The 57,671-nt window shown below is 49.6% G+C and carries 57 protein-coding genes (1 of these 57 running past the window's edge); 55 read left to right on the top strand and 2 right to left on the bottom strand.

Annotation, left to right across the window (positions count from 1 at the left end; translation table 11 throughout):
- The 8 genes from flgC to flgJ form a co-directional block, all read left to right on the top strand.
- Nucleotides 1-96, top strand: partial view of a flagellar basal body rod protein FlgC gene (gene flgC / locus ACVA58_RS25440; RefSeq protein ID WP_255042137.1) — the final stretch only. Its footprint begins 321 nt before the window's first position; only the last 96 of its 417 coding nucleotides appear in the window; its start codon lies beyond the left edge, outside the window; its stop codon occupies nt 94-96.
- 17 nt (nt 97-113) lie between these two features.
- A complete protein-coding gene (locus ACVA58_RS25435; RefSeq protein WP_446513057.1) occupies nt 114-839 on the top strand; it encodes a flagellar hook assembly protein FlgD in 726 nt (241 codons plus the stop codon).
- Between the two features lie 6 nt (nt 840-845).
- Entirely contained in the window at nt 846-2,156 is a 1,311-nt protein-coding gene (gene flgE, locus ACVA58_RS25430; RefSeq protein WP_446513056.1) for a flagellar hook protein FlgE, read from the top strand.
- Between the two features lie 276 nt (nt 2,157-2,432).
- Nucleotides 2,433-3,185 carry a flagellar basal-body rod protein FlgF gene (flgF, locus tag ACVA58_RS25425; protein WP_446513055.1) on the top strand — a complete coding sequence of 251 codons (753 nt, stop codon included), beginning with the start codon at nt 2,433-2,435 and terminating at the stop codon, nt 3,183-3,185.
- Nucleotides 3,186-3,202: 17 nt separating this feature from the next.
- Nucleotides 3,203-3,991, top strand: coding sequence for a flagellar basal-body rod protein FlgG (gene flgG, locus ACVA58_RS25420; protein ID WP_107351471.1), 789 nt, complete (start codon nt 3,203-3,205; stop codon nt 3,989-3,991).
- Nucleotides 3,992-4,004: 13 nt separating this feature from the next.
- Nucleotides 4,005-4,784, top strand: coding sequence for a flagellar basal body L-ring protein FlgH (locus tag ACVA58_RS25415; protein ID WP_446513054.1), 780 nt, complete (start codon nt 4,005-4,007; stop codon nt 4,782-4,784).
- A gap of 42 nt (nt 4,785-4,826) precedes the next feature.
- Nucleotides 4,827-5,906: a flagellar basal body P-ring protein FlgI gene (locus ACVA58_RS25410; RefSeq protein ID WP_446513062.1), complete on the top strand. Its 1,080-nt coding sequence runs from the start codon at nt 4,827-4,829 to the stop codon at nt 5,904-5,906.
- Between the two features lie 12 nt (nt 5,907-5,918).
- The gene (gene flgJ, locus ACVA58_RS25405; RefSeq protein ID WP_446513053.1) at nt 5,919-6,998 is read left to right on the top strand and encodes a flagellar assembly peptidoglycan hydrolase FlgJ; all 1,080 of its coding nucleotides are present in this window, start codon (nt 5,919-5,921) and stop codon (nt 6,996-6,998) included.
- An 18-nt stretch (nt 6,999-7,016) separates the two neighbouring features.
- Here the strand turns inward: flgJ and ACVA58_RS25400 are convergent, their stop codons facing one another.
- Together ACVA58_RS25400 and ACVA58_RS25395 are read right to left on the bottom strand one after the other, a co-directional pair.
- On the bottom strand, nt 7,017-7,199 hold the full coding sequence (locus ACVA58_RS25400) for a hypothetical protein (RefSeq protein WP_446513052.1): 183 nt from the start codon (nt 7,197-7,199) through the stop codon (nt 7,017-7,019).
- Nucleotides 7,200-7,735: 536 nt separating this feature from the next.
- Nucleotides 7,736-9,859 (bottom strand): tetratricopeptide repeat protein, encoded by a 2,124-nt coding sequence (locus ACVA58_RS25395; RefSeq protein ID WP_446513051.1) that lies wholly within the window; start codon nt 9,857-9,859, stop codon nt 7,736-7,738.
- Nucleotides 9,860-10,020: 161 nt separating this feature from the next.
- On the opposite strand from ACVA58_RS25395, the gene flgK reads away from it, so the two are divergent.
- The 47 genes from flgK to ACVA58_RS25160 all read left to right on the top strand — a co-directional run bounded on the left by flgK (nt 10,021) and on the right by ACVA58_RS25160 (nt 57,472).
- Complete coding sequence (gene flgK, locus ACVA58_RS25390) at nt 10,021-11,982, top strand: flagellar hook-associated protein FlgK (RefSeq protein ID WP_446513050.1); 1,962 nt, start codon at nt 10,021-10,023, stop codon at nt 11,980-11,982.
- 14 nt (nt 11,983-11,996) lie between these two features.
- Nucleotides 11,997-13,217, top strand: coding sequence for a flagellar hook-associated protein FlgL (gene flgL, locus ACVA58_RS25385; protein ID WP_446513049.1), 1,221 nt, complete (start codon nt 11,997-11,999; stop codon nt 13,215-13,217).
- 284 nt (nt 13,218-13,501) lie between these two features.
- Nucleotides 13,502-14,683, top strand: coding sequence for a flagellin (locus ACVA58_RS25380; protein WP_446513048.1), 1,182 nt, complete (start codon nt 13,502-13,504; stop codon nt 14,681-14,683).
- Between the two features lie 68 nt (nt 14,684-14,751).
- On the top strand, nt 14,752-15,156 hold the full coding sequence (locus ACVA58_RS25375; protein ID WP_446513047.1) for a flagellar protein FlaG: 405 nt from the start codon (nt 14,752-14,754) through the stop codon (nt 15,154-15,156).
- A gap of 9 nt (nt 15,157-15,165) precedes the next feature.
- Nucleotides 15,166-16,563 (top strand): flagellar filament capping protein FliD, encoded by a 1,398-nt coding sequence (gene fliD / locus ACVA58_RS25370; protein WP_446513046.1) that lies wholly within the window; start codon nt 15,166-15,168, stop codon nt 16,561-16,563.
- Between the two features lie 9 nt (nt 16,564-16,572).
- Nucleotides 16,573-16,866 (top strand): flagellar biosynthesis protein FliS, encoded by a 294-nt coding sequence (locus tag ACVA58_RS25365; RefSeq protein WP_446513045.1) that lies wholly within the window; start codon nt 16,573-16,575, stop codon nt 16,864-16,866.
- 13 nt (nt 16,867-16,879) lie between these two features.
- Nucleotides 16,880-17,281: a flagellar export chaperone FliS gene (gene fliS / locus ACVA58_RS25360; protein ID WP_446513044.1), complete on the top strand. Its 402-nt coding sequence runs from the start codon at nt 16,880-16,882 to the stop codon at nt 17,279-17,281.
- A 268-nt stretch (nt 17,282-17,549) separates the two neighbouring features.
- Nucleotides 17,550-18,989, top strand: coding sequence for a sigma-54 dependent transcriptional regulator (locus tag ACVA58_RS25355; RefSeq protein WP_446513043.1), 1,440 nt, complete (start codon nt 17,550-17,552; stop codon nt 18,987-18,989).
- 235 nt (nt 18,990-19,224) lie between these two features.
- Complete coding sequence (locus ACVA58_RS25350) at nt 19,225-20,331, top strand: sensor histidine kinase (protein WP_446513042.1); 1,107 nt, start codon at nt 19,225-19,227, stop codon at nt 20,329-20,331.
- Complete coding sequence (locus tag ACVA58_RS25345) at nt 20,328-21,770, top strand: sigma-54-dependent transcriptional regulator (protein WP_446513041.1); 1,443 nt, start codon at nt 20,328-20,330, stop codon at nt 21,768-21,770. Before ACVA58_RS25350 ends, ACVA58_RS25345 begins: the two co-directional genes overlap by 4 nt.
- A gap of 92 nt (nt 21,771-21,862) precedes the next feature.
- Nucleotides 21,863-22,174 carry a flagellar hook-basal body complex protein FliE gene (gene fliE / locus ACVA58_RS25340; RefSeq protein ID WP_446513040.1) on the top strand — a complete coding sequence of 104 codons (312 nt, stop codon included), beginning with the start codon at nt 21,863-21,865 and terminating at the stop codon, nt 22,172-22,174.
- A 16-nt stretch (nt 22,175-22,190) separates the two neighbouring features.
- Nucleotides 22,191-23,942, top strand: a complete 1,752-nt coding sequence (gene fliF / locus ACVA58_RS25335) for a flagellar basal-body MS-ring/collar protein FliF (protein WP_446513039.1) — start codon at nt 22,191-22,193, stop codon at nt 23,940-23,942.
- Nucleotides 23,935-24,975 (top strand): flagellar motor switch protein FliG, encoded by a 1,041-nt coding sequence (gene fliG / locus ACVA58_RS25330; protein ID WP_107351450.1) that lies wholly within the window; start codon nt 23,935-23,937, stop codon nt 24,973-24,975. The genes fliF and fliG overlap by 8 nt, the downstream gene beginning before the upstream one ends.
- Nucleotides 24,976-25,013: 38 nt before the next feature.
- Complete coding sequence (fliH, locus tag ACVA58_RS25325) at nt 25,014-25,865, top strand: flagellar assembly protein FliH (RefSeq protein ID WP_446513038.1); 852 nt, start codon at nt 25,014-25,016, stop codon at nt 25,863-25,865.
- Complete coding sequence (gene fliI / locus ACVA58_RS25320) at nt 25,865-27,187, top strand: flagellar protein export ATPase FliI (RefSeq protein WP_446513037.1); 1,323 nt, start codon at nt 25,865-25,867, stop codon at nt 27,185-27,187. Before fliH ends, fliI begins: the two co-directional genes overlap by 1 nt.
- 51 nt (nt 27,188-27,238) lie before the next feature.
- Entirely contained in the window at nt 27,239-27,688 is a 450-nt protein-coding gene (fliJ, locus tag ACVA58_RS25315; RefSeq protein ID WP_446513036.1) for a flagellar export protein FliJ, read from the top strand.
- 111 nt (nt 27,689-27,799) lie between these two features.
- Nucleotides 27,800-29,407 carry a flagellar hook-length control protein FliK gene (locus ACVA58_RS25310; protein WP_446513035.1) on the top strand — a complete coding sequence of 536 codons (1,608 nt, stop codon included), beginning with the start codon at nt 27,800-27,802 and terminating at the stop codon, nt 29,405-29,407.
- Nucleotides 29,408-29,444: 37 nt separating this feature from the next.
- On the top strand, nt 29,445-29,963 hold the full coding sequence (fliL, locus tag ACVA58_RS25305) for a flagellar basal body-associated protein FliL (RefSeq protein ID WP_446513061.1): 519 nt from the start codon (nt 29,445-29,447) through the stop codon (nt 29,961-29,963).
- A gap of 7 nt (nt 29,964-29,970) precedes the next feature.
- Complete coding sequence (gene fliM / locus ACVA58_RS25300; protein ID WP_428653041.1) at nt 29,971-31,023, top strand: flagellar motor switch protein FliM; 1,053 nt, start codon at nt 29,971-29,973, stop codon at nt 31,021-31,023.
- A 25-nt stretch (nt 31,024-31,048) separates the two neighbouring features.
- Entirely contained in the window at nt 31,049-31,441 is a 393-nt protein-coding gene (gene fliN, locus ACVA58_RS25295; protein WP_446513034.1) for a flagellar motor switch protein FliN, read from the top strand.
- A complete protein-coding gene (fliO, locus tag ACVA58_RS25290) occupies nt 31,441-31,779 on the top strand; it encodes a flagellar biosynthetic protein FliO (protein WP_446513033.1) in 339 nt (112 codons plus the stop codon). The genes fliN and fliO overlap by 1 nt, the downstream gene beginning before the upstream one ends.
- Complete coding sequence (gene fliP / locus ACVA58_RS25285) at nt 31,766-32,623, top strand: flagellar type III secretion system pore protein FliP (protein ID WP_446513032.1); 858 nt, start codon at nt 31,766-31,768, stop codon at nt 32,621-32,623. The genes fliO and fliP overlap by 14 nt, the downstream gene beginning before the upstream one ends.
- On the top strand, nt 32,620-32,889 hold the full coding sequence (gene fliQ, locus ACVA58_RS25280) for a flagellar biosynthesis protein FliQ (RefSeq protein ID WP_446513031.1): 270 nt from the start codon (nt 32,620-32,622) through the stop codon (nt 32,887-32,889). Before fliP ends, fliQ begins: the two co-directional genes overlap by 4 nt.
- 2 nt (nt 32,890-32,891) lie before the next feature.
- Entirely contained in the window at nt 32,892-33,674 is a 783-nt protein-coding gene (fliR, locus tag ACVA58_RS25275; protein WP_446513060.1) for a flagellar biosynthetic protein FliR, read from the top strand.
- Nucleotides 33,674-34,804, top strand: a complete 1,131-nt coding sequence (gene flhB, locus ACVA58_RS25270; protein ID WP_446513030.1) for a flagellar biosynthesis protein FlhB — start codon at nt 33,674-33,676, stop codon at nt 34,802-34,804. Before fliR ends, flhB begins: the two co-directional genes overlap by 1 nt.
- A 274-nt stretch (nt 34,805-35,078) precedes the next feature.
- Entirely contained in the window at nt 35,079-37,178 is a 2,100-nt protein-coding gene (gene flhA / locus ACVA58_RS25265; protein ID WP_446513029.1) for a flagellar biosynthesis protein FlhA, read from the top strand.
- Between the two features lie 81 nt (nt 37,179-37,259).
- Nucleotides 37,260-39,026, top strand: a complete 1,767-nt coding sequence (flhF, locus tag ACVA58_RS25260) for a flagellar biosynthesis protein FlhF (protein ID WP_446513028.1) — start codon at nt 37,260-37,262, stop codon at nt 39,024-39,026.
- Entirely contained in the window at nt 39,019-39,909 is an 891-nt protein-coding gene (locus ACVA58_RS25255; RefSeq protein WP_446513027.1) for a MinD/ParA family protein, read from the top strand. Before flhF ends, ACVA58_RS25255 begins: the two co-directional genes overlap by 8 nt.
- Nucleotides 39,902-40,624, top strand: a complete 723-nt coding sequence (locus ACVA58_RS25250) for an RNA polymerase sigma factor FliA (protein ID WP_446513026.1) — start codon at nt 39,902-39,904, stop codon at nt 40,622-40,624. Before ACVA58_RS25255 ends, ACVA58_RS25250 begins: the two co-directional genes overlap by 8 nt.
- Before the next feature lie 53 nt (nt 40,625-40,677).
- Entirely contained in the window at nt 40,678-41,049 is a 372-nt protein-coding gene (gene cheY / locus ACVA58_RS25245) for a chemotaxis response regulator CheY (RefSeq protein ID WP_039467413.1), read from the top strand.
- A gap of 34 nt (nt 41,050-41,083) precedes the next feature.
- Nucleotides 41,084-41,803 carry a protein phosphatase CheZ gene (locus ACVA58_RS25240; protein ID WP_446513025.1) on the top strand — a complete coding sequence of 240 codons (720 nt, stop codon included), beginning with the start codon at nt 41,084-41,086 and terminating at the stop codon, nt 41,801-41,803.
- A gap of 9 nt (nt 41,804-41,812) precedes the next feature.
- Nucleotides 41,813-44,170, top strand: a complete 2,358-nt coding sequence (locus ACVA58_RS25235) for a chemotaxis protein CheA (RefSeq protein ID WP_446513024.1) — start codon at nt 41,813-41,815, stop codon at nt 44,168-44,170.
- Between the two features lie 116 nt (nt 44,171-44,286).
- Nucleotides 44,287-45,501 (top strand): protein-glutamate methylesterase/protein-glutamine glutaminase, encoded by a 1,215-nt coding sequence (locus ACVA58_RS25230; protein ID WP_446513023.1) that lies wholly within the window; start codon nt 44,287-44,289, stop codon nt 45,499-45,501.
- 10 nt (nt 45,502-45,511) lie between these two features.
- Nucleotides 45,512-46,291, top strand: a complete 780-nt coding sequence (locus ACVA58_RS25225; RefSeq protein ID WP_255042188.1) for a ParA family protein — start codon at nt 45,512-45,514, stop codon at nt 46,289-46,291.
- On the top strand, nt 46,281-47,471 hold the full coding sequence (locus tag ACVA58_RS25220) for a chemotaxis protein CheW (protein ID WP_446513022.1): 1,191 nt from the start codon (nt 46,281-46,283) through the stop codon (nt 47,469-47,471). The genes ACVA58_RS25225 and ACVA58_RS25220 overlap by 11 nt, the downstream gene beginning before the upstream one ends.
- Before the next feature lie 64 nt (nt 47,472-47,535).
- Nucleotides 47,536-48,030: a chemotaxis protein CheW gene (locus ACVA58_RS25215; protein WP_446513021.1), complete on the top strand. Its 495-nt coding sequence runs from the start codon at nt 47,536-47,538 to the stop codon at nt 48,028-48,030.
- Nucleotides 48,030-48,458: a DUF2802 domain-containing protein gene (locus ACVA58_RS25210; protein ID WP_446513020.1), complete on the top strand. Its 429-nt coding sequence runs from the start codon at nt 48,030-48,032 to the stop codon at nt 48,456-48,458. The genes ACVA58_RS25215 and ACVA58_RS25210 overlap by 1 nt, the downstream gene beginning before the upstream one ends.
- Nucleotides 48,459-48,898: 440 nt before the next feature.
- A complete protein-coding gene (ccmA, locus tag ACVA58_RS25205) occupies nt 48,899-49,549 on the top strand; it encodes a cytochrome c biogenesis heme-transporting ATPase CcmA (protein ID WP_446513019.1) in 651 nt (216 codons plus the stop codon).
- Nucleotides 49,550-49,555: 6 nt separating this feature from the next.
- Complete coding sequence (gene ccmB / locus ACVA58_RS25200) at nt 49,556-50,221, top strand: heme exporter protein CcmB (protein WP_446513018.1); 666 nt, start codon at nt 49,556-49,558, stop codon at nt 50,219-50,221.
- Nucleotides 50,222-50,520: 299 nt separating this feature from the next.
- Nucleotides 50,521-51,252, top strand: a complete 732-nt coding sequence (locus ACVA58_RS25195; protein WP_446513017.1) for a heme ABC transporter permease — start codon at nt 50,521-50,523, stop codon at nt 51,250-51,252.
- 7 nt (nt 51,253-51,259) lie between these two features.
- On the top strand, nt 51,260-51,466 hold the full coding sequence (gene ccmD / locus ACVA58_RS25190; protein WP_446513016.1) for a heme exporter protein CcmD: 207 nt from the start codon (nt 51,260-51,262) through the stop codon (nt 51,464-51,466).
- Entirely contained in the window at nt 51,463-51,948 is a 486-nt protein-coding gene (gene ccmE / locus ACVA58_RS25185; protein ID WP_446513015.1) for a cytochrome c maturation protein CcmE, read from the top strand. The genes ccmD and ccmE overlap by 4 nt, the downstream gene beginning before the upstream one ends.
- Nucleotides 51,948-53,942 (top strand): heme lyase CcmF/NrfE family subunit, encoded by a 1,995-nt coding sequence (locus ACVA58_RS25180; protein WP_446513014.1) that lies wholly within the window; start codon nt 51,948-51,950, stop codon nt 53,940-53,942. Before ccmE ends, ACVA58_RS25180 begins: the two co-directional genes overlap by 1 nt.
- Nucleotides 53,942-54,496 (top strand): DsbE family thiol:disulfide interchange protein, encoded by a 555-nt coding sequence (locus ACVA58_RS25175; protein WP_446513013.1) that lies wholly within the window; start codon nt 53,942-53,944, stop codon nt 54,494-54,496. Before ACVA58_RS25180 ends, ACVA58_RS25175 begins: the two co-directional genes overlap by 1 nt.
- A gap of 56 nt (nt 54,497-54,552) precedes the next feature.
- A complete protein-coding gene (locus tag ACVA58_RS25170) occupies nt 54,553-55,056 on the top strand; it encodes a cytochrome c-type biogenesis protein (protein WP_446513059.1) in 504 nt (167 codons plus the stop codon).
- Entirely contained in the window at nt 55,056-56,264 is a 1,209-nt protein-coding gene (gene ccmI, locus ACVA58_RS25165; protein WP_446513012.1) for a c-type cytochrome biogenesis protein CcmI, read from the top strand. Before ACVA58_RS25170 ends, ccmI begins: the two co-directional genes overlap by 1 nt.
- A gap of 275 nt (nt 56,265-56,539) precedes the next feature.
- Nucleotides 56,540-57,472, top strand: a complete 933-nt coding sequence (locus ACVA58_RS25160; protein ID WP_446513011.1) for an MlaA family lipoprotein — start codon at nt 56,540-56,542, stop codon at nt 57,470-57,472.
- Nucleotides 57,473-57,671 lie beyond the last annotated feature (199 nt).

The following is a 57,671-nucleotide window of genomic DNA, read 5'->3' as shown; positions in this document are numbered from 1 at the left end:
AACATGATCTCGGCATCGCGTTCATACCAGAACAATGTGCAAGTCGCTGATGCCAGCAAGCAGATGCTGATGAAAACACTGCAGATGGGTAAGTAGGTTAGGGAGTAATGACAATGAGCAGTATTAATGGTGCGGGTTCCAATAACCTCTCTTACCTTGACCAGTTAAAGTCGATGCAGGAAAAGAAGGTTCAGGAAGACCAGAAAGTCACTGGACAGAACCAGCTGAAACAAGAAGATTTCCTGTCTTTGCTTACCAAGCAGCTATCGCAGCAGGATCCGTTTGAGCCTGTCGGCAACGATAAGATGATTGCCCAGATGGCATCGTTTGCCACAGTGGATGGCATCGGCCAGATGAATGAACAGTTTGGGTTGTTGAATACTGCCATGACGTCTAATCAAGCGTTGCAGGCTTCAACCTTGGTTGGCCAGGATGTACTGGTACCGAGTGCGACCGGAATGAAAGCAGAAGAAGGTGGTTTAAGCGGTCGTGTACGCCTGACCAACTCGCTTGACCAAGCCATGATGCGTGTCGAAACCCCTGAAGGTGAGTTGGTTAAAACCATTAACCTTGGCGCAAAAGCGGCCGGTGACCACGATATCGAGTGGGATGGTAAGAACGAACAAGGCAAGTTGATGCCAGAAGGGCAATACAACATCCGAGTATCGGGCCTGGTCGGTGGCGAAACTCAGAATTATGACGTATTCACCCATGCCAACGTTAATAGCGTAGTGATGGGGCAGGGAGATGGTCAGGTATTACTGAACCTAGCCGGTCTCGACAAACAATTTAATTTGGCTGATGTACTTCAGGTCGGAAAAGCACAAGCGAAAGGATAATCAATTATGAGCATGAATATTGCCTTGAGTGGCCTGGGTGCGGCTCAAAAAGATTTAAACACTACCAGTAACAACATCGCCAACTCCAATACCTACGGCTTCAAGGAGTCCCGTGCCGAGTTTTCCGATGTGTATTCGAACTCGATTTTCTCGAATTCGAAAACCACTACCGGTGGTGGTGTACAAACGGCAACGGTTGCCCAGCAGTTCCATGAAGGTTCTAGTATTTACACCAACAATCCATTGGATTTACGGGTATCAGGCACTGGCTTTTTCGCTGTTGCGCCGAACAAAACGGAGCCCGCGAACAATAACCTGACGCGTAATGGTGCTTTCCACCTCAATAACAATAACGAGATTGTTAACTCAGACAATAATTACTTGCTGGGCTACGAAGTAAACCAAGAGACTAATACGGTTGCTTCCTACGAGCCAAAGCCAATGGCTATTGATGATACCTTCGGCCAGCCGAATATGTCGAAGAACATCAATGTTTCGATGAACTTGCCAAGTGGTGAAACTACGCCGAAAGAAGCGCCGTTTGATTTTAATAATCCTGAGAGTTACAACAAATCAACCTCTTCGACTATCTATGATTCATTGGGTAATCCGTTGAAAATGTCGGCTTACTATGTGAAACAGGATGATACTCAGCCTGGAGCTCCGGAGAATACTTGGAATGTCTACTACACAGTCAGCGATAGCGGTGGTGAAAAAGCCCTTGATGTTGCTCAAGGTGTTGGAAGCGGTAATGGCCATTTAGGTCATAGCCTGCAGTTTGATGCTGGAGGTCAGTTGATAACAACTCCGCCAAATTTCCAAACCGTTGATTTCCAAACTGCGGGAATTCAGCTTGGTGGTGCAGATGGTTCCCAGAACTTGATCTTCAATTACGACGAACCAACCCAGTACGCCTCTCCATTTGAGATCCGTAAACTGGAAGATGAAGATGGGGCAACGACCGGTTACCTGTCTAATGTTGATATCGACTCAGACGGCAACATCTTAGCCTCTTACTCAAATGGTAAAGATAAAGTGATTGGCCGAGTGGCAATGGCCCGTGTTGCTAATGAGCAAGGGCTCGCTCAGCTAGGCGGTACATTGTGGAACGTTACCCAAGATTCGGGATCAGCCGTTTGGGGGGATGCGTCTCAAGGCTCATTCGGTGCGATCAAGAACGGTACCTTGGAGCAATCGAACATCGATATGACCCAAGAGTTGGTGGATTTGATCACTGCCCAGCGTAATTTCCAGGCCAGCTCACGTGCCTTGGATGTGAACAACCAGCTACAGCAGAACATCTTGCAGATCCGTTAATCTGTTTCTTTGTTAATCGAATGCTGTAATAGATCCAAGCCCATAATACCAAGTGTTATGGGCTTTCGTCGGTTTATTGACGCTATCACTCCCATATTAAAAGCGATTGATTGTTTACTGAGCATGACCGTCAGTTAAGCGGCAACGTTTTTCCCCTTTATTTCTATTACTTTCCCTTTTGTGCATCACTTCTTTTAAAATCAATGGTCTACCTGTTATTTCACTAATGGTATACTTTTTGCATTGATAATGGCTGTCGATAGAGGGGACTGACAGATGGATCGCGCATTATTTCTAGCCATGAGTGGCGCCAAGCAAGACATGTACGGCATGCAGGTTGCAGCCAACAATTTGGCGAACGTGAATACCACCGGTTTTCGTGCTGATTTGCAGCAGGCGAGAAGTATGCAAGCGTATGGCGAAGGGTTGCCAAGCCGAGTATTTGCCATGACGGAACGTCCGGGCAACAATTTTGAGCAGGGTTCGGTAAAAATGACCGGTCGTGCAATGGATGTGGCTGTCGAAGGCAATGGTTGGCTGGCAGTACAAGATGTGTCGGGCCAAGAAGCTTATACCCGTGCCGGTCATTTGAAAATTGATGAAATGGGTATGCTGCAAAACAGCAACGGCCAGCTTATTTTAGGCGATGCCGACGCCCCGATCTTTGTCCCACTCCCTATCAACAAAATTGAAATCCAAAAAGACGGTACGGTCAGTATTTTACCGCAGGGGGCGCCACCGGAAGCTATGGTGGCAATCAACCGTATCAAGTTGGTCAACCCCAACAACAGTGACTTGTACAAGGATGTCGACGGTTTATTCAAGCCAACGACCCCTAATCCCCAAGGCTTGGAAGCTGATGCCGGAGTCACCTTGCTCAGCGGCGCGTTGGAAGGCAGCAATGTGAATGCGGTGGGCGAGATGGTGAGTATGATTGATCTTCAACGCCACTTTGAAATGCAAGTCAAATTGATGAAAACCGCAGAAGACATGGATAAATCGTCTTCATCTTTAATGCGAATCGGATAATAGCGAGGAGTTAACGAATGCATCCAGCTCTATGGGTTAGTAAGACTGGTCTTGATGCCCAGCAAACCAATATTTCAACGGTTTCAAATAACCTAGCTAACGCCTCGACAATAGGTTTTAAGAAAAGCCGCCCGGTTTTTGAAGATCTTTTTTACCAGAATATTAACCAGCCTGGTGGTCAGGCAACGCAAGATACCACTTTGCCATCAGGTTTGATGCTGGGTGCTGGTTCAAAAGTGGTTGCCACTCAGAAGGTATTTACCCAGGGTAATACCCAGACGACGGATAATGCACTCGACATGATGGTCGAGGGCGATGGTTTCTTCCAGGTCATGCTGCCAGATGGCAACATCGGTTATACCCGAAACGGCCAGTTTACGGTTAGTAATGAAGGCCAGATTGTGACGTCTGGCGCGGGTTATGTGCTGGAGCCTGAGATTGTGGTGCCGGACAACGCGGTCGCCATTACGGTTGGTACCGATGGTGAAGTTTCTGCCCGCATTCGAGATCAACAGGAAAATCAGGTATTGGGTCAAATCAACCTGACCAATTTCATTAATCCAGGCGGTATGGAGCCGATTGGTCAGAACCTTTATCTACCGACAGGTGCAAGTGGCGACCCGCAAGAAGGGATCCCCGGCCTTGATGGTTTCGGTAGTGTTCGCCAGTCAATGCTGGAAACCTCAAATGTGAATGTTACCGAAGAGCTGGTCAACATGATCGAAGCACAACGAGTTTATGAGATGAACTCCAAGGTGATTTCGACCGTGGACCAGATGCTGAGCTACGTCAATCAGCAGCTATAACAGGGAGTAAGGTATGGGTAAGTATTGGCCAGTATTTTGGGTGGCAGTGCTGGTGGCGACATTATCGGGCTGTGCGCAGAACTTTGATACAGGCTCTGATCTTGACAGTGCCGTTAGTGAGGTTGATGCGGTTGAAGGCACGACTGAGCAAAGCGATGGCATCATCGGGATGGTCAGAACGCGGGAAGATGCCGTTCAGGGTGATCCGAACTGGTCTTCGGTACGTCCACAGGAAAAGCCAGAACATTATGCGACCTCTACCGGTTCACTCTTTAGCAACACCAATTCTATGGGATTGTATAATGACTCCCGCCCTACAGGGCTGGGTGACATCGTTACCGTCATGCTGGAAGAGAATACCCAAGCCAGAAAAAGTGCCAGCTCTGATTTGGGCAAATCGACCGATATGAACATGCAGCCAATCATGCTTGGTGGCCGTCCCGTCAATATTGGTAATTATGACTTGTCGTATGCACTTACCAACGATAACTCATTTTCCGGTAGCCTATCTTCTGATCAAAGCAACAGCTTCTCTGGCTCTATCTCGGTCGAGGTGATTGAAGTATTGCCTAATGGTAACTTGCTGGTAAGAGGGGAGAAGTGGCTGACGTTAAACAGTGGTGACGAATATATCCGGGTGAGCGGCACGATCCGCCCAGATGATATTGATTCGGACAATGCGATTCCCTCGACGCGTATCTCCAATGCTCGAATTCAATATTCGGCGACCGGTGATCGTCAAGATACCCAAACCCCAAGCTGGTTTGCCCGATTCTTCAACGCAGCGATGTAATGCATGAAAACGTTAATCCAATCAGTGCTATTTAGTTTTTTGATGGTATCGCTGCTGCCGGTGGTATCAGCATCGGCCCATGCTGCTCGTATCAAAGACGTTGCCGGTGTTGCCGGTGTCAGGGATAACCAATTGGTCGGTTACGGTTTGGTGGTTGGTTTGCCGGGAACCGGTGAGTCATCATCGGCGTATTATACCGAACAAAGCTTCCGCGCCATGCTAAATAGCTTCGGCATTAATATTCCGGAAGGTGAGCGATTCCGTACCCGAAATGTTGCGGCGGTGGCTGTCCATGCCACGTTGCCACCTTTTTCCAAGCAGGGACAGCAAATTGATATCACCGTCTCGTCGGTCGGCTCGGCCAAGAGCCTGCGCGGCGGCACGCTACTTCAAACTTTCTTGAAAGGCTTGGACGGCAATATTTATGCGGTCGCGCAAGGTAGCCTTGTGGTCGGCGGTTTTACTGCTGACGGTGCTGACGGCTCGCGGATTGTCAGTAACACCCCAACCGTGGGAACTATCCCTTCTGGCGCTATCGTCGAGCAAGAGGTACCAAACCCGTTTGGCCGTGGCGACTTCTTAACGTTTAACCTATTCGAACCTGACTTCTCCACTGCGCAGAACATGGTTGATGCCATTAATAATTTCCTTGGTCCTGATGTGGCTTCGGCAATGGATGCGGCATCGGTGCGTGTTCGTGCCCCGCGTGATGTCAGTCAGCGCGTAGCCTTCCTTTCAACTATTGAAAATGTGGAATTTGAAACCGCTGATTCAGGCGCGCAAATTATTGTTAACTCACGTACCGGAACCATTGTTATTGGCCAGCATGTTCGGTTGAAACCTGCCGCTATTACCCATGGTGGTATGACCGTTTCCATTAAAGAAAACCTGTCGGCAAGCCAACCGAATGCATTTGCTGGTGGCCAAACCGTGGTGGTACCCGATAGCGAAATCACCGTTACCGAAGAAGACTCGCGGATGTTCTTATTTGAGCCGGGTGTGTCACTGGATGATTTAGTCCGTGCAGTGAATCAGGTAGGGGCTGCGCCGTCAGATCTGATGGCTATTTTACAAGCATTGAAACAAGCTGGTGCCATTGAAGGCCAGCTGATCATTATCTAACGGGAGAGCAAGGTGAAAAGTCCGACCGACACCAGTTTTGTTCTTGATATATCAAGCCTTGATCGCTTGAGAGCTGGGGTGAAAACCGGTAAAGAAGGTGAGAAGGCGAGCCTGCAGGCCGCTGCCGAGCAGTTTGAAGCTATCTTTACTCAGATGATGTTCAAATCAATGCGCGAGGCAAACTCAGTGTTTGAGTCGGACTTGATGAGTAGCCGCAACGCAAAATTCTTTGAGCAGATGCATGATGAGCAGATGGCCAGTGAGCTAAGCCGCAGCAATTCACTGGGTCTGGCCGATATGATTGTACAGCAACTTGGTGCCCACCAAGATGAGAGTGCAACGAAACAAAGTGATGGTACGCTAGCCAAAGAGCAGCAGTTTGTTGAGCTAGATAAAGGTGGCAGGTATCTGCCCTTTGAGCGGCAAGAATTTAGTGTGGATAATAACACTCAGATTAACACGCATAGCCTTTCACCTGTTGCTCAACAAAATAAACACCCCGTTATGAGTGAAGAGCAAATTTCTCAGATTGCCAACAAAGCGATTGCCCAGCGTAATGTGGCGAATCGTGCTCCTGTCTCTGCCATGGAAGCAGCGGGAGCTCCTATGCCAGAAAGCTTTGATTCTCCGCAAGCCTTTGTTTCACATATGGCACCCTATGCACGCCGGACTGCCAATGTGTTGGGGGTCGATCCTGCGGTATTGATAGCCCAAGCCGCCTTGGAAACCGGGTGGGGTAAAAAAGTGATCAACAATGCGGCCGGTAACAGTAATAACCTTTTTAATATCAAAGCTGATCCGAGTTGGAAAGGGGATAAAATGGCGACGCAAACCTTGGAATATCATCAAGGTATTGCCGTGCAAGAACGTGCATCATTTCGTTCTTATGATTCTTTCGATGAAAGCTTTAATGATTATGCGCAGTTTTTAAAGCAGAACCCAAGGTATTCGGTTGCGCTAGAAAATACGCAAGATCCGAAAGCGTTTATTAACGAAATCCACAAAGCAGGGTATGCGACCGATCCAAGTTACAGCGAGAAAGTGATGCGGGTATTTGACCAGGTGAGTGATTTAATGAGTGAAGAGCCGTAATAAAAAACAGACAATAAGTTATACAAACACATCCACAATTGATGAAATGATATTCAATGTATCTTTACTTTCAGACAATGCAGACTGAATTTCATTAGTCTGTACTTTTTCTTGGTTACCTTCCCTAACATTATCCAGAATGACAGGTGCAATAATTTCTTTAATGGCATAGCCCAGTAATGTTGCAAGACCAATATTCATAAACACCACCAATAGCTCTAGTCAATTAGATATATCAATTATATATGCAAGTTATACTGTTTATCTAGTGTAAATTAGTGTAAATCTAAATTAATTGTAAATGTTAGATCTGGTTATCAGTAAATGACTTTTGTGTTATGGGTTTGGGTCGTATCGAGCATTATCTTATATGTTTTAATTTTATGCGATGAGATATTATACTAATTTATTTATCTCATTTTGTGTTGACGGTTTTTTGACGGTTATTTTGACGCTTGTTGGTGTGCGTAGTAGTTTGGGTGGGTAAAGTGTTTTTATAGGGATAATGATGGTTATTTAATATGTTGTTCTTTCTCTTTAGATTCACGCTGAACTCTTATGTTGACTTGACACCTTTTTCTTTTGTTTAAATAAATTGTGCTTTGTGAGGTGTTTATAATATTGAATATTATCAGAATCATGATTTTAGATGGTGACGGTGAATGTTTTAACGGTAGAAAAAATACGTTAATGTAAGAAAATTTGGCTTACTCCCTAGTTGAAGTAAGCCATTTTGTTTATATAGACAAATCTTTTCTTATTTGGTTAGCGATTGACTCTACAAGCGGATATTTATTTTTGAGCAATGGAGGGTAAGCGAATAGGTGCTCATGATGCTTACTGTTTCCCTTTCCATGTAGTGCTACTTGTTGAGTAAAGTCATCGTTTTGCTCTCTGGCATAGTAGACGTAACAAGGGATGCCAGAAGCAACGGCTAAGCGAAATACCGAGTTACCACAACTAAAGACAGCGTCAAGATTGTGCATTAAGGCCGCCGTGGATAAGAAGTCATCTTTAAGATCGAGTTCTTCAAAATCGATAATATCCATCCCCGTTAATTGCTTGAGCTTTTTAAGTTCCTTCTTGCACTCACCGTATTGCAGATTATAGAAAGTTGCATTTGGAAATTGCTTCATAAAGTGAGCAAGTTCACTCAGGGATAAGTAGTGAGCATTTCGTGAACTTGAGCGAAGCCCGCTTCGCCAACTTATGCCGATCTTCAGTGGGCAACCATTCGACTCTTGATGGACCTTGTGTTCCCACTCTCTCTGTACTGCGGCTGGTAGCTTGATATAACTTTCGTCAAACCAATGCTGTTGGCTTTCCTTATAGATATGCTGCTTAATACTACCTATTGGTAGCCAGCTATCCACTTTTTCAAGTAGCTTAAGTGGAATCTGATTACGAATGACAGATGAGTTTGGTTTTATTGCTATAGTCTCTACCGTAGGGAATGCTTCTTTAATTAAAGAAATAAGGCGTTCATCACATGCGAGATAGACTTTTTCTACCCGTTGAATTAAATAGTTTAGATTGTGGCAGAAATACAATTCGTCACCCACCCCCTGCTCTCGCACGGCAAGTACGCAGTCCGTCGAAGGTCTTTCTGGCGACCAGAATGGTTTGTTGGGGCGGTATGACATGCGATCCCCACTATCGATCCCTTTTTCAAATGAATGATAATAGTTCTCCCAATCATGATAGTAGTTATACAAAAAGTGCTTGTTCCATAGCACTTTACTATCATCCGGGTAATCTTTTTCAATACGGGTAAGGTGCGTGTTTGCTATTTCGAAATCCCCGATATAATAATTGATATCAAACAATGCTTTTGAAATTTGAATCGCCCGTCCGTGATTATTGAGGTTAGCTTTCAGTGCTAACTCTAGGTTATGTTCGGCTTTTCTCATCAAAGTTAGGTCGAAATGTTGCTTAATATGAAGTTTTTTGTATGAAGCCAGCGCATAGATCCAAAGTAGATCGCCATCTGCTGGCGCTTGACGCAGCAATTGCTTACTTTCTGTGTAAGCGGTATGGAATTCATCTGTTAATAAATTCAGCTCAGCAAATAGCTTTCTCAACTCTAGAGGTGGGTTTTTCTTGTTGGAAAGAAAATCCTTATATGCTTTTATTCCATCAACATATTGTTTAGTTTCACGATACAGCTTTACCCTCATCAAGGCGATATTTTCACTGTCAGGGCTGAGTTCTAGAGCTAATTTAAGTTGGTGAGTCGCGTTAGTGTACTTTTCTTGCAGGGTATACACCGTTGCCAATTTGAGCTGTAAATCCAAATGGTTAGGACACAGTAACAACATCGATTGCAGTAATTGCTCGGCTGGGAGGTAATTCTGACCGGCCAGTAGCAGAGCAACGGTTTCTAGTGTTTTCTCAATTTCTTGATCAAGTTTTTGTTTTTGTTTTTGAGTGACCTGTTCAAGAGCTTTGTTTGATTGCTGGCTTTGTCCCCGGTTGCCTGTTGTTCGGTGTATTTCACTCTGTAATTGGAGCGCCCCTTGATGTTGCGGGGATACGTTTAGAATCTCATTCAATTTGGAAAGTGCATCAATATTGCGTCCCTGCAGTTTCTGCGTATGGGCAAGGTCCAGTTTCAAGGCAATATCATCAGGGCATAAGGAGAGGGCGGTATTAAGCTTTTGCTCTGCCTTCACGTAATGCCCCTCTTCCGCATCAAGTACGGCTAGAACTTGCAATACATCGACAGCTTCGGGGGCTTTTTCAAGAATAGATTCGAAAATCTCACGCGCTTTTGCTTTTTTACCTTCTTGGTAGGTATTCACGCCCAACTGGAAGGCTTGTTGGAGTGTGAGCGTCGCGGTTTGGGTTAAGTCTATCTTCATTGCAAACTCTTTTATCGCTGGATTTCCGCATTAAGGATGCTGGATGTAATGCAATATTTATGCCCACCGCTTGATTGGTATGGATATTGCATTCGTGCATTGGATAAGTTTTGTTACGGACAGTGTAATTGCTGTTTATTTTGTTTGGCTGGAGATAAACAATGGCGTTGGATTTGCTCAATATCGGTATGAGTGGACTGAGGACATCTCAGAAACAGCTCAATGTGACCAGTCACAATATCAGTAATGTGAATACGCCTGGCTATAGTCGCCAGAGTGCTGAGCAGAAAGCCGACGACGCCCATTGGATTGGCGGAAGCCAATATGGCACTGGCGCTTATATCGATAACGTCCGCCGCGCCTATGATCAGTTTGCCGCAAGGGAGCTTACCCAGTCGACCACCCAGTTGAATCACGCCAATGAAAGTCATGCCCAACTGGCGGTGATGGATGAGTTCATTTCCAACAATGCCAGCAAAACCATTTCCAGCATGAATGATTATTATGATTCGGTAAAAAGCTTGGCGGATCAACCTAATGATTTGGGATCCAGAAAGGCGGTATTAGAAAACGCCTCGCTCGTCAGCCAAACCGTGAACAGCACCTACGATACGCTCTCTGGTATGCAGCGTGATGTGAATGACCAGTTGGTGGCAACGGTTGACCGGGTTAATACCCTAGGGCAAGAAATTGCCACACTGAACAAGCGCATTCAAGAAAATCCCGCCGGCGAAAAAAATGATCTATTCGACCAACAGCAAACTTTAATCAATGAACTGGCCCAGTACACCAAGGTGACGGCCCTTAAGGGCAAGGATAACCTTGCCAATACAGTGATTATCGGCGATGGCCAAACCCTAGTCTCGGGGACCGAATCATCTCGTCTAACCGTGATCCCCGGAGAACCAGATCCACTGCAGACCCAGGTTGCGGTTGATGATGGGCACAACACCACCCCTATCAGTACCGATAGTCTGGGGGGGAAGTTGGGCGCTATGGTTACCTTTCGCCGTGATGTGATTGAGCGTAGCCTTGATGAGGTCGGACGGATGGCTATCGGCTTTGCCGGTCAGGTTAATACTATTCAGCGGCAAGGCCTGGATCTGAACGGTGAGCAGGGTAAAAACTTGTTTGCAGATATTAATGATCCGGTCGCAATGGGTCAGCGGGTACTGAAACCTGTCGGCAGTACGGCAGATATGACCGTAGCCATTGATGATGTTTCCAAGCTACAAGTTGGTGATTACCAATTAAAGGCGAGCACGGATGGTGTCAACAATACCTATCAAATGTTTAATGCAAAAGGTGAGGAGGTTTTGAATCAAAACATTCAAGCCACTGATCCGCAAGTTATTCAAGTTGATGGGATGACTATCGATGTCAACAGTTTGTCTGCCGCGCCCTCTTCCGAAATCTTTACCATCCGTCCCGTCCGTCTAGGAGGGGCACAAATGGCGATGAATGCGACCGAGGCGTCTGATATTGCAGCTCAGCGAGTGGTAGGTACTGCAGAGGGAAACCAAGGTTCGGCACAGTTAGAGCCGCTATCGTCAGCGCAAGTGACGGGGAACTATCAGGTTATTATTAGTAATACGGGTGATACGTTGTCAGTGTTTGACGATCAAGGCATTAAACAGACTTTGATCGATGAAAAAGGCGTGCCAACGACCGATTTGAATTACCCAGTTCAGGGCAATGCCATTAACTTTGCTGACGCGATGAATAATGGGGTGCCGACGCTGGCTCTCTCTAGTGGAGCCTTGGCAGGCGATACGTTTTCCGTTCAACTGGGTGCGGCAAAGGCTGAAGGTGATAACAGCAACCTGATGGAAATGCAGCACTTACAAACGAATAAAAGCATGAATAATGGCCGCTCCAGTGTTATTGACTTGTTTCAGAATCTCACTACTGACGTGGGTATTCAAAAAATGAATGCCGAGAAGTTCGGTCAAATCAGTCAGCTTGATTTTGATGCGGCAACAGAGCGAGTCGCTAGTGTGTCTGGGGTCAATTTGGACGAGGAAGCCGCTAACCTGATGAAGTTCCAGCAAGCCTATATGGCATCATCACGTATTATGAGCGTGGCCCGTGAAACCTTTGATACGCTGCTACGTGCGGTATAAATCTTGGAGGCGTTATGATTAATCGAGTGTCGACCTTTTCCCAATACCAGAATCTGACCTCCAATCTGATGCGTAAGCAGGGGGCGGTTAACAATACCAATGAACAGCTGGCGACGGGGAAGCGTATCAAGACCGCCGGTGATGACCCTATCGCTTCGGTTTCTACCCAAAACTACAAGCAGCAGCTGGTTCAGATAGAACAGTTCCAAAAGTCGATCACCCTTGCTAACAACCGGCTAGGGACTTTGGAAACCTCGCTGAAAAATGTCGAGAATCATGTCGACAGCGCCAAACAAAAAATGATCGGTATGATCAACGGTGCAATGGCGGGTGATGATAAAACGGCATTCAAAAATGAGCTGGAAAGTCTTTACGAAGGGTTGTTGAGTCTGGCTAATACTCAAGATGAAGGCGGCAACTACGTGTTCGCCGGACATCAGGTGCGGACCCAGCCGTTTGTCGAAGATGCCAATGGTGATGTGCAATATAAGGGAGACAGTGGCTCCCGCCAGGCACGTATCGATACATCAGTGCATGTGGATACCAGCCAGCCCGGCGATCTTGTTTTTATGGGCATTGATAACCCATTTGGTGACTACCGACCAGATTATGCAGGGCTTCAAGCTGAATCAGGATTGTCATTACTTTCTGCTACCAACCAAGATCTCAATGACCCAACCACCTACAGTGTGACGTTTGTCGATGATGGTCAGGGTGGCTTAAACTACGAGCTATACGGGAATAACCAGCTACTTGATACCCAAGGCTACGATCCTGCTCAGGGTATTCAGTACACCGACCCGAACCCGGCAAGCCAAATCCATCTTGACTTCCAGTTCAAGGGAGATATCAAAGCTGACGATAGTGTCACGCTGGACAAGGCCCCGACGATTGACTTGTTCCAGACATTGAATGATGCCATTAAATATTCTGAGTACCCAACGTCCTCATCCGAAGCGAGGGCGAGCCTGCAGCGCTCAATAGAAGAACTCAATGGCAGTTATGTCCATATGAACCAGCGACGGGCAGAAGTCGGTACTGAGTTGAAAACCCTCGAAACGTACGAGTCCCAACACAAAGATTTTGAATTGAGCCTCAATAAGGCCAAAGGCAGCCTGGAAGATTTGGATTATAGCAAGGCAGTTATTGAGCTGAACGAAGATATGCTGGCTCTTCAGGCCTCCCAAGCTGCATTCAATCAAACCAAACAGCTCAGCCTGTTTAACTATATGTAATCAGAAACCATTTCGTTAAAGCGGCAGTGTCTTGCCGCTTACTTCTTGCACTTAACGTTTTTTGACTAATGCGGCAAAATTAATCCTTGTTTCCATTCATTAACGAAAGACAGCATCGCCCATCGCCCATCGCCCATCGCCCATCGCCCATCGCCCATCGCCCAAAAATTTTTTTAAAAAAATCCTAAAGGTATTTTTCTTTGTGCCGTTAATAGAAGTACTTAAAGAAAAATAGATATTTACCCCCTGCTAAGGCTGGGTTGTAACTCAACAAGGAGCGAAATATGTCTGTTACCGTAAATACTAACGTTTCAGCGATGACGGCCCAGCGTCACCTAGGTTCTGCTACTAACAATGTAAGCGGCAGCATGGAACGACTATCTTCTGGTTTGCGTATCAACAGCGCAAAAGATGATGCGGCGGGTCTACAAATCTCTAACCGTCTAACCAGCCAGACCAACGGTCTAGACGTTGCAATGCGTAACGCCAACGACGGTATCTCTATGGCCCAGACTGCTGAAGGGTCAATGCAGGAATCAACCAACATCATGCAGCGTATGCGTGATCTGTCTTTGCAGGCGGCTAATGGTTCAAACTCTGATGATGACCGTGGTGCAATCCAAAAAGAAATGGATCAGTTAACCACTGAGCTTAACCGTATTTCTGAAACGACCACCTTCGGTGGCCAGAAGTTGCTTGACGGCTCGTTTGGCACCCAGCAGTTCCAAGTTGGTGCGACGGCGAACGAAACTATCAGCATGACTCTAGGTGATATCTCTGCTGATAACCTTGGTCAAGTGGGTGCTGATGCCACCGCTGGTGAGATCACTGCTACGGCTGCAGCAGAAATGCTTGGCGGTAGTATTACTCTGGCTGGCTCGGGTTCAGGTTCAGCAGCGTTTGACAAGACGATTGACCTGAGTGGTACGACTGACTCGGCGGGTATTGTTGATGCCATCAACTCAGGTATGAGTGGCACGGGAATGGTTGCTTCGCTTGATGAAGCCTCTGGTGATATTTCAATCACCGGTATTGCTGATAATGATATTGCAGAAACGACAATTGCTATTTCAGCTCAAGGAAAAGATGGTAATGGTATTGCGTCATCTGGTGGTTTGACTGATATTGCCGTTGCATCGGCTGATACGGGTTCAAACATGCTAAGCAATTTGGACGTGACCACTGCTGCTGGTGCCCAGCAAGCGGTATACGCGTTGGATGCCGGTATCTCTTCGATTGATGACCAGCGTGCAGAGTTGGGTGCGGTGCAAAACCGTTTCAACCACACTTTGAACAACCTAGCTAACGTTAACGAGAACGTTACTGCGTCTAACAGTCGAATCAAAGATGTTGACTTCGCGAAGGAAACTACGGATTTGACCAAGAACCAGATCCTTCAGCAAGCTTCAACTTCGATTCTTGCGCAGGCTAAAATGAATCCGCAGGCGGCACTGAGCCTACTGTAATCATCTAGTCTTCAAGGGCATGGTGTGCAAAGCGCCATGCCTTTTTACCATTGCATGAGGGTGAAATAATGGAGATCCCACCTGACAGCCATGTACGGCCGATACCGGTAACAACTACCAACAACTCGAACAACACCTCTACTCCTAGTCATGATGTTAGCTCGACGCAAAAACATAGCCAGACATCCAATCAAGCTGAACAACCTCTAGCCACCGATAAACTTGCCAAGCCTCAAGACGAAGCCACTAAGCCTCAGCTGGATGAAGCGTTGGCAGAAAAAATGGCCATGTACTTTCAAAACGTCAATCGTGAACTGAAGTTCCAAGTGGATAACGAAGGTGGCGATCCCATCGTGATAATCATCGATAAAGAAAGTGGTGATGTGATCCGTCAAGTTCCGGCACAAGAATTGCTAGATATAAATGAAAGCCTGGCAAAGTATCCGCCAGTCTCGCTGAGCCAAAAGGTGTAAAGGGGTCGCATGGGGTTATCGGTTGGTGGTTTAGGGTCAGGGCTAGATGTTGCCGGCATGACGGATATGCTGGTGGCGGCCGAGCGAACGCCGAAACAGCAGCGCATCGACAAACAGATGCAGGAAGTGGAAGTGAGTTTGAGTGCCTATGGGCAGGTCAATTCTTCCATGTCTGATATGCAGGAGATGTTTGAAGAGTTTGATGAAGATGAGGTGTTCCTCAGTAAGAAAGCGGTGAGCTCAGAAGCTAATTATTTAAAAGTCAGCGCTGAAAGCCATGCCCAAAACGGTAACTACTCGATCGAAATTAACCAACTGGCGCAATCCCATCGATTGGTGAGCCAAAATGGCCTGGATGCTGATCCTGATGCGAGCCTGGGTGATGGTGAGTTGGTTTTCTCTTTGGGGAGTGAAACCATGTCAGTCACGATTGACCCGGCCAAAAGCAGCCTTAAAGACGTGGTTGATGCAATCAACAACGCCAATGGCAACCCCGGGATCAATGCAACCACCATCACCATTGGTAGTGAGGCACACATTGTTTTTACCAGTGATAAAACCGGTGCAGCGAATACCATTACCATAGATGCCTCAAATGCCACCGGTGACTTGGCTAAGCTTGCTTTTGACCCTGCTGACCCGCTAGCGGGTGAAATGGATGTTATGCAAGAAGCGCTTGATGCGGAAATCATGATTGATAATTTCCTGACCGCAACCAGTGATACTAATGAGTTCGATAATGTCATCGATGGCGTAAAGCTCAATGTCGAGAAACTGACAGGTACGCTCAATGGCGGTCGCGACGATATTGACGTCAAAAAAGTAGACATTACGATCAGTAATGATACAGAAAAAGCCAAAGAATCCGTTGAGTCATTTTCCGAGAGCTATAATGCTTTTCTCGAAATGGTTGAAGAAATGTCTAAGTATGACATTGAAGAACAAACCGGTGGCCCACTAAACGGTGATAGTATTACCCGCACATTTACTGGTCAAATGCGTACATTGATGAATACACCGGTAGAGGTGAATGGTGAACAGCTGTATTTGTCAGACTTTGGCGTGACAACCACCCGGGAAGGCGTGCTCGAAATTGACGATGAAATGCTTGATGATGCACTTGCCGATAACTTTGCATCCTTCAATCAATTCTTTGCCAGTGAAAATGGCTTCTTGAAAGAAGTCGATAAGTTGATGGAGTCCTATGTCGGTCGAGAAGGCACATTGACCAACCGGGAAGAGTCACTGGAAGGTCAGAAGACGCGTTTGGAAGACGACCAACGCGAGCTTGACCGCCGGATGGAAGCTTATGAAGAGCGGACTTACAAACAGATGTCGGCGATGGATGCGGCGATTTATAAAATGAATAATGAACTGAATACTATGATGAGCTTGCTGGTGTTCTAAGGTCGAAACATGAAAACACTAACCCTTTTAGAGAAGCAGATACAGGCTCTTTTGGCACTCGATGAGTATCCAGACGATTTCCCTGAGCAGCTCGAGCAACTCGTCGCTGCCAGGCATGAGCGGGTTAAAATGATCTTGGCGGACCAAGAGCGGTTAAGCCGGGAAACATTTGAAGATGTCCAGCAACGTACCCGTGAATTAAAAGCATTGCTGGAGCAAAATAAAGCACGGATCCGACAGAAACTACTGACCGCCAAGCAAGGCAAAAAATCGGTTTCTGTCTATAAAATGTATCAAAAATAAATAGGAAATAGCCATGCGCGGTTCACTTCAGGCATATAAACAAGTGTCAGTTAATTCTCAGTTGGCCAGTGCATCTCCGCACCGTGTGGTGTTGATGTTGCTAACCGGTGCTATTGAGCGCTTGGTTCAGGCCAAAGCGGCGATGGAGCAGGGGAATGTAGCAGTTAAGGGAGAGCGAGTGTCTAAGGCGCTGGCGATTATCGGTACACTGCGTGATAGCCTGTCGATGGAAGATGGTGGTGATATCGCAACCAACCTCGATAGCCTTTATGATTTCATGATGCGCCACGTAATTGATGGTAGCTCTGGCAATAAACCAGAAAACTTCACAGAGGTCGTCGAGCTACTACGTGAAATTAAGTCAGCATGGGAGCAGATCCCTGCTGAATATCATCACCTAGCTGAGGAAAAATAAAAGCCTGACAATACTATTGTTGGGGGAGTAGCTAATCTCTCCAGTATAAAATCCATTCGATAGCTATCCCAAGTATGCTTTTCATTGGGATAGCTTCACAGCTTTTGTTCACCGTTGGTTGCCTTATTCTGTACTTTAATTACAATGGTCAGATAAGATTTGAAGTGGTTTCTCGTCGCATTAGGCAGAGTTTTTCATAGTTTTTGAATATGAAAGTCGATAATGCTAGCACGAAATAACTCTTAAGTAGGCAGGCAAACTCTTTTCTATGCAAGTTCATACCCTCGTTATTGATGATGACCAACAGCATCGCCATGATTTAAGCGTGATCCTTTCCTTTATTGGTGAGCAGTATGAGGCCTATTCGTCTCTAGAGGTTAACAGTACGCACGGTGAAAAAGAGTGGGGGGCGTGTTTACTTGGCAAGGTCAGTTCCGGCCAGTCATTGAGCACACTGCTTAATTTTTTGCGAACCTATCACCACATTCCCGTGATCTCCATGGGCGATCATGAAAGTGAACTGGCGTCTTTACCTAACTATATCGGTAACCTCGACAAGCCAATTCACTATGGCCAATTAATGGACGCCTTCCGTCATTGCAAAGAGTTTTTGGGCAAGCAAACTTTCCAACTACCTTCACTGGGCCGCAAGAACACCTTGTTTCGTAGCATGGTTGGGCGCAGCGAAGCCATTAGCCAGATCCGCCACTTGATGGAGCAGGTCGCCTCAACAGATGCCAGCGTACTGATTTTTGGTGAGTCAGGTACCGGCAAAGAGGTGGTGGCGCGTAATATCCATTATCACTCGACACGTGGCAAAGGGCCATTTGTCCCGGTGAACTGTGGTGCTATTCCACCTGATCTGCTGGAGAGCGAGCTTTTCGGTCATGAGAAAGGCGCTTTTACCGGTGCCGTTTCTGCGCGTAAGGGCCGTTTTGAATTGGCCGAAGGTGGTACTTTGTTCCTGGATGAAATTGGTGATATGCCAATGTCTATGCAGGTGAAGCTACTACGCGTATTGCAGGAACGCTGCTTTGAACGTGTGGGTGGTAGCGAAACGATCAAAGCTGACGTACGTATTGTTGCGGCAACACACCGCGATCTCGAATCTATGATTGCCGAAGAAAAATTCCGTGAAGATCTGTATTACCGCTTGAACGTCTTCCCTATTGAGATGCCGGCACTGCGCGATCGAATGGAAGATATTCCTTTGCTGCTGCAAGAGCTATTGGCTCGGATGGAAGCACAGGGGGCCAAGCCGATCCACTTTACTCCACGTGCTGTCACGTCTTTGATGGAGCATGATTGGCCGGGCAATATTCGTGAGTTGGCTAACTTGGTTGAGCGTTTGATCATTCTTTATCCGGGCGAAATGGTCGACATCAGTCACCTGCCGATGAAGTATCGCTATAGTCAGTTCCCTGAATTTCAGCCGGAAGAAAACTTCCTGTCGGTAGACGATCATGAAAGGCTGGCATTGGCTGATATGTTCAGCAGCCAGAGCGCCGAACTGGATGATGCTCAGGCTCACAGTGATTTACCGCCGGAAGGGGTAAACTTGAAGGAAATGCTGGCAGAGCTAGAAATTGACATGATCAGCCAAGCGCTGGAAGCGCAGGGCGGGGTTGTTGCCCGGGCAGCAGACATGCTGGGGATGCGTCGTACCACATTGGTTGAAAAAATGCGTAAATATGGCTTAAGTCGCTAGTCAAATTACCATCACTGCAAAGGCGCCAAATTATTGGCGCCTTTTTCTGTTTTCCTTCCTCGATAACGTGCTGATAATAAAGATATAATAATGGCACTAATCATGCATGCTTCTTATTTATAGCATTTTATAATGGCACTTTTTGACAGCGTACTGCTGGACGTTCCACGCCGAGCTCATCGCTAATTTCTTCACGCGTCGTGATGTGCCTACTTTCGTTTTATTAGGTTTTTCCATGGATGATAATCAGCCAGCCCAGAGTGCCCCGCTTACTTCAAGTTCGGCTTTGGGGACATTGTCACAGCAAGTTAGCCGCTATCAGCAGGTGCTGGAAGTGATGCCATCTGGGGTGATTTTTTTGGATCCGGGCGGTATTGTCCGCGAGGCCAACCCCGAAGCGATTCGTTTGCTTGGTGAGCCTTTTTTTGAACAAACATTAGTGGATCAACGCTGGGTTGATGTTATTCAGCGGGCTTTCTCTCCCCGTGATGATGACGGCCATGAGATCTCATTGAAAAATGGCCGTAGGGTGAAACTGGCTATCTCGGCATCGAACAGTGGCCAGCTGATTTTCATCACCGACATGACAGAAACTCGCCTGTTACAGTCAAGGGTCAGTGAGATGCAGCGTCTTTCATCGCTTGGCAAGATGGTGGCGTCATTAGCACACCAAGTGAGGACACCGCTATCCAGCGCGATGTTATACGCCTCAAATTTAGCCGCACCGAATTTGACTGCGCCAATGCGAGAACGGTTTCAGGGTAAGCTCGTCGATCGTTTACACGATTTGGAAAAGCAAGTTAATGACATGCTGTTGTTTGCCAAAGGCGGTGATAACAAAGTGGTGGAATGCTTTAGCCTTGAGACCTTGCTCAACGAGTTGGATAGCATGGTCGAAGCACAGGTGCTGGGCAGCCAAGTTGATTTCAGTATTGACTGTGACGACGAATCTTTGCAGCTGCTGGGCAATGCCAATGCATTGGCGAGTGCGGTCAGCAACTTGATCACCAATGCAATCCAAATGGCGGGCAAGCAGTGTCGGGTCGCGGTTAAGGTTGTCGAGCAAGGTGGGTGGATCCACTTGGCGGTATTGGATAACGGACCGGGTATCGCCCCTGACATGCAACAGAAAATCTTGGAGCCTTTTTACACCACCCGCCAACAGGGAACCGGACTTGGGTTGGCGGTGGTACAAATGGTTGCCAGTGCCCACAAGGGACGATTGACCGTAGAATCTGAGATCGGAAAAGGCGCTTGCTTTACCTTGTCATTGCCGCAAGCTGATGTCACTCAAGAAGAGCACAATGAACAACAATTGGATCCGACAGGAGTAACACTATGAACCCAAACCGTGTTTTGGTCGTCGAGGATGACGAGGGGTTGCGCGAAGCCTTGGTAGATACACTGGCATTGGCTGGTTACCACTCGCTGGAGGCTGACAGCGCTGAACAGGCCCTGTTGATGCTCAAAGCCAATACGGTTGATATCGTCGTATCGGATGTTCAAATGGCCGGTATGGACGGCCTGGGTTTGCTACGTAGCATCAAGCAGCACTGGCCTAAGCTGCCGGTTTTGCTGATGACGGCATACGCCAATATCGAAGATGCCGTCTCTGCGATGAAAGACGGCGCGATTGATTATATGGCTAAGCCGTTTGCCCCCGAAGTGTTGATTAATATGGTCAGTCGCTATGCACCGGTGAAAAGTGAAAACGGCCATACCGTTGCCGCTGACGAAAAGTCATTGAAACTACTGGCTTTGGCCGAGAGAGTCGCAAAAACGGATGCGAGCGTCATGGTGCTGGGCCCGAGTGGTTCGGGGAAAGAAGTGATGTCACGCTATATTCATCAACACTCCAATCGCAGTGATGGCCCTTTTATTGCGATTAATTGCGCGGCCATTCCGGAAAATATGCTCGAGGCGACCTTGTTTGGTTATGAAAAAGGGGCGTTTACTGGTGCAATTCAAGCGTGTCCAGGTAAGTTCGAGCAAGCTCAGGGCGGGACAATTTTGCTTGATGAAATCAGTGAGATGGACTTGAACTTGCAAGCCAAATTACTGCGGGTATTGCAGGAGCGTGAGGTTGAGCGCTTGGGTAGCCGTAAGAGTATCAAGTTGGATGTTCGCGTACTGGCAACCAGTAACCGTGATTTGAAAGAGTATGTTGCGCAAGGTCATTTCCGTGAGGATTTGTATTACCGCCTCAATGTGTTCCCGCTGCTATGGCCGGCACTGTCCGAACGCCCGGGTGATATTGAGCCGTTGGCGCAATACCTGATGGAGCGCCACTGTAGTAAGCAAGGGCTGCCGGTACCGGCGTTTTCACCCGCTGCAATGGGTAAGCTTAAGCATTACACCTGGCCGGGCAATGTCCGGGAGCTCGACAACGTTATCCAACGGGCTTTGATCTTGCATCACGGTCAATCGGTGGTGGAATCTGATATCTTGCTCGAAGGGCTGGACTGGCTGCAGGCCGATGGCTTGCAGACGTTGAGCGAACCCATAGCGAGTGCGCATTTTGGTGATGATGCTAACGGAGTGTCACATGCCGTGCCGACTGTGGCAACAGAGCAGCAGGCTGCTGAGGCAGCCAAAATGGCAACGCCAGCGGATGGGTTAGGAAATGAGCTGCGGGAACAAGAGTTTTCGATTATTCTAGACACCATTCGTATTTGCGATGGACGGCGCAAGGATGTCGCGGAAAAATTAGGGATAAGTCCAAGAACGCTGCGCTATAAATTGGCAAAAATGCGTGATGCTGGAATAGATATCCCAGTTTGAACACCGTAATGATGGACGAATTCCTTCATACTTAACTTAATAATATTTATAAAATTATTCGGCGACAATATCTTGACGGGTAGGAGAGAGAAATGAAAGTAAATGGATTTCAGGCCGAAATGCAGGCCATGCAACTGGAAGCAACCAATGCATCCCGCCCGGCAACAGGTCAACAAGTCAGCGCTGATTTCGGAGCCATGCTGGGCGATGCCATCAAAGGTGTTAACCAGATCCAGTCACAGTCCAGTGATCTCGCAACACGTTTCGACCAAGGCGACCGCAGTGTTTCCCTGTCTGATGTCATGATTGCGCGTAACAAGTCCAGTGTTGCCTTCGAAGCGACGGTTCAGGTACGCAATAAAATGGTCGAAGCGTACAAAGAACTTATGAATATGCCGGTCTAATTTAGGAATATAGTGCGTGTCGGATCCATCAACTAACAACGAGCTCGCGGTAGCTGGCAATTCACCATCGACAGCCGTGATGGCGGACAGTGAACTGGCGCTTCAGAACCCAGACGCTGAAGAAAAAGGTGCCTCGCGTGTCGATAGCATGCTGGGGAACCTTGATGTGCTGCGCCAGGTCGTTCTGGTTCTGTCGGTGGCTATTTGCGTCGCTTTGATCGTCCTTGTCGTTTCCTGGATAAAAGAGCCGGAAATGCGGCCGCTCGGTACCTATGAAACGGCTGAGCTGATCCCTATTCTTGATCATTTCGATCAGAAAAAAATCAACTACGCCCTTGATGGCAATACCATTCGCGTTCCTGCCGACGATTTTTCAGCGATTAAGTTGGAATTGACCCGGGCTGGCTTGAACCAAGCAACCGCCATGGGTGATGACATCCTGTTGCAGGACATGGGGTTTGGGGTGTCACAGCGCCTTGAGCAAGAACGCTTAAAGCTCAGCCGTGAGCGCCAGCTGGCGCGGGCAATCGAGCAGATCCGTCAGGTTCGTCAGGCTCAAGTATTATTGGCGATGCCAAAGCAAAGTGTGTTTGTTCGTCACAACCAAGAGGCATCTGCCACCGTATTTCTAACCTTGTCTACTGGCGGCAGTTTAGGTCAGCAGGAAGTTGATTCGATTGTCGATATGGTTGCCACAGCTGTACCGGGACTGAAACCGACCCGTGTGACGGTTACCGATCAGCACGGCCGCTTGCTCAGTTCTGGTACGGCCGATCCGCAGGCAACGGCCCGCCGCAAAGAATACGAATTGGAGCGCAAGCAAGAGCAAGCGCTGCGTGAGAAAATCGATTCGATTCTGATCCCAGTATTGGGGCTTGGCAACTATACCGCACAGGTTGATGTGTCGATGGACTTCAGCGCGGTGGAAGAAACCCGTAAGCAATATGATCCGGCATCTCAGTCAACCCGCAGTGAATATACGCTAGAAGACATTAACAATGGCAACATGGTCGCAGGTATTCCTGGGGCCTTGAGTAACCAACCACCTGCAGACAGTGCGATTCCACAGGAAGTGGCCGAACTACAGTCGGGCGGCAGTGCAGGGAATAACTCTGTTCACCGTGAAGCGACTCGGAACTACGAATTGGATACCACGATCAGGCACCGCCGGTCACAAACGGGTACGGTTGACCGCCAGACAGTGTCCGTCGCGATCGATTACAAGCAGGTACTAAACCCAGAGACTGGAGAGCTAACCCGAGTTGCACTGAGCGAAGCGGAACTGGCAAAAATCTCCCGCCTGCTCAAAGGTGGTGTCGGTTTCTCTGAAATGCGTGGTGACATGCTGGAAGTTATTTCAGTGCCGTTTGCCGTGCCAGAAGAGCAAATGGTGGCGGACCTGCCGATTTGGGACCATCCGAATTTCAACACCTGGGTTCGTTGGCTTGCCGCCGCCCTTGTGATTATTGTGATCATGGTGGTGATGGTACGCCCTGCAATGCGTAAGCTGCTGTATCCAAACCAATCGGCTGATGGTACGCCTCTAGATGAGAATGGCTTGCCGGTCGTAGCTGGAGGTCATGAGTCTATTGATCTGATTGGCAGCGAGCTTGACGGTGTAGAAACGCTAGAGCTAAGCAGTAGCAATCTGGATCTACCAAACCTGCATAAAGATGAAGATCTGCTAAAAGCGGTACGTGCCCTTGTGGCTAACGAGCCGGATCTGGCAGCGCAGGTTGTTAAAAGTTGGGTAACTGAAGATGGCTAATGAAGTCGCAACCACAGACAACAAGAAATTTGATATCACCACCCTCACCGGGGCGGATAAAGCTGCGATTTTGCTGCTGAGTCTTAATGAGCAGGATGCAGCCAGTATTATCCGCCATCTTGAGCCCAAGCAGGTGCAACGGGTCGGTGGCGTGATGGCGCAAATGGCAGATCTTAATCAGGAAAAAGTGTCTGCTGTTCATCGCCATTTCCTTGAGGATATCCAGAAATACACCAGTATCGGTATGGGCAGCGAAGACTTTGTCCGGAATACACTGATCGCAGCGCTGGGTGAAGATAAGGCAAATAACCTTGTCGATCAGATCCTGATGGGCAGTGGTTCACGAGGTCTTGATTCCCTTAAGTGGATGGATCCAAGGCAGGTGGCCAGTATTATCCTTAACGAACACCCGCAGATCCAAACCATTGTTCTGTCGTACCTTGAACCTGAGCAGTCAGCGGAAATTCTGGCGCAGTTCCCAGAACGGGTGCGATTGGATTTGATGATGCGAATTGCCAACCTTGAAGAAGTTCAGCCAGCGGCACTGCATGAGCTGAACGATATCATGGAGAAACAGTTTGCCGGTCAGGCCGGTGCACAGGCGGCGAAGATTGGTGGCCTGAAGGCTGCCGCTGAAATCATGAACTACCTCGACAACAATGTTGAGGGCGCGCTTATGGATCAGATTCGTGATAATGACGAAGACATGGCGACCCAGATTGAAGATCTGATGTTTGTCTTCGACAACCTTGCCGAAGTGGATGACCGCGGTATCCAAACTCTGATGCGTGATGTCCCGCAAGACCTATTACAAAAAGCCCTCAAGGGTGCTGATGATACGTTGCGCGAGAAAATTATGCGCAACATGTCCAAGCGTGCCGCTGAAATGCTGCAAGATGATCTTGAGGCGATGGGACCTATCCGCGTGGCTGACGTAGAGTCTGCCCAGAAGGAGATCCTGTCTATTGCACGTCGCTTGTCAGATGCCGGCGAGCTGATGCTGACTGGGGGCGGCGCAGATGAATTCTTGTAATAACCACCTACAGGGCCTAAGCCGTTTAAAGGCTGCTTATGTCTACTGACCGTTCAATGGATCGCCGTCGCGGCTTCCTCCGTGTACCTGAACATCAAGCGCAAGAGCTTGAGCGTTGGGCTTACCCGGATTATACCTCTGAACATGAAGGCATTACTGAGAATGCCTTTAACTACGAGCCGGAGTGGCAGGTAGAGCCTCTTGAAGAAGAGCCTGAGTTACCGCCGCTGACTGCGGCCGATCTGGATGAAATTCGTCACTCAGCCTATGAAGAAGGCATCGGTGAGGGCCGTACCGCGGGTCATACTGAAGGCTTTGAACAAGGTCAGCAGCAGGGGTTAGAGCAAGGTCAGCAGCAGGGGGTAGAGCAAGGCCTTGCACAAGGTTTGGAGCAGGGCCTAGCGCAAGGTAAGGCACAAATAGACGAGCAAGTCGGTCATCTAACCCAGCTGGTAGAAAAGCTAGCAACGCCGTTGAAACAAGTGGATGACGCGGTTGAGCAGCAGTTGGTTCAACTTGTTACCAGCTTGGCCCGAGAGTTGGTGCAGGTCGAACTGAAAACCAACCCTCAGGTGATTTTGCAAACCCTGCGCGAAGGGATTGCTGCGCTGCCGATGGCCGCGCAGAAAACCACGATTCAACTTCACCCTGACGATCTGGATGTTATCAAGCAGGCATACGGTGCCGAGGATTTGGCAGATCGCCATTGGACGCTTCAGGCTGAGCCGGCAATGAACCGAGGAGATCTGTTTGTCGAATCAGGCAATTCGATCATCGACTATCAGATGGAAACCCGTTTGCGCCATTCGCTTGAGCAATTTGTTGGCCTCAATAGCCAGCCTCAGCCTACCGCTTGTAAAGAAACAGGCAAAGAATCCGGGGAAGCCTAATGGCCAACCTGGCTGAACGTTTATCCCGCTACCAAACCGCCAATACGACTTGTCGGCCAGTGGCATCTGGCCGCTTGGTACGTGTCGTAGGACTGACCCTTGAAGCGATTGGGTGCCGGGCCCCTGTTGGTAGCCAGTGTAAGGTGGAAACCCTCACTGGCGAGATGGAAGCGGAGGTGGTCGGTTTCTCCGGCGAAACCCTTTTTTTGATGCCCAGTGAACAGCTAACCGGCATTATGCCCGGCGCAAGAGTCACGCCGATCACCGAAGCTGGGGGGATCCCGGTGGGTATGGAACTGCTCGGCAGGGTCATTGATGGTGTCGGTAATCCACTTGATGGTCTTGGTGATATCTATACCGGCAAGCGGGCAGCGTTTAATGCTGAGCCTATCAACCCACTGGCCAGAAAGCCTATCAAAGAACCACTGGATGTCGGCTTGAAGGCCGTTAACGGGTTGCTGACTGTCGGCAAGGGGCAGCGTATCGGCCTGTTTGCCGGTTCAGGCGTTGGTAAATCCGTGACCTTGGGGATGATGACCCGAGGTACCACGGCACAGGTTGTGGTCGTTGGCCTCATTGGCGAGCGAGGCCGAGAAGTCAAAGAATTTATCGATGAAATCCTTGGTACGGAAGGACGCCAGCGAGCGGTCGTCGTGGCAGCTCCTGCCGATGCTTCACCACTGATGCGACTGAAAGGGTGTCAAACGGCCCTGACGATTGCGGAATATTTCCGTGACCAAGGGTTGGATGTTCTGTTGCTGATGGACTCACTGACCCGCTTTGCCCAAGCTCAACGGGAAATAGCCCTTTCTGTTGGCGAGCCGCCAGCCACTAAGGGTTATCCGCCTTCGGTATTTGCCAAATTGCCAGCACTGGTGGAGCGGGCTGGTAATGGCGGTGAACATCAGGGCTCTATTACCGCATTTTTCACCGTGCTGACCGAAGGGGATGATCTGCAAGATCCGATCGCCGATGCATCTCGGGCTATTTTGGATGGTCACATCGTATTATCACGAGAACTTGCTGATGCAGGCCATTATCCAGCGATCGATGTCGAGCGCTCAGTGAGCCGTGTGATGCCTGCCATTGTGAGCGAAGAGCACCTGATGATGTCCAAGGCGGTACGGCAAGTGCTGTCGATTTGCCGCAAGAATCAGGATTTGGTGTCAATTGGTGCCTATAAGCCCGGCACCGATCAGGCCATCGATCAGTCATTTGCCCTGAAACCTCGGTTGGATGGGTATATGCAGCAATCAATGAAAGAGTCGGTACCCTATGAGATGTGTGTCAACATGCTGCGTTCTGTTCTTAGCGGGCAATAAAGAGCGTGTTGATGACTATTTTAAAAGAAAGTGATGGGTCAGGAGAACGTGATGGCAGCAGATAGTGCACTAGAGCTGATTTTAACCCAGAGCGCAGATGCAGAGCACAAAGCATCACTGGCGCTGAACCAAGCCCGTATCGAGCGCGAAAATTACTTGCAGCAGCTGCAACAGATCGAACAATATCGCTTGGATTATTGCCGTCAATTATCAGAGCGGGGCCAGCAGGGGTTAACTGCCAGCGCATATAATCATTTGCAAAAGTTCTTGAATCAGCTTGATGAAACCTTGGTCAAGCAGAGGAGTGCGGGCGCTCATTTCGATCAGCAGGTGGAACAATGCAGTCGGTATTGGCAGGAAATGCGTAAACAGCGGCGCTCCATAGAGTGGCTAATTGACAAGAAACAGACAGAGCGGCAGCGCTTGCTCGATAAGCAAGAACAGAAAATGATGGATGAGTTTGCCACTATGCAATATGCCCGTCGACTTATGGGCCACTAGCGGGTGGTGTGTGATTCGGCGGAATGCATTAAATCGGCTATGCACTAGTGTGTTGGCGTGTTTTTTGCATTGTTAACACTAATAGGCCACTGTCAAAGCACGATACCCATTATGTTTTTATCTCAAGTACTCAAAGCGGACAACGCTCCGGCATCATCAGCAGTAGCATCTAAGCCCTCTACGGCAACTGAGAGCCAGCAGGACGTATTGGACGCTACGCCGGAAAAGGGCTTTAGCGAAACTCTGCAAGGGGCGATAGGTAAAGAGCCTGCTGCCAAATCGTCTTCACTGGATCTTGAGTCGAAAACGACAAGTGAAGATGGCAAAGTGGCCAGTGCACAGGAACCATCGGAGAAGATGAATGAATCTACCGATGATGTAGCACAGCATATTGATAAAAATGAATTAATTCAGGGTGGCAGTGGTGATCTCGAGGGCCTCGTCGAGTCGGAAGGTAAAAAGGCAAGCAAACAAACAGGCAGTCAAGCGAACGACGAGCTATCTGTAGATGGTTCAGTTGCAAGTGTTGCTGCTGGCCAACTCGCGGGTTCACCTTTAGCCAAGCCAGATAACGCCACGTCATCAATGAGCGAAGGTGAAGAGCTCCTTCAGCGCTTATCAGCATCACGAAGTCAACTCTCGGGTTCCTCTGCAGCGACAACTGCACAGACCGCGAAAGGCGAGATCGCCGGAGCGGGAACGGATGGCAAATTGTTGCCGCTTGGTGCCGAAGCTTTATCCAAAGAGGCTATAGCTGAAAAAGACGGCTTGGTTGGAAAAGAAGGTTTTGTTGGCAAAGATGGTAAGGACGCGGTTGGTAAAGTTGCTACTAGTATTGATGGGCTCGTGGCACAAGAGAAAGATGGCTCGGTACTGACCGATGGTAAGCCTGTAAAAGGCGAGCTGGCGGGTAAAGTTGCCTTGTCTGGGATGGCATTGACCAATGGAGAATCTGCCGAGCTTAAGGCCATCCAGGGAAAGCCACCATTTCAATCAGCGCCGAACAGTGAATTAGCGGCTTTGATGGGGCAACCATCTTCATCCGGTTCGTTGAAGGGGTCTCTGGAAGCGAAGGGCAATGCGAGTGCACTGGCTGCGACTTCACTTGATGACGCATTAAGCACTAAGGGTGACACCTTGAAAGATGGGCTAATCGCGAGTCAGGGGGAGACACATGGGCCACATGCCGCGCACCGAACGGCGGCAGCAGGCATATTGACAGCCGAGGGCGAAAAGCCTGGAGCGGCCCAGCCCCCTTTGCAGCTGAGCAAAGAGCAAGCCGGGGAGCAATTGGCGGACAGGGTTCAGGTGATGATGTCAAAGAACCTCAAGCATGTTGATATCCGCCTTGACCCGCCGGAGCTTGGTAAATTACAGATCAAGCTATCAATGAATAACGATCAGGCGTCGGTGCAAATTACCGTGGCCAATCAGCAATCGCGGGATTTGGTAGAACAAGCCATGCCCCGCTTACGTGAACTGCTGCAGCAGCAAGGGCTGCAGTTAGCACAAAGCACGGTTCAGCAGGACAGCAGTCGCCAGTTTGCTGGCGGTTCGCAGCAGCAAGCCAATGGTCAGCCGGGCTCTTCCCCCCAGCATGGTAGTCAGGGGAGTGGCCAAGGGGATCCTCATGGTTTGGCGCAGGGTACAGCGGCACAATCTCATTCTGCTGATTTGTGGATGACGGCACCAAAAGACGGTGTTGATTATTATGCCTAAGTGTTCTGTCTGTTAAACTGGCTGGGTACGAAAATGAATAAACACAAAGGACGAACTAAAGATGGCAGATGAAGCGCAACCAGGTGGTAAGAAAAAGCTCATTATTATTGCCGTGCTGGCCGTTGTTCTGCTTGCAGGAGGCGGCGCTGGAGCATGGTTTTTCTTCAGTGACTCATCGCCGGAGCCTGAAACCGCACAGTCTGGCTCGATGACCCCGTCAGCACCAGCCGTGTTGGAATCAGCCTACTATGTTATTTTGCCCCAACCTTTTATTTTCAATGTTAGCGGTGATGCGCGTGATAGGTTGGTGCAGGTAAAAGTTCAGCTAATGGTAAGGGGGGATAGCAATGAAGCTGCCGCCCGTCAGCATATACCGCTGATAGAAAGTACGTTGTTGCAGACATTTGGTGCTGCAACGGTTGAGCAATTGAGAACACCGACAGGACGATTGGAGCTTCGTAGCCAGTCGTTGGCGGCTGTTCAAGAGGCTCTGCATAAGGTATCCGGCCGACAAGCGGTTGAGCGGGTACTGTTTACTGGCTTTGTAATGCAATAGGTTTTATGTGAGTGACTTATTAACTCAGGACGAAATTGACGCCCTCTTACACGGTGTCGACGATGTCGATGATGATGATGATGGTGGCCAGAATGAAACTGGCGTTATGGCTTTTGATTTTTCATCACAAGACAGGATAGTCCGTGGGCGGATGCCCACACTGGAGCTGATTAACGAGCGTTTTGCCCGCCATATGCGGATCAGCTTGTTTAATATGTTACGAAAAACAGCCGAAGTTTCTATCAACGGGGTACAGATGCTCAAGTTTGGTGAGTATCAGAATACCCTGTATGTTCCGACCAGTTTGAATATGGTGCGCTTCCGCCCGCTCAAGGGCACGGCACTGATCACCATGGAAGCCCGCCTGGTCTTCATTTTGGTGGAGAACTTCTTTGGTGGCGATGGCCGCTTTCACGCCAAAATTGAAGGGCGTGAATTTACACCGACTGAGCGTCGCATTGTTCAGATGCTGCTGAAGTTGGTGTTTGAGGATTACCGCGAGGCATGGTCGCCAGTGATGGGGGTTGAGTTCGAATACCTCGACTCTGAAGTGAATCCGACGATGGCCAATATCGTCAGCCCGACCGAGGTGATTGTTGTCAGCTCGTTCCATATCGAGGTGGACGGTGGCGGTGGTGACTTCCATGTCGTGATGCCTTACTCCATGGTTGAGCCGATCCGCGAATTGCTCGATGCCGGTGTCCAGAGTGATAAGATGGATACTGATGTCCGCTGGAGCAAGGCATTGCGTGATGAAATCATGGATGTGCCGGTGAATATGCGGGCCAAGTTGCTCGATGTTGACCTGACTCTGCGTGACTTGATGGAGCTTCAGCCGGGGGATGTGATCCCGATTGATGTGCCGGAAGCGGCAACGGTCTTTGTTGAAGACTTACCAACCTACCGCGCAAAAATGGGTAAATCGGGCGAGAATATCGCACTGAAGATCACCGAGAAATTAAAGCGTCCGGATATGGTGAAAAGCGACTTGGCTTTCCTCGATCGCGATGAACTAGGCTCGGCACTGTTGAATCTTCACAGTGACGATACAGACAATTAAGGACGAGATCCGAATAGGTACAAACATGTCTAATAATGATCAACAAATTGCCGACGATTGGGCGGCGGCCTTAGCTGAGCAGGCGACTGACGAAGGGGCGCAGCCTGCGCCGCTGGAAGAGCTGACCGATGAATCATCCCCAATTGGCGAAGATGAACGACGCAAGCTCGATACTATCTTGGATATCCCGGTGACTATCTCGATGGAGGTTGGCCGGACACAAATCAGTATTCGAAACTTGCTGCAACTTAACCAGGGCTCAGTTGTAGAGCTCGATCGTGTCGCCGGTGAATCACTGGATGTGATGGTTAACGGCACGCTGATTGCTCACGGCGAAGTCGTGGTGGTCAATGACAAATTCGGTATTCGCCTGACAGATGTGATCAGCCAGACCGAACGGATCAAGAAGCTGCGTTAATGATGGCACCTGAATTGAATTTGGCGACCACGCTCGCCTCGCTGTTGTTGGTCTTGGCGGTTATCGTTCTGTTGGCGTGGCTGATCAAAAGAATGAAGCTTCCCGGTTTGCAGGGGGGCGATAGCGCCATTCGTATCTTGCGCCAACTGCCTGTTGGCCAGCGCGAACGAATCGTTCTGCTGCAGGTCGGTGAAGAGCAGATGCTGGTCGGGGTGACCCAACATAATATTTCGCTGCTTGGAAAACTCGATAACCCTATTGTTTCTGAGCAAGGTCAGGATGGCGGGGAATTTGCCAGCCAGCTGGGAAAGCTGTTGAGAAAAAATGATAAGAACTAATTTCATTGCCGCCTTATTGGCGGCTTTTTCGCTTTTGTTGGTGTTCCCTGCTGCTGCAGAAACAGCGGCGGGTCTAGTTGACGGCGCCGCTGCTCAACCGGGGGCGACATTGAGCGAGATGCAAAACGAAGCTGGCTCAACCGCGATGGCACTGACTCAAAGCGGGGGAAGTGGTATACCGGCCTTTTCGGTGACAGTAAATCCGGATGGCAGCGAGGATTATTCGGTAACTCTGCAAATCCTGGCGTTTATGACTGCCTTGGGGTTCTTGCCGGCCATCGTGATCTTGATGACCTCTTTTACCCGGATTGTGGTGGTCATATCGATATTACGTCAGGCCATGGGTCTGCAGCAGACGCCGTCGAATCAGGTGATTATCGGTATCGCTATGTTCATGACCTTCTTTGTGATGTCACCGGTGCTCGATAAGATCAATACCGAAGCTGTTCAGCCTTACATCAACGAACAGGTGAGTGCTTCTCAAGCGCTGGAAGCGGCCCAAGATCCGCTACGTCAGTTCATGCTTAAGCAGACTAGGGTTAAAGATCTGGAAACCTTTGTCGAAATGTCGGGCTCGAACGCCACCGATCCGCAGGACGTGCCGATGACAGTACTGATCCCGGCCTTTGTGACTTCGGAGTTGAAAACGGCATTCCAGATAGGCTTTATGCTGTTCTTGCCCTTTTTGATCATTGATTTGGTGGTGGCATCGGTACTGATGGCCATGGGTATGATGATGCTCTCGCCGATGATCGTTTCTTTGCCATTCAAACTGATGTTGTTTGTGTTGGTAGATGGCTGGAACTTGATCCTATCGACCTTGGCTGGGAGTTTTGGTACGTGACACCGGAGTTTTTTGTCGAAATCTTCCAAGATGCACTCTATATGGTACTGATCATGGTCTGTGCCATTGTGGTGCCGGGGTTGTTGATTGGCTTGGTGGTTGCGGTCTTCCAGGCGGCAACGTCGATTAACGAACAGACCTTGAGCTTCTTGCCAAGGTTGATCGTGACCTTGTTGGCCCTGATGTTTTTTGGCCATATGATGACCCAGATGCTGATGGATTATTTCCACCAGATGATTGATTACATCCCGCAATTGCTGCACTGATGATGAATTACCCCGCACCCTTGCTATTGGAGTGGCTGGCAACGATTTTCTGGCCGCTGACCCGGATCTCATCAATGATGATGGTGATGACGTTTTTTGGTGCTCGCTATGTCGCACCTAAAATTCGTCTCTATGTCTCATTGCTGTTTACCTTTGCGTTGTTACCGGTCTTGCCGGTTGCCCCGGTCGATATTCCTTTGATGTCGTTGCAGGGCTTCATCACCACAGGCCAGCAGGTGATCATCGGCGTGGCGATGGGGATGGTGACGACGTTTGTCACCCAGACTTTCATTTTGCTGGGACAGATCCTCGGTATGCAGTCGAGCTTGGGTTTTGCCTCTATGGTTGACCCATCCAACGGGCAGAATACCCCGGTACTGGGTCAGTTTTATATGTTTCTAGTGGTGATGATTTTCTTGGCCACTGATGGCCATTTAATGATGCTCAAACTGGTGGCAATGAGTTTCCATACCCTGCCTGTGGGTGAGTCGATGCTCGATGCTGGTGATTACTACCAGATGGCGCAATGGTTTGGTCATATGTTCAAGTTTGCCCTTAGCATGGCAATTGCTGGTGTGGTGGCCTTGTTGGTGGTCAATATGTCGTTTGGTGTCATGACCCGGGCAGCGCCTCAGCTGAATATTTTTGCCCTCGGCTTTTCATTTGCCCTTTTGCTGGGTTTTGTGATCAGCTGGTTCTTGATTGCCGGTATTTTGCCGCATTACGAAACGATATGGCAGGTCGGTGTCGAGCAAGTGTGTAGTTTAATTCGGTTGGATTGCTAATGGCTGATTCTGACGGACAAGAAAGAACCGAAGAGGCCACGCCCCGAAGGCGGGATCAGGCCCGCGAAAAAGGACAGGTTCCCCGGTCGAGGGAGCTGGCATCAATTGCAGTGCTGGTGGCAGGTGCCGTCGGTATGATGTGGTTTGGGGAAGCGCTTGGTCGCGGTATTGGCGAGGTCATGACCAGACTGTTCAGCCTAACCCGTGAGGAAGTGTTTGACCTGTCGCAGTTGTTTGGGTTGATCGCGTCGGCAATCGGTAACGTGCTGTTTCCGTTATTTACCTTCTTGCTGTTTGTTTATGTTGCGGCGTTTATTGGCGCCACAGGCCTAGGTGGGATCCGCTTTTCATCCCAAGCGGCAGCCCCGAAGCTGTCCAAGATGAACCCACTAAGCGGCTTCAAGCGAATGATGGGCAAGCAGAGTTTGGTTGAACTGCTCAAGTCGATCCTTAAAGTTCTGCTGGTGGTAGGGGTCGCTTTCTTCCTGCTCAAGGCTAACCTGACAGATTTCTATCAACTCAGCCGTGAGGTATATCCACAGAATATTGCTCACGCACTGGATATTTTACTCAATTTCATTTTTTTGATCAGTTGCTCCTTATTGGTTGTTGTGGCTATCGATATCCCGTTTCAGATCTGGCAGCACAACGAGCAGCTTAAGATGACCAAGCAGGAAGTGAAGGACGAATTCAAGGACTCGGAAGGTAAGCCGGAAGTGAAGGGCCGTATCCGTATGCTCCAGCGTGAAATGGCACAGCGGAGAATGATGGCCGATGTCCCGCAAGCCGATGTGGTGATCACCAACCCGGAGCACTTCTCTGTCGCACTGCGCTATGACTCCAAGATTGACTCGGCACCGGTGGTTATTGCGAAAGGAACAGACTTCTTGGCATTGAAAATCCGTGAAATTGCCAACGAACATGAGATCGAAATAGTCCCTGCGCCGCCACTGGCCAGGGCTCTGTACCACACGGCCGAACTTGAGCAGCAGATCCCCGACGGGTTGTTTGCCGCCGTGGCGCAGGTGCTGGCGTATATTTACCAACTCAAGCAGTACCAGAAAGGGAGAGGGCGCAAACCAGCCTTGTCCAAGGAAGCATCTGATATCCCTAACGAGTTCCGTTACTAATAGCACCACCCTTTTTTTATCCTGGTTAGTATTTACTATCAACCGCACATTTCTGCTAAAAAGGTCAAGAAAATGACACTATTTTAAGGCATGATAATTGCTTAACAGTTAGTGTCGGTTGCTTTTTGTTTGCCGGTGAAAACGGTACAATAACCAATATCAAATTCTTATAACTACCCCTTGCAGATCCCACTAGATACAGCGTCGTCACATTGACTGCCGGTATATTGAAGGTGTCTTGGTTTAGCGGGAACAGAACCATTACAGACATTGCATGAAGCTATCTTTACCTTTTACCGATAAGTTCAATCCAGCGCGTTTACAGTCGATGCCTGCGATAGGTGCACCTGTCATGGTGCTGGCAACCTTGGCAATGATAATATTGCCAATGCCGCCATTACTGCTGGATATGGCATTTTCCTTCAATATCGCACTTGCCCTCGTGGTACTGCTGGTGACGATTTATACTCGTCGCCCACTGGATTTTGCTGCCTTCCCGACAGTATTGCTGATAGCGACCTTGCTCCGCTTGGCGTTGAACGTTGCTTCTACCCGAGTCGTATTGCTTTATGGCCATGACGGACCAGATGCTGCGGGCCAGGTTATCGATGCTTTCGGCTCGGTGGTGATCGGTGGTAACTACGCGGTTGGTTTGGTGGTTTTCCTGATCTTGATGATTATCAACTTCATGGTAGTAACCAAAGGTGCCGGCCGTATTTCCGAGGTAAGCGCCCGCTTTACCCTTGATGCTTTACCGGGTAAGCAGATGGCGATTGATGCGGACTTGAATGCCGGTTTGATTGATCAGGATCAGGCTCGTACCCGCCGCTCCGAAGTCACCAAAGAAGCGGACTTCTACGGTTCGATGGATGGTGCCTCCAAGTTTGTGAAGGGGGATGCCATTGCCGGTATCCTTATCCTGTGTATCAACATTGTCGGTGGGCTAGTCATTGGTATGAGCCAGCATGGCCTTGGCTTTGGCCAAGCGATTGAAATCTACAGCTTGCTGACCATCGGTGACGGCCTTGTTGCCCAAATTCCTTCGTTGTTGTTGTCGATTGGTGCCGCCATGATGGTGACGCGTCAAAATACTGACGAAGACATGGGCCAGCAGATGATTTACCAGATGTTCAACAACCCGCAGGCGTTGATCATCACCGGTGGGATCCTGTTTGTGATGGGTATCGTGCCGGGTATGCCGCATATCCCATTTCTGTTACTGGCAGCGCTTATTGGCGGAGTCGCCTATTGGCGTATCAAGTCACAGCGCGAAGCGGCTGAAATCAAAGAGCAGGCAGCCTCGAGCGATGTGGTTGCACCGCAGCTGCCAAAAGAGCTGTCTTGGGATGATGTCAAACCGATTGATGTCATTGGTCTCGAAGTGGGCTACCGCCTCATTCCTATGGTCGACAAAGATCAAGGCGGTGAGTTGCTGGAGCGAGTGAAAGGTGTGAGGAAGAAACTGTCGCAGGACTTTGGTTTCTTGATCCCGGCTGTTCATATCCGCGATAACCTCGAGCTGCCACCCAATACCTACCGCATTAGCTTGATGGGCGTCGCTTGTGGTGAGGCCAATATCCATCCTAACCGCGAACTGGCGATAAACCCGGGCCAAGTGTTTGGCAATGTGGATGGCGAGCGCACCGTCGATCCGGCTTTTGGTCTTGAAGCGGTATGGATCAATGACTCCCAACGTGAACATGCACAGGCCCTTGGCTACACCGTTGTCGATTCTTCGACGGTACTAGCGACCCACCTCAGTCAGTTATTGACTAACCGTGCCGCCCAGCTGATTGGCTATGAAGAAGTCCAGAACCTGCTCGACTTGCTAGCCAAGTCTGCGCCGCGCTTGGTTGAGGGCTTGGTGCCGGATCAGCTTAGCTTGGGCGTCATAGTTAAAGTGCTACAGAATCTGCTTAATGAGGCCATCCCCATTAGGGATATCCGGACAATTGTGCAGACGTTGGCGGAATATTCCAGCAAGAGTCAAGATCCTGACATCCTGACCGCGGCAGTCCGTGTCAGTTTGAAGCGACTAATTTGCCAAGAAATCAATGGTATAGAACCTGAGCTGCCGGTTATTACTCTCGTTCCAGAGTTGGAGCAAATCTTGCATCAAACCATGCAGTCTTCCGGCGGCGAGTCGACCGGTATTGAACCTGGCTTGGCTGAGCGCCTGCAGCGCTCACTGGTCGATGCGACCCAGCAGCAAGAATTGAAAGGCGAACCTGCCGTGTTGCTGACATCGGGTGTATTAAGGCTGACACTCGCGAAATTTGTAAAGAATACCATTCCTTCATTACGTGTGTTGTCTTATCAGGAAGTACCTGATGAGAAACAGATCCGTATTGTCAATGCAGTAGGGAATTCATAATGGCGGTAACGGCGATGACGATGATGGAGATGGTCTTAGGGCTGTCATCACCTCACGGCCTGAAATTACGGGAAGGTCACATTGAAAATTAAACGTTTTTTTGCCAAAGACATGCGTGCTGCGCTAACCCAAGTTAAGGAAGAACTGGGTGCGGATGCGGTCATCATGTCGAATAAAAAGGTCACCGGCGGGGTGGAAATTGTTGCAGCGTTGGACAGTGAGGATCCTCGTGGCCAACTGTCGTCAGCTGCCAGCAAAACACGCGAAGAACTTGCCGAGCGGCTCGATAGTGCCAAGCGTCAACTGGCCGATGATAAGGTCCAGCTCCAATCGCCATCCAGCCGGTTTGCCAAAGTGCTAAATAATTTTACCGGCCAGTCTGGTAACGCTGAGCAGGACAATGGTCAAGGTAATGAAGCCGACTCGTTGTCAGCACTGCTGCAGCGCCAGTCAAAGCATTATGGTGATGAGCCTCGGTACGGTCGACACGAAGAGCCTCAGCATCCTGCCAGCTCTTCATATGGTGAACGCAGCTATGCTGCTGGTAGCGGCAGGGCGCAAGAACCACAGCGTCGCCAGCCTGAATCTTATTTCAATGAGCCTGCTGATCGCCAGCAACCAGGCCGGTATTCAAGCCACCAGGCAAGTCGACAACAAGCGGGTCGTCAACAAAGTCGCCATCAGCTCGATATCGGTGATTATCGTCGTCCGGCGGTACCTCAGGCAGAGCCTCTGCATGCCTCGCGCTCTGCAGGCCATAGCTCTGTTGGCCATAGTTCTACAGGTCACAGTCCGGCAGAGAGCCAATTAGAGTCACACCGTTCAGAATCACGGTTTGGTGCACCGCAACAGCCGAAAAATCGTTTAGACCCAAGTCGCTACGATCCCAAAGCGCGCAACCATAGCACCGATGAAATTGATGCGATGCGTAATGAGATGGCCTCGATCCGTCGTCTGCTCGAGCATCAGGTTTCTGGCCTGATGTGGCAGGAAATGGAGCGTCGCGAGCCGATGCGGGCGATGATGATCAAACGATTGGAAAAAATGGGGCTGTCGCAAGAGCTCTCTGATCAGCTAGCGTGCTATATCCCTGAAGATGTGCCTGCTAACGAAGCATGGCCTGCATTACTAAACCTGCTTTCTGACCAGATTATTACCACCAAAGACAGCATTTTGGAAAACGGTGGTGTTGTCGCGCTGCTTGGGCCAACCGGCGTGGGGAAAACCACCACGATTGCCAAACTGGCTGCACGGGCCGCGATGGAGTTCGGTCCTGACCAAATTGCCATGGTGACCACCGATACATTCCGTATTGGCGCTCATGAACAGCTGGCCACTTATGGACGAATTATGGGCTGTCCGGTCAGAGTGGCTAAAGATGCTGAGGAATTGGCCGATATATTACATCAGCTACGCCATCGTCGTCTGGTTCTGCTCGATACCGCAGGGATGGGGCAGCGTGATATCCGGCTATCTGAGCAGCTCGACACCCTAATGCAAAACAGCGGATCGCAGATCCGGAGTTATTTGGTGTTGCCTTCGACAGCGCAGCGGCGGGTGCTGCATGAAACCATTGAGCACTTCCGCCGTATTCCGCTATCAGGCTGCGTACTGACCAAGCTTGATGAATCACTGAGCTTGGGCGAGGTGATCAGCGTGTCGATACAACACGCGCTGCCCATTGCCTATCTTGCTGACGGGCAACGGGTACCGGAAGACATTAAGATCGCCACGGGGAACTATTTGGTTGCTCGGGCAAATGAATTACTTGAACAAGAGTTAAGCCAGCAAACCCACTTCTGGAGTAGCGAAAGCGCTGAGAACCAGGGGGCAGACTTTTATGACTGAGAACGCCATGTACGATCAAGCTAGCGGTTTACGCCGTATGACCCAGCTAACTTCAACCAAAGTAATTACCGTGACTGGCGGCAAGGGAGGGGTGGGGAAAACCAATGTGACCCTGAACATGGCGATTTCAATGGCTCGCCAAGGAAAGCGGGTTATGGTACTCGATGCCGACCTCGGATTGGCGAATGTCGATGTCATGCTTGGCTTGCGTGCCCGGCGTAACTTATCGCATGTGCTGGCAGGGGTTTGCGAGCTTAAAGATATTATTGTCGAAGGCCCATACGGCGTGAAGATTGTCCCGGCCGCTTCCGGTACCCAGAATATGGCTGAGCTGACCGCAGCTCAGCACATGGGGCTGATCAGGGCGTTCAGTACCCTTGAAGACGATATTGATGTGTTGTTGGTCGATACCGCTGCAGGCATTTCAGACATGGTGCTGAGCTTTTCCCGCGCCGCCCAGGATGTGGTCGTCGTGGTCTGTGATGAGCCAACCTCGATCACCGATGCTTACGCCATGATTAAGATCCTCAGCCGTGAATATGATGTTCAGCGCTTTAAAATAGTGGCTAACATGGTGCGCAGTTACCGAGAGGGGCGCGATCTGTTTATCAAGCTTACCCGGGTAACCGAGCGTTTCTTGGATGCCAATCTTGAGCTAGTGGCGTGTATTCCACTTGACGATCGAGTTCGCCAGTCGGTGAAACGTCAGAAACTGGTGGTGGAAGCTTTCCCGCGCAGCCCGGCAGCATTGGCACTGGGGGCTTTGGCCAACAAAGCGGCCATGTGGCCGGTTCCGCAAAGCCCTGGTGGTCATCTGGAGTTCTTCGTTGAAAGGTTGTTGGTGAATACCCGACATCCTCGGGAGGTGCCTGTCAGTGAATAAGGCATTAACCTATGGCCGCTACCAGCAAAGCCCACAGGCTTTTATCGAACGTTATTCGTCATTGGTTAAACGTATTGCCCATCATTTAATGGGCCGTTTACCGCCTAGCGTGATGTTGGAAGATCTTATTCAGGCGGGTATGATTGGCCTGCTCGAGGCCCAGAAAAACTATGACCCGACCAAGGGGGCGAGTTTCGAAACCTTTGCCGGTATCCGTATTCGCGGGGCCATGCTGGATGATATCCGTCGTGGGGACTGGGTTCCTCGCTCTGTTTACAAAAACAACCGACGTATCTCTGAAGCTATTTCGGCTCTTGAAGGCACTCTCGGCCGGGATCCCAATGATCAGGAAATTGCGGCATATCTCGAAATGACGCTAGAACAGTACCACCAAGCCTTAAATGATGTTAATTGTGGTCGTTTAGTGGGTATGGATGATCTTGGGGTTGCGGAAGACACCGTCGCAAATGAAGAAGCGGTTGAAGAAAATCTTCCCTTTCAGGGGGTTGTAGATGATAATTTTCGCCAATCCTTGGCCGAAGCAATTAAAACCCTGCCTGAAAGAGAGGCATTAGTTTTGTCCCTGTACTACGACGAGGAGCTAAACCTCAAAGAGATAGGGGCGGTTATCGGGGTGAGTGAATCCCGAGTTTGCCAGATTCACAGTCAGGCGATGCAACGTTTGCGGTCCAAGTTGACTGCGTGGACTTCGTAATAAACACACTATAAAACACTGATAATTCAGTGGGGGCAACTTTGAATAAAAACATGAAAATCCTCATTGTTGATGATTTCTCAACAATGCGCCGAATCGTAAAGAATTTGCTGCGTGACCTGGGCTTCAATAATACCCAGGAGGCGGATGATGGATTGACTGCGCTACCAATGCTGAAAAAAGGCGGTTTTGACTTTGTCGTAACGGACTGGAACATGCCGGGCATGCAGGGTATCGATCTACTCAAGCATATCCGTGCCGATGCCGAACTCAAGCACCTGCCTGTGTTGATGATCACGGCGGAAGCCAAGCGTGAGCAGATCATTGAAGCAGCCCAAGCCGGTGTTAATGGCTATATCGTGAAGCCATTTACTGCAGCAACGCTGAAAGAGAAGCTTGATAAAATCTTCGAGCGTATGCAGTAAGACACTTTTCGGGCATCCAAGGACAATAATAACAATGATTACACTCGAACAGGCGAAACAGCTTGTCAGTCTGCTTGAATCCAGCGATCAGGATGGAGCAAATACACTATTTACCCGCTTGGTGTCAGATAGTCGTGATCCCGTCTTTGAAGAAGTGGGCAAATTAACACGCCAACTTCATGATTCGTTAGCCAATTTCCGCCTTGATCCCCGTGTTACCGATTTAGCAAAAACGGAAATCCCTGATGCACGCGACCGGTTGTCTTATGTGATAGACAAAACCGAGTCCGCTGCCAATAAAACCATGGATGCTGTTGATAGCATCCAGCCGGTGGCAGATCAACTCGGGGATACCTTACAGCAGGTTTATCCAAGATGGCAGCGTTTGATGGGCGGACAGATCGCGCTTAATGAATTTAAGTCGCTATGCCACGATATCAACGGGTTGCTCACTCAGGTCGAGAGTGATAGCACGATACTGCGTACCCAGCTGACTGAAATTCTCATGGCTCAGGACTTCCAGGATCTGACCGGCCAAATCATCCGCAGGGTGATAGAGCTAGTCCATGAGGTTGAAGATCAATTGGTAGAAATTCTCAAAGCGTTTGGCATGGAACAAGAAGACCGAACCGACGCGCTGCGTGAAGAGCGGATCCTTGTTCCAGAGGGACCTATCGTCAACAGCGACAGTCGCGAGGATGTCATGTCCACTCAGGATGATGTTGACGATCTGCTGTCGAGCCTAGGATTTTAAGGGAACAATATGAGCTTTGATTTAGACGAAGATATCCTACAGGATTTTTTGATTGAAGCAGGGGAGATCCTCGAGCTGCTCTCGGAGCAGTTGGTTGAGCTAGAGCGCAGTCCGGAAGACTCGGAACTACTCAACGCGATTTTCCGTGGCTTCCATACCGTAAAAGGTGGAGCAGGGTTCCTTTCCCTGACCGAGCTAGTCGATGCCTGCCATGGTGCCGAGAATATTTTTGACTTGCTGAGAACCGGCAAGCGTAGCGTCACATCCGAACTGATGGATGTGATCCTCGAAGCACTGGATACCATTAACGTGATGTTTGGCCAGGTTCAGGAGCGCGAACCTGTCGATCCGGCTGAGCCGTCGTTGCTCGAAGCCCTGCATCGCTTCAGCCTACCGCCCTCAGAGCAAGAGTTGGCCATGGCCAATGCAGCCCAGATGAGTGCCCCTGAAGCCATCATTGACGTCGCTATCGAGTCTGCAATAGCAGCATCAAGCGTTGAATCTGTTGCAGCACCGGCCAGTAAGCCTGCTGTCACCTTATCGAATGACGCGGCCATTGCAGGTGATTCGGTTGATGATATCACCCAAGATGAATTTGATCGTCTTCTTGACGAGCTACACGGTAAAGGGCGTGGTCCTTCTGATGCGGTAACCGCTCAAGAGGCGGCACCAGCTTCCCTTTCCCCTGTTGCGGACACTGATATCATTAACCAAATTCAGTCTGAAAGCGGCGATATTACCGATGATGAGTTTGAGCGTTTGCTCGATGAGTTGCACGGTGCCGGTAAAGCTCCCGGAAGCAATAACGTCAGCTCGCCAGTAACGAATGAGCCTGTCAACCAAGTTCCTGTGCATCAAGCGCCTGTTAGTCAAGCGCCGGCGAGTTCAGCTCAAGGCATAAGCGGCAATGACGACTTGATGACCGATGATGAGTTTGAACGTCTGCTGGACGAACTTCATGGAGCGGGTAAAGGGCCCTCCGAGGATGAGCTAGACATGGCCACCAAGTCGGTAGCCGATATGCTGGGTGATAGTAATGGCCAAGCGCAGCCCCAAGCTCAAGCGCAAAATCCGGTTCAGACCCCGACGGTAAACCCAGTACAGACTGACGCTCAGCCTGTGTCAGCCCCAGTCGTCGCCCCTCAGCCTGTTGCTGAGCGACGCGCTAAACCTGCAGCAGGTAAAGAGAAGGGTAAGGCTGGCGATGCAACCGTGCGGGTTGATACCTCGACGCTCGATACCATCATGAACATGGTCGGTGAGTTAGTCTTGGTGCGTAACCGGTTGGTCAGCCTTGGCTTGAATACCAACGACGAAGAAATGTCCAAAGCGGTTGCCAACCTTGATGTGGTCACTGCAGACCTGCAGGGTGCGGTAATGAAAACCCGAATGCAGCCAATCAAGAAAGTCTTCGGTCGTTTCCCTCGCGTAGTACGTGACTTGGCGCGCAACCTCAATAAAGATATTGTGCTGGAAATGCGCGGTGAAGAGACCGATTTGGATAAAAATTTGGTTGAGGCGCTTGCCGATCCGTTGGTCCACTTGGTACGCAACTCGGTAGACCATGGTATTGAAATGCCAGCTATCCGAGAGAAAGCGGGTAAGCCAAGGGTCGGGACGGTATTGCTGTCTGCTTCCCAAGAAGGCGACCATATCTTGCTGACCATTGAGGATGATGGCGGCGGTATGGATCCGGATAAACTACGTGGTATCGCTGTTGAGCGCGGTGTGATGGATGCCGATGCCGCTTCGCGCTTGACCGATAGCGAGTGTTATAACCTGATTTTTGCTCCAGGCTTCTCGACCAAGAAAGAGATCTCCGATATATCCGGCCGCGGTGTCGGTATGGATGTGGTGAAAACGGGGATCAGCCAACTGAACGGTTCAATTACGATTGACTCGGCATTGGGCAAAGGCACACGGATTGATATCAAGGTACCGCTGACATTGGCGATACTACCAACGCTGATGGTGGGCGTGGCAGAGCAACCTTTTGCCCTCCCGCTGGCAAGCGTTAATGAGATCTTCCACCTTGATTTGCGCAAGACCAATACGGTCGATGGTCAATTGACCATTATTGTGCGTGACAAGGCGATCCCATTATTCTACTTACAAGACTGGTTATCGGGCGTCGGTGTACCGCAGCGCGAGCGTGACCATGGCCATGTGGTGATAGTCCAGATCGGCCACCAGAGAATTGGCTTTGTGGTCGATACCTTAATTGGCCAGGAAGAAGTGGTGATCAAGCCGTTGGATGAGTTGTTGCAAGGTACGCCGGGAATGGCGGGTGCAACGATTACCAGCGATGGCCATATTGCCTTGATCCTTGATGTCCCTAACCTGCTTAAGCACTACGCTGGCCGTTAATCAAACAACAATAAGGCCGAAATGGCTTCCCTGTTAATGGGAAGCCATTACCGTTAAAAAACTCATAGAAAGCCTGTCCAAAGGCACAAGGTTTGTCATCTACAGGATAAATTAACATGGCAGTAAAAGTATTGGTGGTGGATGATTCAAGCTTTTTCCGCCGGCGCGTTAGTGAAATTCTTAATGCAGATCCAAGGTTGGAAGTGGTCGGCAATGCGATCAACGGCAAGGAAGCGGTTGAGATGGCAGCACGTATGCACCCTGATGTGATCACCATGGATATTGAAATGCCGGTGATGGATGGGATCACCGCTGTGCGTGAAATTATGCAAGCCAATCCGACTCCGATTTTGATGTTCTCCTCGCTGACTCACGAAGGGGCGAAAGCGACGCTTGACGCCCTTGATGCTGGTGCGCTGGATTTTCTACCGAAGAAGTTTGAAGATATCGCCCGCAACCGGGATGAAGCGGTTAGCCTGCTGCAAAAGCGGGTGACAGAACTCGCCCGCAAGCGAGTCTTTATGCGCCGTCCGGTGCGTCCGTCAATGACATCAACAACAGCAGCAGGGCGCGAATCTTCCCTCGACTCATCTCGTGCGCCTGCCTCTGCGTTATCGACACGCAATACCTTGGTAGGCAGAAGCGTACCGTCGAAGGAAAGTACAAAGCCATCGGCTCCGTTATCCGCCTTGCGTCAGCCTGCTGCTCGTCCTGCTGTGGCGAAGCCAGCGGCTCGTTTCAAGGCTTCCGGCAAAAAGTATCAGTTGATGGCGATTGGTACCTCGACCGGTGGCCCGGTAGCACTACAGAAAATTCTCACTGCATTGCCTGCAAACTTCCCATTGCCGATCGTACTGATCCAGCATATGCCTGCGACATTTACTGCCGCTTTTGCTGCTAGGCTCGATAACCTATGCAAAATTGGTGTCAAGGAAGCGCAAGATGGCGATGTCCTTAAACCAGGGATGGCCTACCTTGCTCCGGGTGGTATGCAGATGATGCTAGACGGCCGTCCGGGCTCGGCACGACTGCGTATTATCGATGGCGGTGATCGAATGAATTACAAGCCGTGTGTCGATGTGACATTCGGCTCTGCCGCGAAGGTCTATCACGATAAAGTATTGTCGATGGTATTGACCGGCATGGGTGCCGATGGCCGAGAAGGTGCGCGAATGCTGAAAAGCAGCGGTGCAACGATTTGGGCGCAGGATGAGGACAGTTGTGTCGTGTACGGTATGCCTCAGGCGGTAGCCAAGGCGGGGATCTCATCAGAAGATCTGCCGCTGGAGCGTATTGCCGAGCGTATTACGGTAGAGCTTGGGCTCGCGTAGGGAGTGTACCTTGATAGTCTGGAGTATTGCTAACCAGAAAGGGGGCGTGGGGAAAACCACGACCACTGTCGCCCTGGCTGGATTGCTGAGCGAGCGTAACAAGCGGGTTTTATTGGTGGATACTGACCCGCATTCATCACTGACAACATATCTGAACTTTGACGCCGATGGTGTACCTGCCAGTTTGTTTGATTTGTTCCAGTTAACCGAAATTAAGCGCGATACGGTCAAACCGGTGATCCTGCGCACCCAGTTCAACAACATCGATATTATCCCTGCCCATATGTCGCTGGCGACCCTAGACAGGGTGATGGGTAATCGCGGTGGTATGGGGTTGGTTCTCAGAAAAGCGCTGCAGTGTTTGGCTGACGATTATGATTACGTATTGATTGACTGCCCGCCTATTCTCGGGGTCATGATGGTCAATGCGCTGGCAGCCAGTGACCGTATCTTGATCCCGGTGCAGACCGAGTTTCTTGCAATGAAAGGCCTTGAGCGGATGATGCGCACCTTGGATATCATGCAAAAATCACGTCGCTCGCCGTTTAAGGTCACGATTGTACCTACCATGTATGACAAACGGACGAGGGCATCGCTGCAGACTCTGCAGGAGTTGAAACTGCGCTTCCCTGAGCAAGTCTGGGCATCGGCAGTACCGATCGATACTAAATTCCGAGATGCAAGTATCAAACATATGCCACCGTCACTTTACTCACGCAGTAGTCGTGGGGTTTTTGCGTATAAAACGCTATTGAATTATTTGGGGCGCCTGCAACAGGATGACCGATAACAGCCGTTTATCCAGCACTCAGGCGCTGGAAGATTATTTTGTTGATTTACTGCTAGAGCCAGAGCCAGAAGCAACCTCAGCCCCTGCACTGCAGCAAGCTGAAATCAATATTGCCGAGGCCCGTCTCGAAAAAGATAGCGAGCCCTGCACTGATGCTATTTCACAACCAGACGGCGAGCTAACGGCTGAAGAGGATCCCAGGCCAGATTGCCATATATCTCAAGATGCTGGGGTGCTGAGCCCTGAGCCGCAGCAGAGTATAATACCGGTAGCCAAGCCGTTTGATTTTGCCAGCTTGGACGATAACACTGAGCGGGCCGAGCGCAGTATGCCATCGCCAGGACTGGATAGCGTTCAGCGTTTATTGAATCAGGTCAGCCGGAATACTCAGCTTACCGAAAGCGACGATGTCCTAGAAGATGCGGTTGTACAAACTATCGCTGAACACAGCCATATCGACGACGAATTAGCTGATGACTGGCAACAGGTCATGGCACACGAACAGGCGAATGAACGGCCTCTCGTTTCGCCTCTAGTACCTGTTGAAGAGGTAGGTCAGGAACAGATTGAAGAGACAGCAGCCTCACACATCGAGGCAGTGGTCATTGATGAGGCATTGCCCGTTACCGAGACTGTACTGGCAACAGAACTGGAAACTTTACCTGAGACGCAGTCCGGTGAGGATCTGCCGCCTGATTTGTGGACACAGCAAGTACAAAAGGGCAATGACTTTCAGGCTCTGTTCTTTGAGGTCAACGGTGTGACGTTTGCAGTACCGCTGACCGAGCTGGGTGGGATCCATCAACTTGGCGATATGAACAGCCTCCTTGGCCGCCCAGTATGGTACTTAGGGCTGATGAGTAGCCGTGATCACCAGCTCAATGTGGTTGATACTGCGTGCTGGGCAATGCCCGATAAACTTGAGGGCGAAGAGTACCGCGAACAGTATAAATATGTGGTGGTCTTGGGCGAGAGTTCATGGGGGCTGGCCTGCAATGCCTTGCTTGGTACCGAAACCTTATCCGAACACAGTGTTCGCTGGCGCGAGAAAGCCGGTAAGCGGCCTTGGCTAGCGGGCATGGTAAAAGAAAAAATGTGTGCGCTAATTCATGTTAGTGAGCTAATTTCCATGCTCAAAGCAGGATTAGATGTTAATACCAAACTTAGGCAATCATGTTAGGCTCCTGTATCATCGCAGGCGCTAACGCGTTGAATGCAGAAAAATAGATCAAAGAGGAAACAGCATGTCACAGGTGAGTGTCGCTGAAATACAAAAAGAAGACAGCAATGATCAAGTCCTGCAGTGGGTGACCTTCCAGCTGGAAGATGAAACCTACGGTATTAACGTTATGCAGGTGCGTGAAGTGCTGCGCTATTCCGAAATTGCGCCAGTACCGGGTGCACCTGATTACGTTTTAGGTATTATCAACCTGCGCGGTAATGTTGTAACCGTTATTGATACCCGTTCCCGTTTTGGTTTGATGCCGGGTGAGATCTCAGACAATACCCGCATTGTGATCATCGAAGCTGAAAAGCAGGTGATTGGTATTCTGGTCGATAGCGTTGCAGAAGTGGTTTACCTACGCAGTTCTGAAGTTGACAGCACACCAAGTGTTGGCACGGAAGAGAGCGCCAAGTTTATTCAGGGTGTGAGCAACCGTGATGGCCAGTTGTTGATCTTGGTTGATCTCAATAAGCTATTATCAGATGACGAATGGGACGAGATGGCGTACCTATAATGCTTGAAGTGTTGTTGCAATGGTTACCGCTGGCCTTGTCGTTGTTGGCGATTGTGGTCGCATGGTTGATGGTAAGGCGTGAGCGTCTTGCCCGCCAGGCCCTTGAAACCAAATTTGCAGCGACGGAGCTGGTATTGAAAAATGCCCGCCAGCAGCAGGAAAGCTTGGTGAAGCAATTTAACGAACTGCGCGCGGGCACCATGGGCATGAGTCAGAAGTTGGGCGATATGGCACGGCATCTGGAAGAGCTCTCTGATCGTCAAGGTGAGTTGGCTATGCAGGATCCCGATAGCCGGTTGTACAGCCGCGCCAGTAAAATGGTCGAGCTGGGTGCAGATGTCAACGAGTTGATGAATGAGTGCGACCTGCCAAAGGCTGAAGCCGAATTACTGTTACGGCTTCAACAAATGCACCACTCCAGACGTTAGGCGTTGAATCACCATGACTAAAAAGCCCTTCGATGATCGAAGGGTTTTTTGTTTAAATAATACTGGACCTTGGAAGATAAGGACCTAGGTTCCACGATCCGCTCAGCTCTTAACTTGTAAGCGTTTTTTTCGCCGTATTCACAATTGTTAATATCTATACGATTCGTACCGTGAATAGAATTGATGTTTTTTTGCCTGAAAAAATAGCGACTTGTGATGAAAGTGTGCGGTTAGCTGCAGCTTTTACTATTTTTAAAATTTCTTGTGGCACTTTTTTATTGTCTGCTTGTCCACTCTGGCAGTGAGTGGAAGTTGGAATATCTGTGCTTGGGTTAAGCTCAGTATGGAAGTCACAATTACAGCCCTTAGTCTCTAACAACAGGGAGGGGCGCTGTGATATTATGCGAGTCAAATTGTGACACTTAGGATGCATCATTTTTATGTTGTCTGTTGAAGAGTTAAGTTGTACTCGTGACGAAAGGGTATTGTTTGAGGACCTGTGTTTTTCGGTCTCGTCGGGTGAACTGGTTCAGATTGAAGGCCACAATGGTGCCGGTAAAACGACCTTGTTACGGATCCTTGCAGGACTTGGACGTGCAGATGACGGGCGGGTTTGTTGGCTTGATGAGGACATTGAGTCGGCACGAGAAGACTACCACCAAGAGCTCTTGTTCTTGGGCCACCAGACCGGCGTTAAGCGAGAGCTGACTGCGTTTGAGAACTTGGCTTACTTCCAGTCGATGCACCTGTGTAACGAGCAATCGGATCTAACAGGCACGCCTCAGGTGTCTGGTGAAGACACCTTGTGGCAGGCATTGGCTCAAGTTGGTTTGGCGGGTCGTGAAGATGTACCCGCTGGGCAACTCTCGGCAGGTCAGCAACGTAGGGTTGCGTTGGCAAGACTGTGGTTGAGCAATCACAAACTCTGGATTTTGGATGAGCCGTTGACAGCGATTGATAAGCAAGGTGTGAAGGTACTGGAAGGCTTGTTCCTTGCCCATGCAAAACGAGGTGGCATTGTTGTTTTGACCACGCACCAAGATATGTTCACTGACAGTGATCAGTTACGAAAAATCAAGTTGGGGCGGTAATTGACGATGAGTGCGATATACCATGTTATACGTCGTGAGCTTCTAATCGCCTTCCGTCGTCAGGCCGAGATTTTTAATCCGCTGTGGTTTTTCATTATAGTTATCACCCTTTTTCCACTCGGTGTCGGGCCAGAGCCAAACCTGTTAGCACGAATTGCACCGGGTATAGTGTGGGTGGCGGCGTTATTGGCGGCATTATTGTCGATGGAGCGATTGTTCCGAGATGACTTTGTTGATGGTTCACTTGAGCAGATGCTGTTAATGCCTACACCGCTGTCGATTTTGGCCTTTGCCAAAATGCTGGCACACTGGATGCTCACCGGATTACCGCTGATTTTGATCAGTCCGTTGCTGGCAATACTTCTCTCTCTTGAGTGGGAAACATGGAAGGCGGTTGTCCTGACCCTACTTATAGGGACACCGACGTTAAGCTTTCTGGGGGCGATTGGGGTCGCTCTCACTGTAGGATTGCGCAAAGGTGGTGTTTTATTGAGCTTGCTCATATTGCCGCTCTATATTCCTGTGCTTATATTCGCGACCTCTGCGATTGATGCGGCCAGTTTAGGCGTGCCATATAACGGTCAGCTGGCACTGATGGGGGCGATGTTGGTGGCGTCAGCGACACTTTCTCCCTTCGCTGTCGCAGCTTCACTACGCATAAGTGTGCAATAACTGATTACAATTAACTAAGATTTGTCCTGTCTCACGAGAACAGATCTCATGAGACAATTTGAGCAAGAACAAGGAAGCGGACGATAGCGAGCCCATTACCCCTTAAGGAGTATTTAGGTTGGCGTTGCATTCTGGATGATGGGGATTATAAAGCCCTTTAAGACCAGATGCTTATACCAAGGTTATCAAGGTATATATTCGTCACAACGATAATCAACACCTTAGGCAGAGCCTGGACTGGATTTTGAGCCAAGTGTTGTTTTGATACGTAATTATTATTAAATGAGTAGAGCAGAATTATGTGGAAGTGGTTACATCCCTACGCGAAAGCTGAGAACTGCTACCGTTTGTGCGGTACTTTACTGCCTTGGTTTTCAATCATCGCTTTGTTATCCATTCTGATTGGTACGGTTTGGGGGCTGATGTTCGCCCCGACGGATTATCAGCAGGGTGACAGTTTCCGTATCATCTACCTACATGTCCCTTCGGCTATCTGGTCGATGGGCGCCTATATGTCGATGGCAATAGCTGCCTTTATCGGCCTGGTGTGGCAGATCCGCCTATCGAATATGGCAGCCCTTGCCATGGCACCCATAGGTGCGGTGTTTACTGCTATTGCCTTGTTTACTGGTGCTGTCTGGGGTAAGCCGATGTGGGGCGCTTGGTGGGTATGGGATGCCCGTTTGACTTCAGAATTAATTCTGCTGTTCCTCTATTTGGGGGTGATCGCGCTTTACAATGCTTTCGATGATGAGAAGACGGCTGGTAAAGCGGCCGGTATTCTGGCGATTGTCGGTGTGGTCAACCTGCCTATTATTCATTTCTCGGTAGAGTGGTGGAATACCCTTCACCAAGGTGCCACGATCACCAAATTTGCCAAACCATCAATTGCGACCACCATGTTGTGGCCACTGCTGCTTAACATTGTCGGTTTTGCTTGTTTCTTTGGTGCGTTGACCATGGTGCGTCTGCGTAACGAAATTATTGCCCGTGAAAGCCACCGCCCTTGGGTGCGTGCCATGATGAAGTGAGGCCATTATGCATTTTGACTCTTTTAGTGACTTCTTGGCGATGGGCGGATATGCCCCCTACGTGTGGAGTGCCTACGGGATCTCTTTCGCCGCCTTGCTGTGGTTGATGATTTCAAGCCTGAATACCAAACGCCGCTTAGCGGCAGAGATCAAGAATAAGATTGCGCGTGAAAGGCGCATTAAAGAAGCCGAAAAACTGGAGAACACACTATGAACCCGAGACGTAAAAAGCGCCTGACGTTAGTATTGGCGCTAGTCGTAGGCCTCGGTGCAACCATCGGGTTGCTGCTGTATGCACTGAACCAGAATATGGATCTTTTCTATACCCCGACTGAACTGGTTAACGGCAAGAAAGACGGGACAAAACCAGAAGTTGGTCAGCGCCTACGCATTGGCGGTATGGTGGTTGAAGGTTCAGTCGTTCGTGATCCTCAGTCTTTGCAGGTAACCTTTGATGTCGCTGATATCGGCCCGGCAGTAACGATTAAATACGACGGTATCTTGCCGGATCTGTTCCGTGAAGGGCAGGGCATTGTAGCTCAGGGCGAATTGGTTGATGCGACAACCATTCATGCTCATGAAGTACTGGCGAAGCACGATGAAGAGTATTTGCCACCAGAGGTAGCAGAAGCGATGGAGAAAACACACGCACCGCTTCAGTATACCGACGAACAATTACAGGGTAGCGCTCAATAATGATTGCAGAAATAGGCAACTTTAGCCTGATTGTTGCACTGGGATTATCCATCCTAGTCAGCATTTACCCCTTATACGGCGCGTCCGTGGGGAACCAGGCACTCATGCGAATGGCCCGTCCGCTAACGTATGGTATTTTCGGCATGATCCTCGTGTCGTTTATCATCCTTAGCTGGTCATTTTATATCAATGACTTTACCGTGGTTTATGTTGCCAGTAACTCAAACTCCATGTTGCCTTGGTATTACCGCTTATCGGCGGTATGGGGTGGCCATGAAGGTTCGTTGCTGCTTTGGGTGCTGATCCAAGCTGGCTGGGCCGTTGCGGTTGCAATATTCAGCCGTGGTATGCCGCTGGAATCACTGGCGCGTGTGCTCTCTGTGATGGGGATGATTGCGATTGGTTTCTTGCTGTTTATTATCGCAACGTCTAACCCATTCCTGCGTACTCTGCCTTTCTTCCCTGTTGATGGCCGTGATTTGAACCCGCTTCTGCAAGATCCTGGTTTGATCATTCACCCGCCACTACTGTACATGGGCTATGTTGGTTTCTCGGTAGCATTTGCTTTTGCTATTGCTTCACTGATGACAGGCCGTCTTGATACGGCTTGGGCGCGTTGGTCTCGCCCTTGGACAATCTCTGCTTGGTCATTCCTAACGTTGGGCATCGCACTAGGTTCATGGTGGGCTTACTATGAGCTTGGCTGGGGTGGCTGGTGGTTCTGGGATCCAGTTGAAAATGCGTCGTTCATGCCATGGCTTGCCGGTACAGCGCTTATGCACTCACTGGCTGTGACAGAAAAACGCGGTACGTTCAAAGCATGGACGGTACTGCTAGCTATCTCGGCATTTTCTTTGAGCTTATTGGGTACTTTCCTTGTTCGTTCAGGCGTTCTGGTATCAGTACACGCGTTTGCATCCGATCCGGCGCGAGGCATGTTCATCCTTGGCTTCTTGGTAGTGGTCATCGGTGGTTCACTGCTGCTTTACGCTCTTCGCGGCGGGCAAATTCGCTCTCGTGGTAACTACAGCTTATTCTCCCGTGAGAACTTGTTGCTGGCGAACAACCTATTGTTGGTCGCGGCCCTTCTTGTGGTACTGATTGGTACCTTGCTTCCACTGGTTCACAAACAAATTGGTTTGGGCTCGGTGTCGATTGGTGTGCCGTTCTTCAATACTTTGTTTACCTGGCTGATGATCCCGTTTGCTTTCATTCTGGGTATCGGTCCGTTGGTTCGCTGGAAGCGCGATCAGCTTTCTAGCATCAGCAAGCAGATGACCATTTCTGCCATTGTAACTATTCCATTTGCTTTCCTATCGGTATGGCTGTTTACCGACGTACTTGAGCCAATGGCGGTTCTTGGTATGGCGATGGCTGTGTGGATTATTGTAATGCACGGCTTCGAGCTGTATGAGCGTGCGACGCACCGCCACACCCTTTGGAAAGGCTTGGGTAAGCTTGGCCGCAGCCACTGGGCGATGGTACTCGGCCATATGGGCATGGCGGTTACTGTCATTGGTATTGCCTTAGTGTCGAACTACGATATCGAGCGAGACGTACGAATGGCACCAGGCGAGACCGTTCAGGTCCAAGGTTATGACTTCCACTTTGCTGGCTTGCGTGACGCCGACGGTCCTAACTACGACGGTTATATTGCAGACTTCAACATTACCCGAAACGGTAAACGTGTAACGACCTTGCATGCCGAGAAGCGTTTCTATTCTGTTGCTGGCTCGATGATGACGGAAGCGGCGATCGACAGTGGTGTGACTCGCGATTTGTATGTGGCAATGGGCGAGAAGCTAACCGATGGTGCGTGGGCAGTCCGTATTTACTTCAAGCCGTTTGTTAACTGGATTTGGTTTGGTGCGGCTTTGATGGCACTGGGCGGGGCATTTGCTATTAGCGACAAGCGTTACCGCTTCCGCAAGCAGGCAGAAAAAGAGAAGCCGGCTGTAGCGAAGGCAGCGAAGCAGGAGGCGAAGGCAAACTGATGAACAAGAAGTTACTTTTTATTCCACTGGTCCTTTTCCTTGGGTTGGTAGTGATGTTCATGATCCAGCTGACCCGAAATGCGGACGGTGACGATCCAACCAAGTTGGAATCGGTATTGGTTGGCAAGCCTGTTCCTCAGTTCAAGCTTGAAGACTTGGTTGAAGCTGGCAAGCTCTACGAGCAGGACATCTTCATCGGTGAGCCATTGCTACTGAATGTGTGGGCGACGTGGTGTCCGACGTGTTACGCCGAGCATACTTACCTTAACCAGCTAGCGAGCGAAGGGGTGAAGCTCATTGGCCTTAACTACAAAGACGAGCGCCTAAAAGCCGTTCGTTGGCTGAATGAGTTGGGTAACCCTTATCTGCACAGCCTATTTGATGGCAATGGTATGCTGGGGATGGATCTGGGCGTTTACGGCGCCCCGGAAACCTTCCTGATTGATGCCAACGGCATTATTCGCTATCGCCATGTCGGTGATGTCAACGACCGTAACTGGAACGAGACATTGAAGCCGATGTACGAAGCCTTGATTGAGGAGGCGAAGGGATAATGACTATATATCGTCGAATGGCCCAGTTTTTCACTGGCCCAGTTTTGGTACTGGCAATGGTGCTTGGTGGAACGGCGTTGCTCACCACCCCGACAACGGTCTTGGCATTTACGGATGTGTACGATTTCGAGTCGGCTCAGCAGGAAAAAGATTTTCAGGATCTGACTGCGACGCTGCGCTGCCCGAAATGCCAGAACAACAATATTGCTGACTCCAATGCTGCGTTGGCGCTAGACATGCGTCAGAAAACCTACGAATTGCTTCAGGAAGGTAAGAGCAAGCAGGATGTGGTGGATTACATGATTGCCCGTTATGGCAACTTTGTAACCTATAACCCACCGGTAATGGCATCAACCCTGATCCTGTGGTTAGGTCCTCTGCTCTTTATTGTTATTGGCTTTTCCATTTTGGTGATGCGCTCGCGCAAAAGCACCGAAAAAGTGACAGACGCCGAACTAGAAGCTGATGAACAGGATCGCCTGAAGGCTCTGATGACAGAGCTGGCAACCGATGCTGATGACGTTTCTAAGCAGACTAACCAAGACGGTAAGGTGAAATAATGACGATGTTTTGGGTAATTTCCGCCCTCTTGGTGTTGGTTGCGATGGTCATTTTTGTCGTGCCTATGTATACCGGCAAAGAGCAAGATGAAGCCGCCAGCCGTGATGAGCTGAACAAAGCTTTCTTCAAAGATCGTATGGACGAGCTAAAAGAAGAAACGAGTGAAGGCTTGGTAGAAAACAAAGACGATCTCGTGATTGAACTGCAGCAGTCGCTACTTGATGATGTGCCAGCCAATACCGAGCAGACTAAAACCCAGGTCAGTACCACCATGTTGATCCCGGGACTTATTCTGCTAGTCGGTGTGAGCTTTGGTATGTACATGAAGGTGGGTAACCTGGACAAAGTACAAGCATGGAACGAGACGGTAACCCGTCTTCCTGAGCTCTCTCAGCGCTTGATGGATGATGCTAATCCGCTTAGCGATCAAGAAATGGACGACTTGACCTTGGCGTTGCGTACTCGTCTTCACAGCGAACCTGATGATGCCACGGGGTGGTTGCTGCTGGGCCGAATCGGCATGGCTAACCGTGATGCAGAAACTGCCCAGGATGCGATGAACCGTGCTTACCGCCTTGACCCGAGCAACCCTGAAGTGATGTTGAGCTTCGGCCAGACGCTGATGATGATTGGCGATCCGGCGCAGAGTGAGCGTGCCCGATTGTTGCTTCGCAGTGTGCTGCGTGTTGATCACACCAACATTCGAGCGTTGTCGCTATTGGCTTTCGACTCGTTTGAAAGCGGTGACTTCAAGCAGGCGATTAACTACTGGAGCATGATGAAGCAGATCATCGGAACCGATGACCCGCGCGCAGAAATGCTGGACCGCAGTATTGCCCGTGCTCAGTCTCAGCTAGATCGTGGTAAGAACACCGCAACCTCAGTGTCGGTAACGGTAGAGCTTGACCCATCCGTTGAACTGCCAGAACAAGGCTTGGTCTTTGTATCCGTTCATTCCGCGGACGGTGCACCTATGCCCGTCGCTGCACGACGTGTGCCGCTGTCAGCATTCCCGTTTACTCTAACGCTGGATGACAACGATAGCATGATCCCAGAGCGTCCAATGACCTCACTGCAGGATATGATCATCAAAGCCCGTATCGATACCGACGGTAACGTGATGACCCGTAACGGTGATTGGTATGGTCAAAGTGACGTCATTTCTTTAGGTGGCTCGACAAACGTAGTGATAAATACAAAATACTAATAAAATCTAGCACTTGAGGTGGTAGATATAGAAAAGGCCAGATACTATTAGTATCTGGCCTTTAGTTTTTGGTCTCAAAAGGATTTGGGAGATATCAGACATTCCATCTATGTAACTGGTAATGTTGATCAGGTTTTACCTCGATTGGTATAAAACTAAATAGATGCAGATAGTGGTTGGTATTGAGTTAAGCAACCCACACGAGAAAGCATAAAATCGCTAGATGTTTACGGTTTCTGGTATTACCATTTAGCGCGGTTTCAGCCTGATATGCTATGGAAAGAACATTGAAAAAACACTTATTGACCCTTGCCGTTTTATTAACCCTGACAGCATGTGCCCAGTCGCCTGATGAGCTGACTCCTGAAGAACAGGCATCACCAGCGTCGAGTAACATTGAACCTTCTGCCACAGCAGATAATGTTCTCGATGACTCGGCAATGAACGAATTTGATGACTACGATGCTGAGTATGATGAAGATCTCGCTGCAGTACTTGAAGAGGTTGAGCAGGGGGAAGGTGAGTATGCGGTACCAGGTGTTTACGATCCCTTTGAAGGCTTCAACCGCGCAATGTGGGATCTGAACTACGATTACCTCGATCCGTATCTAGCGCGTCCGGTGTCACTGGCTTACGTCGATTACACGCCGTCATTTATCCGCACCGGCATTAAGAACTTTCTAGCCAACTTGGATGAGCCTGCCAGCATGGTAAACAGTGCATTAATGCTCAATGGCGAAGAGGCTGTACGCCACTTCAACCGTTTCTGGATCAACTCCACCTTCGGTGTCCTAGGCCTGATTGATATCGCCTCAGCTGCTGATATCCGCAAACCCGTCGACAAGCAGTTTGGCGATACCATGGGTAAATATGGCGTTGCCAACGGTCCCTACTTCATGTTCCCTGTTTACGGCCCGGTGACATTGCGCGAAGGCGCCGGTGATATTGTCGATGGATTGTACCTGCCGTTAAGTGCGTTGAACTTCTGGCAGAGCCTAGGCAAATGGGCGTTCGAAGGAATGGAAGACCGAGCTGCATTGGTTAAACAAGAAGCTATCTTGAAAGACTCGCCTGATGCGTATATCTTCACCCGTGATGCTTATATCCAGAATAAGAATTTCCGTGCCACTGGTGGCAACGTCGAAGTGCTAGAGCAGGACGACGAAGCGTATCTGGATGATTTTATGGATGAGATAGACGCAGAGTAACAGGTGCGAGAACCTAGTTCCTAGATAGAACGGGCCTAGGAAGAGCGGGTCCTGGGGCCTAGGAAAAGCGAAAGAATAAGAGTGAAGAGCTTGACATCGATTAGCTAAGAGAAAACGCTTTACAGTACCCAGTACCCAGTACCCAGTACCCAGTACCCAGTACCCAGTACCCAGTACCCAGTACCCAGTACCCAGTACC

It is taken from the genome of Photobacterium sp. DNB22_13_2 (genome assembly GCF_052873915.1).
The sequence above is the reverse complement of the archived record's forward strand: the minus strand, read 5'-3'. Positions and strand labels throughout refer to the sequence as shown.

What these genes read in the sequence shown, in the direction of transcription:
- fliR (WP_446513060.1), top strand. Translation starts at nt 32,892, where the DNA reads ATGAATTACCCCGCACCCTTGCTATTGGAGTGGCTGGCAACGATTTTC.
- ACVA58_RS25170 (WP_446513059.1), top strand. Translation starts at nt 54,553, where the DNA reads ATGGTGCTTGGTGGAACGGCGTTGCTCACCACCCCGACAACGGTCTTG.
- ccmI (WP_446513012.1), top strand. Translation starts at nt 55,056, where the DNA reads ATGACGATGTTTTGGGTAATTTCCGCCCTCTTGGTGTTGGTTGCGATG.
- ccmD (WP_446513016.1), top strand. Translation starts at nt 51,260, where the DNA reads ATGCATTTTGACTCTTTTAGTGACTTCTTGGCGATGGGCGGATATGCC.
- ACVA58_RS25210 (WP_446513020.1), top strand. Translation starts at nt 48,030, where the DNA reads ATGCTTGAAGTGTTGTTGCAATGGTTACCGCTGGCCTTGTCGTTGTTG.
- ACVA58_RS25395 (WP_446513051.1), bottom strand. Translation starts at nt 9,859, where the DNA reads ATGAAGATAGACTTAACCCAAACCGCGACGCTCACACTCCAACAAGCC.
- flgK (WP_446513050.1), top strand. Translation starts at nt 10,021, where the DNA reads ATGGCGTTGGATTTGCTCAATATCGGTATGAGTGGACTGAGGACATCT.
- ACVA58_RS25375 (WP_446513047.1), top strand. Translation starts at nt 14,752, where the DNA reads ATGGAGATCCCACCTGACAGCCATGTACGGCCGATACCGGTAACAACT.
- ACVA58_RS25365 (WP_446513045.1), top strand. Translation starts at nt 16,573, where the DNA reads ATGAAAACACTAACCCTTTTAGAGAAGCAGATACAGGCTCTTTTGGCA.
- ACVA58_RS25345 (WP_446513041.1), top strand. Translation starts at nt 20,328, where the DNA reads ATGAACCCAAACCGTGTTTTGGTCGTCGAGGATGACGAGGGGTTGCGC.
- flgL (WP_446513049.1), top strand. Translation starts at nt 11,997, where the DNA reads ATGATTAATCGAGTGTCGACCTTTTCCCAATACCAGAATCTGACCTCC.
- ccmB (WP_446513018.1), top strand. Translation starts at nt 49,556, where the DNA reads ATGAGTGCGATATACCATGTTATACGTCGTGAGCTTCTAATCGCCTTC.
- fliD (WP_446513046.1), top strand. Translation starts at nt 15,166, where the DNA reads ATGGGGTTATCGGTTGGTGGTTTAGGGTCAGGGCTAGATGTTGCCGGC.
- ACVA58_RS25255 (WP_446513027.1), top strand. Translation starts at nt 39,019, where the DNA reads ATGACTGAGAACGCCATGTACGATCAAGCTAGCGGTTTACGCCGTATG.
- ACVA58_RS25400 (WP_446513052.1), bottom strand. Translation starts at nt 7,199, where the DNA reads ATGAATATTGGTCTTGCAACATTACTGGGCTATGCCATTAAAGAAATT.
- fliH (WP_446513038.1), top strand. Translation starts at nt 25,014, where the DNA reads ATGTCTACTGACCGTTCAATGGATCGCCGTCGCGGCTTCCTCCGTGTA.
- ACVA58_RS25160 (WP_446513011.1), top strand. Translation starts at nt 56,540, where the DNA reads ATGGAAAGAACATTGAAAAAACACTTATTGACCCTTGCCGTTTTATTA.
- ACVA58_RS25220 (WP_446513022.1), top strand. Translation starts at nt 46,281, where the DNA reads ATGACCGATAACAGCCGTTTATCCAGCACTCAGGCGCTGGAAGATTAT.
- ACVA58_RS25310 (WP_446513035.1), top strand. Translation starts at nt 27,800, where the DNA reads ATGTTTTTATCTCAAGTACTCAAAGCGGACAACGCTCCGGCATCATCA.
- flgF (WP_446513055.1), top strand. Translation starts at nt 2,433, where the DNA reads ATGGATCGCGCATTATTTCTAGCCATGAGTGGCGCCAAGCAAGACATG.
- ACVA58_RS25235 (WP_446513024.1), top strand. Translation starts at nt 41,813, where the DNA reads ATGAGCTTTGATTTAGACGAAGATATCCTACAGGATTTTTTGATTGAA.
- fliE (WP_446513040.1), top strand. Translation starts at nt 21,863, where the DNA reads ATGAAAGTAAATGGATTTCAGGCCGAAATGCAGGCCATGCAACTGGAA.
- ACVA58_RS25415 (WP_446513054.1), top strand. Translation starts at nt 4,005, where the DNA reads ATGGGTAAGTATTGGCCAGTATTTTGGGTGGCAGTGCTGGTGGCGACA.
- ACVA58_RS25230 (WP_446513023.1), top strand. Translation starts at nt 44,287, where the DNA reads ATGGCAGTAAAAGTATTGGTGGTGGATGATTCAAGCTTTTTCCGCCGG.
- fliG (WP_107351450.1), top strand. Translation starts at nt 23,935, where the DNA reads ATGGCTAATGAAGTCGCAACCACAGACAACAAGAAATTTGATATCACC.
- ACVA58_RS25175 (WP_446513013.1), top strand. Translation starts at nt 53,942, where the DNA reads ATGAACAAGAAGTTACTTTTTATTCCACTGGTCCTTTTCCTTGGGTTG.
- ACVA58_RS25240 (WP_446513025.1), top strand. Translation starts at nt 41,084, where the DNA reads ATGATTACACTCGAACAGGCGAAACAGCTTGTCAGTCTGCTTGAATCC.
- ACVA58_RS25435 (WP_446513057.1), top strand. Translation starts at nt 114, where the DNA reads ATGAGCAGTATTAATGGTGCGGGTTCCAATAACCTCTCTTACCTTGAC.
- ccmE (WP_446513015.1), top strand. Translation starts at nt 51,463, where the DNA reads ATGAACCCGAGACGTAAAAAGCGCCTGACGTTAGTATTGGCGCTAGTC.
- fliN (WP_446513034.1), top strand. Translation starts at nt 31,049, where the DNA reads ATGTCTAATAATGATCAACAAATTGCCGACGATTGGGCGGCGGCCTTA.
- flhB (WP_446513030.1), top strand. Translation starts at nt 33,674, where the DNA reads ATGGCTGATTCTGACGGACAAGAAAGAACCGAAGAGGCCACGCCCCGA.
- fliI (WP_446513037.1), top strand. Translation starts at nt 25,865, where the DNA reads ATGGCCAACCTGGCTGAACGTTTATCCCGCTACCAAACCGCCAATACG.
- ACVA58_RS25350 (WP_446513042.1), top strand. Translation starts at nt 19,225, where the DNA reads ATGGATGATAATCAGCCAGCCCAGAGTGCCCCGCTTACTTCAAGTTCG.
- flgG (WP_107351471.1), top strand. Translation starts at nt 3,203, where the DNA reads ATGCATCCAGCTCTATGGGTTAGTAAGACTGGTCTTGATGCCCAGCAA.
- fliS (WP_446513044.1), top strand. Translation starts at nt 16,880, where the DNA reads ATGCGCGGTTCACTTCAGGCATATAAACAAGTGTCAGTTAATTCTCAG.
- ccmA (WP_446513019.1), top strand. Translation starts at nt 48,899, where the DNA reads ATGTTGTCTGTTGAAGAGTTAAGTTGTACTCGTGACGAAAGGGTATTG.
- fliP (WP_446513032.1), top strand. Translation starts at nt 31,766, where the DNA reads ATGATAAGAACTAATTTCATTGCCGCCTTATTGGCGGCTTTTTCGCTT.
- ACVA58_RS25195 (WP_446513017.1), top strand. Translation starts at nt 50,521, where the DNA reads ATGTGGAAGTGGTTACATCCCTACGCGAAAGCTGAGAACTGCTACCGT.
- ACVA58_RS25410 (WP_446513062.1), top strand. Translation starts at nt 4,827, where the DNA reads ATGGTATCGCTGCTGCCGGTGGTATCAGCATCGGCCCATGCTGCTCGT.
- ACVA58_RS25180 (WP_446513014.1), top strand. Translation starts at nt 51,948, where the DNA reads ATGATTGCAGAAATAGGCAACTTTAGCCTGATTGTTGCACTGGGATTA.
- ACVA58_RS25355 (WP_446513043.1), top strand. Translation starts at nt 17,550, where the DNA reads ATGCAAGTTCATACCCTCGTTATTGATGATGACCAACAGCATCGCCAT.
- fliJ (WP_446513036.1), top strand. Translation starts at nt 27,239, where the DNA reads ATGGCAGCAGATAGTGCACTAGAGCTGATTTTAACCCAGAGCGCAGAT.
- fliO (WP_446513033.1), top strand. Translation starts at nt 31,441, where the DNA reads ATGATGGCACCTGAATTGAATTTGGCGACCACGCTCGCCTCGCTGTTG.
- flhA (WP_446513029.1), top strand. Translation starts at nt 35,079, where the DNA reads ATGAAGCTATCTTTACCTTTTACCGATAAGTTCAATCCAGCGCGTTTA.
- ACVA58_RS25380 (WP_446513048.1), top strand. Translation starts at nt 13,502, where the DNA reads ATGTCTGTTACCGTAAATACTAACGTTTCAGCGATGACGGCCCAGCGT.
- cheY (WP_039467413.1), top strand. Translation starts at nt 40,678, where the DNA reads ATGAAAATCCTCATTGTTGATGATTTCTCAACAATGCGCCGAATCGTA.
- ACVA58_RS25215 (WP_446513021.1), top strand. Translation starts at nt 47,536, where the DNA reads ATGTCACAGGTGAGTGTCGCTGAAATACAAAAAGAAGACAGCAATGAT.
- flgE (WP_446513056.1), top strand. Translation starts at nt 846, where the DNA reads ATGAGCATGAATATTGCCTTGAGTGGCCTGGGTGCGGCTCAAAAAGAT.